54 protein-coding genes (1 of these 54 running past the window's edge) are annotated in these 52,588 nt (G+C 61.3%); 24 read left to right on the plus strand and 30 right to left on the minus strand.

All coding sequences use genetic code 11. From position 1 onward, the window contains the following. Nucleotides 1–415, plus strand: the 3' end of a protein-coding gene (locus ACJO3T_RS18215; RefSeq protein ID WP_406979416.1) for a hypothetical protein. Its footprint begins 1,175 nt before the window's first position; the window shows 415 of its 1,590 coding nt (coding positions 1,176–1,590); the start codon falls outside the window, past its left edge; it ends in the stop codon at nt 413–415. Between the two features lie 33 nt (nt 416–448). Here the strand turns inward: ACJO3T_RS18215 and ACJO3T_RS18220 are convergent, their stop codons facing one another. Next, complete coding sequence (locus ACJO3T_RS18220; protein WP_406979417.1) at nt 449–2,158, minus strand: methyl-accepting chemotaxis protein; 1,710 nt, start codon at nt 2,156–2,158, stop codon at nt 449–451. 191 nt (nt 2,159–2,349) lie between these two features. Here ACJO3T_RS18220 and ACJO3T_RS18225 point away from each other — a divergent pair, with 191 nt between their 5' ends. Then, a complete protein-coding gene (locus tag ACJO3T_RS18225; protein WP_406965144.1) occupies nt 2,350–2,763 on the plus strand; it encodes a GFA family protein in 414 nt (137 codons plus the stop codon). 98 nt (nt 2,764–2,861) lie between these two features. On the opposite strand, the gene ACJO3T_RS18230 is transcribed toward ACJO3T_RS18225, so the two are convergent. The 4 genes from ACJO3T_RS18230 to ACJO3T_RS18245 all read right to left on the minus strand — a co-directional run bounded on the left by ACJO3T_RS18230 (nt 2,862) and on the right by ACJO3T_RS18245 (nt 6,686). Then, nucleotides 2,862–3,281: a PaaI family thioesterase gene (locus ACJO3T_RS18230; protein ID WP_406979418.1), complete on the minus strand. Its 420-nt coding sequence runs from the start codon at nt 3,279–3,281 to the stop codon at nt 2,862–2,864. Nucleotides 3,282–3,322: 41 nt separating this feature from the next. Then, the gene (locus ACJO3T_RS18235; protein WP_406979420.1) at nt 3,323–4,024 is read right to left on the minus strand and encodes a hypothetical protein; all 702 of its coding nucleotides are present in this window, start codon (nt 4,022–4,024) and stop codon (nt 3,323–3,325) included. Between the two features lie 296 nt (nt 4,025–4,320). Beyond that, nucleotides 4,321–5,634, minus strand: coding sequence for an amidohydrolase (locus tag ACJO3T_RS18240; protein WP_406979421.1), 1,314 nt, complete (start codon nt 5,632–5,634; stop codon nt 4,321–4,323). Nucleotides 5,635–5,666: 32 nt separating this feature from the next. Next, nucleotides 5,667–6,686 (minus strand): AraC family transcriptional regulator, encoded by a 1,020-nt coding sequence (locus tag ACJO3T_RS18245; RefSeq protein WP_406965152.1) that lies wholly within the window; start codon nt 6,684–6,686, stop codon nt 5,667–5,669. 229 nt (nt 6,687–6,915) lie between these two features. Here ACJO3T_RS18245 and ACJO3T_RS18250 point away from each other — a divergent pair, with 229 nt between their 5' ends. Next, nucleotides 6,916–7,197 (plus strand): YebG family protein, encoded by a 282-nt coding sequence (locus ACJO3T_RS18250; RefSeq protein ID WP_406965155.1) that lies wholly within the window; start codon nt 6,916–6,918, stop codon nt 7,195–7,197. Nucleotides 7,198–7,240: 43 nt separating this feature from the next. Here the strand turns inward: ACJO3T_RS18250 and ACJO3T_RS18255 are convergent, their stop codons facing one another. Continuing rightward, nucleotides 7,241–7,945, minus strand: coding sequence for a PspA/IM30 family protein (locus ACJO3T_RS18255; protein WP_406979422.1), 705 nt, complete (start codon nt 7,943–7,945; stop codon nt 7,241–7,243). A gap of 234 nt (nt 7,946–8,179) precedes the next feature. Between ACJO3T_RS18255 and ACJO3T_RS18260 the strand changes: the two genes are divergently transcribed. Then, nucleotides 8,180–8,941 (plus strand): helix-turn-helix domain-containing protein, encoded by a 762-nt coding sequence (locus tag ACJO3T_RS18260; protein ID WP_406965159.1) that lies wholly within the window; start codon nt 8,180–8,182, stop codon nt 8,939–8,941. Between the two features lie 18 nt (nt 8,942–8,959). Here the strand turns inward: ACJO3T_RS18260 and ACJO3T_RS18265 are convergent, their stop codons facing one another. Continuing rightward, entirely contained in the window at nt 8,960–9,601 is a 642-nt protein-coding gene (locus ACJO3T_RS18265; RefSeq protein WP_406979423.1) for an HD domain-containing protein, read from the minus strand. A 233-nt stretch (nt 9,602–9,834) separates the two neighbouring features. Here ACJO3T_RS18265 and ACJO3T_RS18270 point away from each other — a divergent pair, with 233 nt between their 5' ends. The 4 genes from ACJO3T_RS18270 to ACJO3T_RS18285 all read left to right on the plus strand — a co-directional run bounded on the left by ACJO3T_RS18270 (nt 9,835) and on the right by ACJO3T_RS18285 (nt 11,880). Continuing rightward, a complete protein-coding gene (locus ACJO3T_RS18270; RefSeq protein WP_406965163.1) occupies nt 9,835–10,164 on the plus strand; it encodes a hypothetical protein in 330 nt (109 codons plus the stop codon). A gap of 133 nt (nt 10,165–10,297) precedes the next feature. After that, nucleotides 10,298–10,735: a nucleoside deaminase gene (locus tag ACJO3T_RS18275; protein ID WP_406979424.1), complete on the plus strand. Its 438-nt coding sequence runs from the start codon at nt 10,298–10,300 to the stop codon at nt 10,733–10,735. 97 nt (nt 10,736–10,832) lie between these two features. Next, nucleotides 10,833–11,300, plus strand: a complete 468-nt coding sequence (locus ACJO3T_RS18280) for an ArsI/CadI family heavy metal resistance metalloenzyme (RefSeq protein ID WP_406979425.1) — start codon at nt 10,833–10,835, stop codon at nt 11,298–11,300. Continuing rightward, entirely contained in the window at nt 11,293–11,880 is a 588-nt protein-coding gene (locus tag ACJO3T_RS18285; RefSeq protein ID WP_406979426.1) for a sigma-70 family RNA polymerase sigma factor, read from the plus strand. The genes ACJO3T_RS18280 and ACJO3T_RS18285 overlap by 8 nt, the downstream gene beginning before the upstream one ends. A 7-nt stretch (nt 11,881–11,887) precedes the next feature. Here ACJO3T_RS18285 and ACJO3T_RS18290 read toward each other — a convergent pair whose 3' ends face one another. The 3 genes from ACJO3T_RS18290 to ACJO3T_RS18300 all read right to left on the minus strand — a co-directional run bounded on the left by ACJO3T_RS18290 (nt 11,888) and on the right by ACJO3T_RS18300 (nt 13,964). Next, entirely contained in the window at nt 11,888–13,111 is a 1,224-nt protein-coding gene (locus ACJO3T_RS18290; RefSeq protein ID WP_406965172.1) for an esterase/lipase family protein, read from the minus strand. A gap of 138 nt (nt 13,112–13,249) precedes the next feature. Then, the gene (locus tag ACJO3T_RS18295) at nt 13,250–13,582 is read right to left on the minus strand and encodes an SMR family transporter (RefSeq protein WP_406965174.1); all 333 of its coding nucleotides are present in this window, start codon (nt 13,580–13,582) and stop codon (nt 13,250–13,252) included. Nucleotides 13,583–13,598: 16 nt separating this feature from the next. Further along, nucleotides 13,599–13,964: an MmcQ/YjbR family DNA-binding protein gene (locus ACJO3T_RS18300; protein ID WP_406965175.1), complete on the minus strand. Its 366-nt coding sequence runs from the start codon at nt 13,962–13,964 to the stop codon at nt 13,599–13,601. A gap of 98 nt (nt 13,965–14,062) precedes the next feature. Here ACJO3T_RS18300 and ACJO3T_RS18305 point away from each other — a divergent pair, with 98 nt between their 5' ends. The 3 genes from ACJO3T_RS18305 to ACJO3T_RS18315 all read left to right on the plus strand — a co-directional run bounded on the left by ACJO3T_RS18305 (nt 14,063) and on the right by ACJO3T_RS18315 (nt 16,235). Beyond that, on the plus strand, nt 14,063–14,506 hold the full coding sequence (locus ACJO3T_RS18305) for a DUF4124 domain-containing protein (protein ID WP_406965177.1): 444 nt from the start codon (nt 14,063–14,065) through the stop codon (nt 14,504–14,506). Nucleotides 14,507–14,778: 272 nt separating this feature from the next. Continuing rightward, a complete protein-coding gene (locus ACJO3T_RS18310; protein ID WP_406979428.1) occupies nt 14,779–15,948 on the plus strand; it encodes a HipA domain-containing protein in 1,170 nt (389 codons plus the stop codon). Between the two features lie 5 nt (nt 15,949–15,953). Next, on the plus strand, nt 15,954–16,235 hold the full coding sequence (locus ACJO3T_RS18315) for a helix-turn-helix domain-containing protein (protein WP_406965181.1): 282 nt from the start codon (nt 15,954–15,956) through the stop codon (nt 16,233–16,235). A gap of 72 nt (nt 16,236–16,307) precedes the next feature. Here the strand turns inward: ACJO3T_RS18315 and ACJO3T_RS18320 are convergent, their stop codons facing one another. Further along, entirely contained in the window at nt 16,308–16,535 is a 228-nt protein-coding gene (locus ACJO3T_RS18320) for an EamA family transporter (protein ID WP_406979429.1), read from the minus strand. A 101-nt stretch (nt 16,536–16,636) separates the two neighbouring features. Between ACJO3T_RS18320 and ACJO3T_RS18325 the strand changes: the two genes are divergently transcribed. Further along, entirely contained in the window at nt 16,637–16,840 is a 204-nt protein-coding gene (locus ACJO3T_RS18325) for a type 2 periplasmic-binding domain-containing protein (protein WP_406979430.1), read from the plus strand. Between the two features lie 42 nt (nt 16,841–16,882). On the opposite strand, the gene ACJO3T_RS18330 is transcribed toward ACJO3T_RS18325, so the two are convergent. Next, complete coding sequence (locus ACJO3T_RS18330) at nt 16,883–17,284, minus strand: VOC family protein (RefSeq protein ID WP_406979431.1); 402 nt, start codon at nt 17,282–17,284, stop codon at nt 16,883–16,885. A gap of 443 nt (nt 17,285–17,727) precedes the next feature. Between ACJO3T_RS18330 and ACJO3T_RS18335 the strand changes: the two genes are divergently transcribed. Continuing rightward, entirely contained in the window at nt 17,728–18,234 is a 507-nt protein-coding gene (locus ACJO3T_RS18335; RefSeq protein WP_406979432.1) for a PRC-barrel domain-containing protein, read from the plus strand. Between the two features lie 173 nt (nt 18,235–18,407). On the opposite strand, the gene ACJO3T_RS18340 is transcribed toward ACJO3T_RS18335, so the two are convergent. Next, entirely contained in the window at nt 18,408–19,682 is a 1,275-nt protein-coding gene (locus tag ACJO3T_RS18340; protein ID WP_406965187.1) for a DUF2254 domain-containing protein, read from the minus strand. A 561-nt stretch (nt 19,683–20,243) separates the two neighbouring features. Here ACJO3T_RS18340 and ACJO3T_RS18345 point away from each other — a divergent pair. Together ACJO3T_RS18345 and ACJO3T_RS18350 are read left to right on the plus strand one after the other, a co-directional pair. Next, nucleotides 20,244–21,464: an NAD(P)/FAD-dependent oxidoreductase gene (locus ACJO3T_RS18345; protein ID WP_406965189.1), complete on the plus strand. Its 1,221-nt coding sequence runs from the start codon at nt 20,244–20,246 to the stop codon at nt 21,462–21,464. A 263-nt stretch (nt 21,465–21,727) separates the two neighbouring features. Continuing rightward, complete coding sequence (locus tag ACJO3T_RS18350) at nt 21,728–22,438, plus strand: matrixin family metalloprotease (protein ID WP_406965191.1); 711 nt, start codon at nt 21,728–21,730, stop codon at nt 22,436–22,438. Nucleotides 22,439–22,444: 6 nt separating this feature from the next. On the opposite strand, the gene ACJO3T_RS18355 is transcribed toward ACJO3T_RS18350, so the two are convergent. Further along, nucleotides 22,445–22,993 carry a hypothetical protein gene (locus tag ACJO3T_RS18355; protein WP_406979433.1) on the minus strand — a complete coding sequence of 183 codons (549 nt, stop codon included), beginning with the start codon at nt 22,991–22,993 and terminating at the stop codon, nt 22,445–22,447. Between the two features lie 311 nt (nt 22,994–23,304). On the opposite strand from ACJO3T_RS18355, the gene ACJO3T_RS18360 reads away from it, so the two are divergent. Further along, nucleotides 23,305–23,481, plus strand: a complete 177-nt coding sequence (locus ACJO3T_RS18360) for a hypothetical protein (RefSeq protein WP_406965193.1) — start codon at nt 23,305–23,307, stop codon at nt 23,479–23,481. A gap of 868 nt (nt 23,482–24,349) precedes the next feature. On the opposite strand, the gene ACJO3T_RS18365 is transcribed toward ACJO3T_RS18360, so the two are convergent. From ACJO3T_RS18365 to ACJO3T_RS18395, 7 genes are all read right to left on the minus strand, one after another. Further along, the gene (locus ACJO3T_RS18365; RefSeq protein ID WP_406965194.1) at nt 24,350–24,820 is read right to left on the minus strand and encodes a GNAT family N-acetyltransferase; all 471 of its coding nucleotides are present in this window, start codon (nt 24,818–24,820) and stop codon (nt 24,350–24,352) included. 26 nt (nt 24,821–24,846) lie between these two features. After that, on the minus strand, nt 24,847–25,260 hold the full coding sequence (locus tag ACJO3T_RS18370) for a GNAT family N-acetyltransferase (protein WP_406965195.1): 414 nt from the start codon (nt 25,258–25,260) through the stop codon (nt 24,847–24,849). Between the two features lie 320 nt (nt 25,261–25,580). Next, nucleotides 25,581–26,354 (minus strand): SDR family oxidoreductase, encoded by a 774-nt coding sequence (locus ACJO3T_RS18375; protein ID WP_406965196.1) that lies wholly within the window; start codon nt 26,352–26,354, stop codon nt 25,581–25,583. A gap of 58 nt (nt 26,355–26,412) precedes the next feature. Continuing rightward, nucleotides 26,413–27,561 (minus strand): acyl-CoA dehydrogenase family protein, encoded by a 1,149-nt coding sequence (locus ACJO3T_RS18380; RefSeq protein WP_406965198.1) that lies wholly within the window; start codon nt 27,559–27,561, stop codon nt 26,413–26,415. Nucleotides 27,562–27,571: 10 nt separating this feature from the next. Next, nucleotides 27,572–28,759: an acyl-CoA dehydrogenase family protein gene (locus ACJO3T_RS18385; protein ID WP_406965199.1), complete on the minus strand. Its 1,188-nt coding sequence runs from the start codon at nt 28,757–28,759 to the stop codon at nt 27,572–27,574. A 100-nt stretch (nt 28,760–28,859) separates the two neighbouring features. Continuing rightward, complete coding sequence (locus ACJO3T_RS18390) at nt 28,860–30,041, minus strand: acetyl-CoA C-acyltransferase (protein ID WP_406979434.1); 1,182 nt, start codon at nt 30,039–30,041, stop codon at nt 28,860–28,862. Between the two features lie 71 nt (nt 30,042–30,112). Then, a complete protein-coding gene (locus ACJO3T_RS18395) occupies nt 30,113–32,206 on the minus strand; it encodes a 3-hydroxyacyl-CoA dehydrogenase NAD-binding domain-containing protein (RefSeq protein ID WP_406965203.1) in 2,094 nt (697 codons plus the stop codon). Between the two features lie 240 nt (nt 32,207–32,446). Here ACJO3T_RS18395 and ACJO3T_RS18400 point away from each other — a divergent pair, with 240 nt between their 5' ends. Beyond that, nucleotides 32,447–33,067: a TetR/AcrR family transcriptional regulator gene (locus tag ACJO3T_RS18400; protein WP_406979435.1), complete on the plus strand. Its 621-nt coding sequence runs from the start codon at nt 32,447–32,449 to the stop codon at nt 33,065–33,067. Between the two features lie 35 nt (nt 33,068–33,102). On the opposite strand, the gene ACJO3T_RS18405 is transcribed toward ACJO3T_RS18400, so the two are convergent. The 4 genes from ACJO3T_RS18405 to ACJO3T_RS18420 all read right to left on the minus strand — a co-directional run bounded on the left by ACJO3T_RS18405 (nt 33,103) and on the right by ACJO3T_RS18420 (nt 38,153). Further along, the gene (locus tag ACJO3T_RS18405) at nt 33,103–33,969 is read right to left on the minus strand and encodes an alpha/beta fold hydrolase (RefSeq protein WP_406965205.1); all 867 of its coding nucleotides are present in this window, start codon (nt 33,967–33,969) and stop codon (nt 33,103–33,105) included. A gap of 178 nt (nt 33,970–34,147) precedes the next feature. Next, nucleotides 34,148–36,043, minus strand: coding sequence for a biofilm-associated metzincin protease Mep72 (gene mep72 / locus ACJO3T_RS18410; protein WP_406979436.1), 1,896 nt, complete (start codon nt 36,041–36,043; stop codon nt 34,148–34,150). A gap of 185 nt (nt 36,044–36,228) precedes the next feature. Continuing rightward, nucleotides 36,229–36,957, minus strand: a complete 729-nt coding sequence (gene bamI / locus ACJO3T_RS18415) for a biofilm-associated metzincin protease inhibitor BamI (RefSeq protein ID WP_406979438.1) — start codon at nt 36,955–36,957, stop codon at nt 36,229–36,231. 254 nt (nt 36,958–37,211) lie between these two features. Continuing rightward, entirely contained in the window at nt 37,212–38,153 is a 942-nt protein-coding gene (locus ACJO3T_RS18420; RefSeq protein WP_406965209.1) for a DMT family transporter, read from the minus strand. Between the two features lie 103 nt (nt 38,154–38,256). On the opposite strand from ACJO3T_RS18420, the gene ACJO3T_RS18425 reads away from it, so the two are divergent. The 3 genes from ACJO3T_RS18425 (at nt 38,257) to ACJO3T_RS18435 (ending at nt 40,545) form a co-directional block, all read left to right on the plus strand. Further along, the gene (locus tag ACJO3T_RS18425; RefSeq protein WP_406965211.1) at nt 38,257–39,183 is read left to right on the plus strand and encodes a LysR substrate-binding domain-containing protein; all 927 of its coding nucleotides are present in this window, start codon (nt 38,257–38,259) and stop codon (nt 39,181–39,183) included. Beyond that, nucleotides 39,180–39,791 carry an exopolysaccharide biosynthesis protein gene (locus tag ACJO3T_RS18430; RefSeq protein ID WP_406979439.1) on the plus strand — a complete coding sequence of 204 codons (612 nt, stop codon included), beginning with the start codon at nt 39,180–39,182 and terminating at the stop codon, nt 39,789–39,791. The genes ACJO3T_RS18425 and ACJO3T_RS18430 overlap by 4 nt, the downstream gene beginning before the upstream one ends. A 79-nt stretch (nt 39,792–39,870) precedes the next feature. Next, on the plus strand, nt 39,871–40,545 hold the full coding sequence (locus tag ACJO3T_RS18435) for a histidine phosphatase family protein (protein ID WP_406965214.1): 675 nt from the start codon (nt 39,871–39,873) through the stop codon (nt 40,543–40,545). A 59-nt stretch (nt 40,546–40,604) separates the two neighbouring features. Here ACJO3T_RS18435 and ACJO3T_RS18440 read toward each other — a convergent pair whose 3' ends face one another. After that, nucleotides 40,605–43,127: an acyl-CoA dehydrogenase gene (locus ACJO3T_RS18440; protein WP_406979440.1), complete on the minus strand. Its 2,523-nt coding sequence runs from the start codon at nt 43,125–43,127 to the stop codon at nt 40,605–40,607. 209 nt (nt 43,128–43,336) lie between these two features. Beyond that, a complete protein-coding gene (locus tag ACJO3T_RS18445; protein WP_406965216.1) occupies nt 43,337–44,224 on the minus strand; it encodes an AEC family transporter in 888 nt (295 codons plus the stop codon). A gap of 157 nt (nt 44,225–44,381) precedes the next feature. On the opposite strand from ACJO3T_RS18445, the gene ACJO3T_RS18450 reads away from it, so the two are divergent. The 3 genes from ACJO3T_RS18450 (at nt 44,382) to ACJO3T_RS18460 (ending at nt 47,574) form a co-directional block, all read left to right on the plus strand. Then, nucleotides 44,382–45,560 carry a MalY/PatB family protein gene (locus ACJO3T_RS18450; RefSeq protein ID WP_406965218.1) on the plus strand — a complete coding sequence of 393 codons (1,179 nt, stop codon included), beginning with the start codon at nt 44,382–44,384 and terminating at the stop codon, nt 45,558–45,560. Between the two features lie 238 nt (nt 45,561–45,798). Further along, nucleotides 45,799–46,350, plus strand: a complete 552-nt coding sequence (locus ACJO3T_RS18455; RefSeq protein ID WP_406979441.1) for a macro domain-containing protein — start codon at nt 45,799–45,801, stop codon at nt 46,348–46,350. A gap of 129 nt (nt 46,351–46,479) precedes the next feature. Continuing rightward, nucleotides 46,480–47,574: a malate dehydrogenase gene (locus ACJO3T_RS18460; RefSeq protein ID WP_406965220.1), complete on the plus strand. Its 1,095-nt coding sequence runs from the start codon at nt 46,480–46,482 to the stop codon at nt 47,572–47,574. A 27-nt stretch (nt 47,575–47,601) separates the two neighbouring features. Here the strand turns inward: ACJO3T_RS18460 and ACJO3T_RS18465 are convergent, their stop codons facing one another. The 3 genes from ACJO3T_RS18465 to ACJO3T_RS18475 form a co-directional block, all read right to left on the minus strand. Further along, nucleotides 47,602–48,543 (minus strand): DMT family transporter, encoded by a 942-nt coding sequence (locus ACJO3T_RS18465; protein ID WP_406979442.1) that lies wholly within the window; start codon nt 48,541–48,543, stop codon nt 47,602–47,604. A 92-nt stretch (nt 48,544–48,635) separates the two neighbouring features. Then, the gene (locus ACJO3T_RS18470; protein ID WP_406979444.1) at nt 48,636–50,129 is read right to left on the minus strand and encodes a succinylglutamate desuccinylase/aspartoacylase family protein; all 1,494 of its coding nucleotides are present in this window, start codon (nt 50,127–50,129) and stop codon (nt 48,636–48,638) included. A gap of 142 nt (nt 50,130–50,271) precedes the next feature. Continuing rightward, a complete protein-coding gene (locus ACJO3T_RS18475; protein WP_406979445.1) occupies nt 50,272–51,918 on the minus strand; it encodes an MBL fold metallo-hydrolase in 1,647 nt (548 codons plus the stop codon). Nucleotides 51,919–52,080: 162 nt separating this feature from the next. Here ACJO3T_RS18475 and ACJO3T_RS18480 point away from each other — a divergent pair, with 162 nt between their 5' ends. After that, nucleotides 52,081–52,506, plus strand: a complete 426-nt coding sequence (locus ACJO3T_RS18480; protein ID WP_406979446.1) for an acyl-CoA thioesterase — start codon at nt 52,081–52,083, stop codon at nt 52,504–52,506. Nucleotides 52,507–52,588: the final 82 nt, after the last annotated feature.

Below are 52,588 nucleotides of genomic sequence, written 5' to 3' on the forward strand. Positions count from 1 at the left end.
CGCCCGATTCCGGTGTGGTAACCATGATATCCCGGTATTGCTGCAGGGGCAGGTCAGGGGGAACTACGCCTGCGAGCCTTTACAGCGCATCAATGTGCCTGAATCCGAGGTGCCCTCCATGATGCCCGGGCGGAACCAGTTGTTTGTGGATGACGTCATGGAGTTGTTTGATGATGCCGGTGGCGTGCTGGTGCCGAAGGAGCTTATCGACTTCCCGGAACCCTGGTACAAGGGGGCCTGGGCAAGTAGCTGGCAGACCACGTACGAGCTTCGGCGTTCAGCTCATGTGGATCGGTTGGTGAGTGCCTACTCCAAGGCTGCTGACAAGACCGGGGCTGGCCGCGAGATACTGAATTATCTGGTCCTGGCCGTTAGTATTGTTGTTACCCTGGTCTGGATGACGGCCCAGTTCTGAATCGATAACTGCTGGGGGCCACTGCCCCCACCCTCACTCAATCCCAAGCACAGAAGCCGGCAACCCAATAAACAGCCCACCCCAGTAGCGTCCGTCCGGCTCAATGGGAACCGACAGGTTGAACATGACTTCACCAGTATCGCGGATGTAGCTCTGCAGCTTGAAACGCCCCATATGGGGAATATCCCGGCTCTGGAAGAAGCGCATGTGGCGGCTCTTCTGCAGGTCCACGTCCGGGTCGCCGGTGGGCTCGTGGGACAGTTCGCTGCGATGGATGGCCACGTAGCCCTTGCTGTCCAGCGGCAGGCAATAGAGGGCGCCATCGTTTTCCTTCGCCCACTCGTCGATTAGATACTGACACGCCTTCTGGAAGGCCCGTGCATAGCCGACATCGAACTTCTGCGGGTTGGTGTTGGCAATGGGCTGGTGGTTGCGGTCGAACATGTTGACGCCATCGGCCACCAGCTTCGCGATTTCCGCCTGGATCCGATCGCGGCGGGCTTCCACTTTTTCCAGGGTCTCCTCCAGCCGCCCTCGGCCGATACGGAACTGGCATAGCCTGTGGAGGGTTTCATCCGCGGCGTCCACCAGCTCGCTGGTGCGGTTGTCGGAGTGCTGCATGCTCTCGCGAATGCGCTGGCCCAGCTCGCGGATCTCGGTGCTGCGACCGTGCACGTCCCGGTTGACCACCGACAGTTCCTCCACCGCCGAGCTGATCTGCAGCAGGTCGTTGTGGGAACTCTCGAAGTCGCCAATCATGTTCTGGAAGTGGCCGGAAGAAGACTCGACCGAATGCTGGACCCGGTCGGCCTGCTCCATCATGGCTTCGGTTTCGGTGGAGGTTCGTTCCACCACCTTGCCCATCTTGTCGACCAGGTCGTTGATCTGGTCCGCCGCGCCGCCGACCTTGACCGCCAGGGAACGGACTTCGTCGGCAACCACGGCGAATCCCCGGCCCTGTTCGCCGGCCCGGGCGGCTTCGATGGCGGCGTTGAGGGCGAGCATGTTGGTCTGTTCGGAGAACTCCTGAACCGTGCGCAGGATGGTCTGGATGCTCGTCGAGGTGCCCTGCAGCTCACCCACCGTGCCCTGGAACTCGCCCATCATCTCGCTCACCTGGGTGATTAACCGGGCGGCTTCGCCCAGCTCGGTTGACGATTCGCGTCCGATCTCCAGGTTACGGGAGTTCATCTCGGCGATGGTGGTGGTGCGTCGCGCCAGTTCGTCAATGGCGGAGGAGGACTCCTCACTGGAGCTGAAGATGGTCTCGGAATAGGACTCCTGCCGGGTGGCGTCCTTGGCGGTTTCTTCCGCCAGCTTGCGGCTGTGGGCGGCGGACAGGGTGACCTTGATGGTCTGGGTGCGAAGATCCTCCAGGGTCTGGCGCAGGCGCTCGACAAACTGGTTGAACTGGTCGGCGGTTTCATCCGTGCCCTGGCCAACTGGCACTTCGCGGGACAGGTCGCCCTGATCCTCGTTGATGCCTTTAAGCACGGTGACCAATGCCTGGCGCCCACCACCGGCACTGCGGCGGAAGTGGACGAGCAGCATGGCAATACCGGCCACGCCCAGGGCGACGGCGAGCCAGCGGAGCCAGCCCTCTGCCTGGGTAAACAGAACGATGGCGGTGATCACCTGCAGGCCAGCCCAGGTCAGGTGGTCCCAGCTCAGATTCGGGCCTGTTCCGCTGGAGGGTGTCGAAGAAACGGATGTCGTATGGGTGATGGTGGACTCGGACGACATGGCACATTACCTTGTATGAGGAAAACGTTCGCTGGTATGGCGACAGCTGTTGTTATGGACACGGAACAGAGAGTCTAGCCCTGCCTGATACCATTATCCGTTTCCATATGTAACCTGAAGCGACGCGCGGAGCTGGCTATGGCCAGCTCACGTACCGGGGCTAACGTAACAACACCAAGGGAATTGACACTATGGAGCACTACACCGGCAGCTGCCTCTGCGGCGGCATCCAGTACGAAATCCGCGGAGAACTGGCTCCCGTCCAGATCTGCCACTGTCAGCAATGCCGAAAGGCCCAGGGCGCAGCGCTGGTGACCAACATCCCCGTGCCTACCGACCAGTTTTCGATGACTCAGGGAGAAGATCTGCTCAAGGTCTTTGAATCGTCTCCCGGTAAGCAGCGGGTATTCTGCAACCGTTGCGGCTCGCCCATTCTCAGTCGTCTGGAAAGCCTGCCGGGTGTCGTTCGAATTCGTGCCGGCACGCTGGACGGGGAACCTCCACTCAGGCTGATGGATCATGCCTATGTCGGATCCAAGGCCAGTTGGTGGCCGATTATCGATGATTTGCCGCGTCTGGAGGGCGGGCGCCCACCGAAAAGGTGAGTGTTCTTTATTTTGCCTGGGCTTTTGCAGTTAGCGGTATCAGATATCCGTCTGATACCTTTCTGCCACCTCATTATCAACTTGGTTGGCTATTCATATCATAGCTTCCGAATAGCGGCAGTAGCGGTGGCTTTGGCAACCAGGCGGTCACCCTGGTATAGCTCGCCGGAAAGAAAGCCGATACCGCCGCCATGCCGTTCGACCCTGCCTATGCCCCTGAGCGCCCCGGGCTTGGCTGGCGCCAGGAACTGAACATTCAGGTTCAGCGTGGGGGCGAATTCCCCGGCGGCAAGCTGGGCCGCCAGGGCCGGGCCCATGGTGTCGTCAAGCATGGCGGACAGGAAACCGCCCTGGACATTGCCGGCGGGATTGCTGAAGGCGTCGCTGGCTTCGAATTCCGCCTCCAGCTCACCAGCGTCGGCATCGACACGCAGGATGGTCATACCCAGGGTCTGGGCGGCCTTGGGTGGTGGCAATTTGCCGTCCTGTACCTGCCAGAAGAATGCATCACGATCCATGGGAATTTCCTTGTGTGTTGGGCGTATTCAGACAGCCGGGTTCAGAGCCTCTCCCCCGACCACGGGCAGTAATCCCAGGAAATATGTGCATCCCTGCCGTTCGGGCACTTGCGGGGGATGAACAGGGAGTTGAGGGGCAGCTCGATGGTGCCCTCCATTGCATCGCCGTTGCGCTTGGTCAGGTCGACGTCCAACATGCCGGTGCTGTAGGGATCCAGCAGCCGGTCGGAGCCCGCTTGCTTGTCGTCATAGACGAAGAACTGGAGGTTGCTGCCCAGGTTGCCGATGGCGCCGGCCAGGATCGGGCGGAAGGCGCCCAGCATCATTTCCAGGTCGGGGTCCAGTTCCTTCATCGGCTTCAGGACGATGGGATCACTGCCTTCCGGCGTGAAGGTGACCCGCATGGTGTCTTCGATTTCCTGCATGGGGTAAAACTTGAAGGCCCCCATCTGGGTAATGTCCGCCTGCACCACCCCCAGAATGGAGACACCGCTGACGGCATCGATGGTGGCCTGCTTGTCCGCCTCGCTGGAGAAGGTGTCCCGGGACAGGATGGCCTGCCAGAATTCCTTGGGAATCCACCACACCACCGCGGCGTGATCGTCGCCGGCCCCCTTGGGCATGACTTGCGTATCTTCGGTCAGTTCGTCGGTGGGGACATCCGCCAGCGGCTTACGTTCAACCGCCAGGGCCTGGGTGCTCATCAGCAGGATGAGGGCGAGGGAGGGCAACAGCTTTTTCATCGGGTTTCCTTTCGTTTCGATCTCTGGGTCCGTCATAGGACAGAGCCCTGCTTCATTGTGCAGGACGCACGGTAAACAACGACGGGAAAGGGATGGCGGCGGAGCTTTCGGGCCGGAGTCCTTTATGGCGTGACCGTTGGTTGCTTCCTGCAAGTCCGGTAAACATTACCATCCGCTCATGGCCAGGCCAAGGCTGAAAGTGACGGTTCGGGATGGAATCGCTGGAATGGCGAGGGGGACGACCCGATATCAGGGGCCCGGCCCCTTACCTGGAGGGACCGGGCATGTTCTCGGATTTACTGGCCGGCCAGGTAGTCGGTGGTCAGTGCGGAGAGTGCCTGGATGCCGGTGACCAGCGCCTTGTCATCCACCAGGAATTCCGGCGAATGATTGGGCGCGGCGCCCTTCATCTTCTCCATGGGGGTGACCCCCAGGAAGAAGAACAGTCCCGGCACTTCCTTCGCGTAGTAGGAGAAGTCCTCGGAACCGGTAACCAGCGGTGCCTCGAAGACCCGGTTGGGGGCGACCTTCTTCAGGGTGGGCAGCATCTGTGCCGTCAGGGCCGGGTCGTTCACGGTGGTGGCGTAGTTGTCGACGATATTGACCTCGGCTTCGGCGCCGGTGGAGCGGGCAATGTGCTCTGCCGTGTGGGTGATGTGTTCATTCACCTGCTTTTGCACATCATCGTCAAAGGTGCGAATGGTGCCACTCATTTCCACGGAACCGGGGATGATGTTATGGCGTGATCCGCCCTCGATGGTGCCGATGGTGACCACCGCCGGGGCCGGCATGATGTTGGTCCGGCGGCTGACCACGGTCTGCAGGCCGTTGATGATCTGGGCGCTGGCGACAATGGGATCCACCCCGTCCCAGGGTTGGGCACCGTGGGTCTGCTCGCCATTGACGGTGATGTACAGGTCGGAACTGCTGGCCATGGTGGGCCCGCTGCGGTAGCTGATGATACCGGTGGGCGCCTTGGAGGTGACGTGAAGCCCGAAGATGGCATCCACGTCCGGGCTCTTGAGTACCCCCTCGTCCACCATCAGACGGCCACCAAAATGACGTTCCCCCTGATAGACATAGTCGCTGGGGCCTTCCTCGGCGGGCTGGAAGATGAACTTCACGGTGCCCGGCAACTGGTCCTGCACGCTGGCCAGGTTCTCCGCCACGGCCATCAGGATGGCGACATGGGCATCGTGGCCACAGGCGTGCATCACCGGTGTTTCCTTGCCCTGGTATTCCTGGATCACGTCGGAGGCATAAGGCAGCCCGGTAGCCTCCTTCACCGGAAGGGCGTCCATGTCCGCCCGCAGGCCGACCACCGGTCCCGGTTTGCCGCCCTTGAGGACGCCCACCACGCCGGTGGTGCCGATGTCGGTTTCAACCTCCATGCCCAGGCTGCGAAGGTGCTCGGCAATCAGTTCGGCGGTGCGGTGCTCCTGGTTGCCCAGCTCAGGATGCTGGTGGATATCATGCCGCCATTCGATGGCCTTTTCGTGCACGCCGGCGGCACCCTCAATAACCTGATCGGTCAGTGACTGGTCGGCCAGGATGGTGGGGGAGGCGAAGGCGGTACAGGCCAGGGTGGTACCCAGCAAGAGGTGTCGCATGGTGTTCTCCTTGTTGTGGTTTTACTTGGGGATTATTGGCTGAGGCTCGACCGGGGGATCTCTCGATACTCCGAGGGTGAGCAGCGATACCATTCCCGGAAGCTGCGATAGAACTGGGCTGGCTGGCGGTAGCCCAGCAGTGCGGCGGTCCTGTCGTTGGAATACCCCCGCAAGAGGTAATTGGCGGCAAGCTTGCGTCGGTTCTCATCCAGCAGCTCCCGGAAGCTGTAGCCCTCCGCCCGGATGCGGCGTTGCAGGGACCGGCGGCTGACCGCCAGCAAACGGGCGCACTCATCGATATTGGCTTCGCCGAGCCGATACAGCAGGGGCAGGAGGATGGCGACGGATTCCCGCCATTGGGGCTGTTCCTGCAACTGGTTCAGTCGCCGTTCTCGCCGGGCCAGCTTCTCGGCGGGAATGGTATGCCAGTCGAGCGGGCGTGAAAGATACTCCGCCGGAAATTCAATGGCCCTTTCCTGACACCCGAACACCAGATCGGCCGGAAAGAGCTGCCGGTAGTGGTCCTGCACCACCCCTGATGGCATGTGGTCCAGCCTGATGGCGTCAATGCGGGGTATGCCCAGCGACGGAAGTATCCTTGCGAAGCCATAGGTGATGGCATCAAGCGGTTCCCGGGCATCGGAGAAGCCGGTGGCGGGGAGGACCCGCAGGCTGGCGGTCTGCTGTCCGGTCGTCAGCTCGATGGTGCACAGGTCGGACCCCACCTTGGTGTAACGGCTGACCAGTGAGAGAGCATCGCCCGGGCTTGTGGCCCCCGCCATGAATGTCCGCGCCAGGAACCGGGGTTCATAGTTGAGGGTTTGATAGGCCCGTACCAGTAACAGCGGATCGGCGCAGCGATCACTGATGCCTTCGTGGAGTTCCAGCAGGTGGTGCAGGGGAATCCGGGTATTGGCGGAGGGGCCGGACAGCCTCGGCAGACGTTCCAGGGCCTGCTCCAGCAGCGGAGCTTCAACCACCCGGCCCAGCCCCTTGAGGGTGGTCAGGTAGTGTTCGATGGACATCGACGCAACGGGGTTGGTTTGCAGCATAGTGTTGTTATGGTCTTGTCATCGGGGCATCGGACCTTGGTCACAGGAGAGCCCTTTACCTGTGATCCTGTCTAGCGAAATTACAGGCTGGAGCCTCTCCCGCACAAGTGCAATCGGCGCCAAATCGGCACAGGGCGGCCCTGCATTCCCGGAACCTCCGCCTTGAGGTGTCATTCAATATACTGTACGTTTGACCAGTATTTCATAACCAACACTGCGAGGCACTACCATGGCGGTACAAGCAGTCTACTTCTCCGATAAGGATGGGCTGGACATGGCACTGAAGCATCCGGAAACCCTGCTGTTCTCCAACAAGTCCGAGGCGGATGCCCGGGACAGGGTGCTGGAGTTATCCGAGGAGATCCGCGAGTTCCTGACCCGCAAGGTGGAAGGACTGGATGAGGGGACGGCTGACCGTTGTGCCCTGGCCATCGCCGAGAACAAGGACCTGTTCCAGAAGGCCCTGAAGAAACCCCACCTGCTCAACGAGCCGGAAACCACGGAGGGGTAGGGTTTATAGGGCGCGGAGAGTGAGTGCTCCGCGCCTTCATTGATTAACTGGCCAGTTCCGGTTGCCCACGGGACCGGATGCGTTCCAGTACCCGCGAAGCCCGCTGGTCGCCCGTGTCGATGCCAGCAGCGCGAAGCCTGTCGTCCAGGGATTGGTTACCAATGTTGTGGTCCGGTTCCGTCAGGGCATCGTCCATGGCGTGGAGGTGTTCCTGCCGGGCGCGGATGCGGGCGATGGACTGGTCCATTGACGCCAGTTGGTCGCTCATCCCGTCCTGGTAGCCCCGGAGTTCCACGGTGACCCGCCCTTCGGACCGGTTGGCGCGGGCAATCCGCAGTTCCGACTGGTAGTGGCGCCGGGCCCGGGCGATATCCCGGAGCTGACGGCGCAGCCGGGTCTCCTGTTGCTGAAGGCGGTCAAGATGCTGCTGTTGCCGGGTCAGCAGATTCTCGTCTTCGGCGATGGTGGCGGCCAGTTCAATGGCCAGGTCCTGATGGCGCTTCGCCAGGGCGTCGGCCACCTGGTCTTCCCGCTGTCGAATGCCCAGCTGGAGCGAGTCGTTGTCCCGTTGCAGGAACTTCTTCTCCGCCATCAGGCAGGCCAGTTGCCGCCTGGAGCGGCCCATGGCCTGCTCGGCGTCCTGCAGTTCCCGTTCGAAGATGCGAACGGCATCGGCGTCCACCCGTTTGGCGGAGGGCTCCTCGGCGGATGCCCGGAGCAGGGTGTTGAATTTGGTCCAGATGCTCATGGTGTTACTCCGCCCCGAATGACACCGTGATGAAAAATACTCGAGAGGCGGAATGGCTCTTCCGTTCGTTGTCCATCGTCCTTTCCTCACGTTTTGTTGTTGATGCCGACGATGGATTCACTGTGCCGGGGCTTTTCAGGACAGACGAGAAAAATCGAAAAAGTCGCGTCCTGTTGGTCCGGTGGTATTGGATAATGGTACTTTTGGGATAAACAAAGGCAGGAGGATTGCCCGGTGGCACAAACCGTCGCCATTGTGGAAGTGCTGAAACGACGCCTGAAGGAACACGGCCTGACCTACGCCCAGGTGGCGGAGGCCCTGGACCTGTCCGAGGCCAGCGTGAAGCGGCTGTTCGCCGAACGGCAGTTCTCGCTCCGGCGCCTGGATCAGGTCTGCGGCCTGATGGGCCTGGAGATCAGCGAGCTGGTACGGGAGTTAAAGCCGGAACCGAGGATCCAGCAGCTGACCCTGGAACAGGAGCAGGAACTGGTATCGGACGACCGCCTGGTGCTGGTGGCCATGTGCAGCCTGAACCGTTGGCAGGTGTCCGAGATCCACGCCAACTACGATCTGACCGAGACCGAGGTTATTGGTTACGTGGCACGGCTCGATCGTATGGGCTTGCTGGAATTGTTGCCGGGTAACCGCACCAAGCCGCTGGTGGGGCACGACTTTTCCTGGATAAAGAATGGCCCGCTCCAGCGCTTCATCGAAGCCAAGGTGCAGCCGGATTTCTTCAATTGCGATTTCAACGGACCGGGGGAATTCCGGCTGTTCCTGAACGGCATGCTCTCCACTCATTCCACGGACTCGGTCCACCAGAAAATGCGGCGGCTGGCTCAGGAGTTCCTTCACTGCCACCAGGAAGATCAGGCGCTGCCCCTGGGGGAACGATTCGGGGTCAGCCTGGTGGTGGCCATACGGCCCTGGGAGATGGAGGTTTTCGCCAAATATCGACGCCCCGAGGCTCGCAAGCCCTATCCACGTAAGAAGTAACGCATTCAGGCAAACGCGCTACCTTTTGGTCAGTTGTTCGCGGGCACGGATCAGGTTGTCCCTGGCTTGCGCCTCCCGCTGCGTCTGGAAGGGTGGGGAATGATAGATGCTCGGCGCGGCCAGGAAGGCCGCCAGCACCTTCTTCCGTCCCCGCCGGTAGAGGGGGCCGGGCACCCAGCGGTATTCCTGTCGCACCTGGTCCTCGTAGCGCTGGTACATGTTCGCTGGTGCCCCCAGGATGGCCAGGTCGATATCCAGCAGCAGGGCCTCGTCGTCATCCCGGGGAATGGAGGGGTGTTCGGTGACCTCAATCAGCCGTTTCACCCGTTCGATGGTGGTAATGGGTTCTCCCAGGCGGGTCAGTTCATCGACGGCGAAGTCGGCGCTGCGTGCCTCGTTATCGCTGGCGCGGGGGTTGTAGATCACGTCGTGATACCACAGCGCCAGTTCCACGGCACGGGCGTCCTGTAGCTGATCCCGGTGCTGGTCCAGGTGGTTCAGACAGGCTTTGACATGTTCGAAGGTGTGGTAGGCCCGGTGGGGTTCGTCGTACCGGAGGCGCAGTCGTTGGTAGCTGTCCTGTAGCGCTGCGGGTGGCTGGTCGGGAAACAGCGATTGCCAGCGTTCCTGCGGGTCCCAGGTGGCCTCCTGTCCTGCCATGGCATGTCCTCCTCGATATGACATTGGTCAGGTCATCCTATCCCGGGAGAGCACAGGGAGGAACACTCATATAGGGTATCGCGACTGCCTTACGATTTACGGCAGGAAGCGCTTGAAAAACAACCAGTCCCGTGGTCGAATAGCATCAGTTGGCCCAGGAAGGGGCCATGCCAGCAAAACCACACCGAGCCAGGCAGTTAAAGGCATTGATGCAAAGATGAAAGGAGTCAGGGATGATCAGCAAGGATCCGGTTCTGGTCCACGATATTCTTAACCAGGTTTACGAACTCACCTGCCTGCCCAGATATGGCGCCCAGTCCGGCGCGGAAGCGTTTCCCCATGATCGCGCCTACGCCCTGGAAACCCTGCGGCGCATCGCCCGCAATACCCGCCGCGACCCGTTCAACTACGCTCTCTATGACGCGTGGCAACTGGTCCACGGCAAGCCCTGGACCCGTCCGCCGAACCTGAATGCGCTGGTGGACGACCTGGCTGATGCCATCCACCAGGGCCGTCTGTATGCCTACAGTGAAAGTGCAGGCCTCAGTCGCGTAGCCCGTTGACCAGGAGTACGCGCGGCAGCCCATGACGGGTGCGGCCACATCCGCACCCCGGTTCTCCGTCAGTGGCAGTATGGCCCGAAAGTCAGCGTCCTGTGCTATGTTCGATATAAACCCCGTCCGTTATGGAGGCATCATGGACCGGTTTATGGAACTGGCAATGGCCGAGGCAGAGAAGGGCCTGGCGGAAGGAGGTATTCCCATTGGCTCCGTGCTGGTGTGCGACGGTAAGGTGCTGGGTTCCGGTCGCAACCAGCGGGTTCAGTACGGGAGTGCCATCCGCCATGGCGAAATGGACGCCCTGGAAAACGCCGGGCGCCACCCCGCCGACGTCTACGCCCGTTCGACCCTCTATACCACGCTGTCGCCCTGCGCCATGTGCTCCGGCGCTATCCTGCTGTACGGTATTCCCCACGTTGTTATCGGCGAGAACAAAACCTTCCAGGGTGAGGAAGATCTGCTCAGAAATCGGGGCGTGGAACTGGAAGTCCTCAACGACGAGGCCTGCATCGAGATGATGGAACGCTTTATCCGGGACAGGCCGGAGTTGTGGAATGAGGATATCGGGGTGTGAGGCAGGGATGCCCCGAAAAAGTCTGCGACCATTCGGGTAAAGCTGCGTCTTAGGTATAGCGATACCACAAACGCACAACCAGAGACGGAGATACCTGATGAAACGCTTTCACGTTCACCTGTCGGTTCAGGACCTGAAACCGAATATCCGATTCTACTCCACCCTGTTCGGGCAGGCGCCCAGTCGACAGGAGGGCGACTACGCCAAATGGATGCTGGAGGATCCCCGCATCAACTTTGCCATTTCAACCCGTGGTGCCTCGTCAGGACTGGATCATTTCGGGTTCCAGATGGATGATGACAACGAGCTGGAGCAGTTGCGGGAGCGTGCCCGGGAAGCGGACGCGGCCATCCTTGATGAAGGCGCGACCCAGTGCTGCTACGCAAGCAGCAACAAGCACTGGCTGATGGATCCGCAGGGCCTGCCCTGGGAGCATTTCGTCACCATGGGAGAGATACGCCATTTCGGGGTCGCACCCGCTCTTGCGGACAGCCGTGAGTCAGGCACATTGAATGCAAAGGAAAGGACATCAGACGGTGCAAAGGGAAATACCTGTTGTGGGTAGTCAATCCGCGATGGTACAGGACAGCGTTGACAGCGGGGCAGCCCACCGGCCTGCGGCGGAGGTGGACGACGCCTATCGCGCCCTGCGCAAGGGATTGCTGGGCTTTCTTCGCGCCAATGTCCACGAGCCATCATTGGCGGAAGACCTGCTGCACGAAGTGTTCGTGAAAGCCACCAGGGCCCTGGATCAGGGTGAGCGGCCCACCAATCTCTCCGCCTGGCTCTATCGGGTCGCCCGCAACACCCTGATTGACCATTATCGCCGTGAACGCCCCACGGCGGAGGTCCCCGAAAACCTGGAGGCAGGGGCGCCCTTTTCCCTGCCCCCGGAGCAGACCCTCGCGCTGTGCCTGAAGCCGTTTATCAATGAACTGCCCGAGAAGTACCGGGAGGCGTTGCTGGCCACGGCCATCGAGGGTCGGAGTGTGGCGGATTGGGCCCGCGACACCGGGCTGTCCTCATCCGCCGCCAAAAGTCGCGTCAGCCGTGGCAGGGCGATGCTTCGGGAAAAAGTACTGGACTGCTGTCACGTGGAAGTGGACCGGACGGGAGAAGTGCTGGATTACCATCGGCGCGAGTAGCCTGCTTCTACTGTTGGCGACCAAACCACTGCAAAAGGCGCTCGTAGACCTGCCGGTTGTTCAGCAGGTCAAAGTGATTCAGGCCATGGAAGACGGCCTGCCGTTCTGGCGGGACTGGCAGGCAGCGAGCGCTGTCCCGGTGCTGACCCAGGGCACTTTTCAGGGGGACCAGACCATCACCTCGTTCGATCCAGGGGAAAGCCGAGGGGGATGGCTGGTTCGTTGCGGCCACTGCGTAGCATTGGGTGCCGGGTGGGAAGCGTTCGGGGATACCGTTTCTGTCATGGGCTGCATCACCGATATTGCCTTCACGAAGATCCTGGATGCCTGCGCTGCGAACCTTGCCAATTCGGCTGATCGGAGCGCTGTAGGGGCTGATGCCCAGCAGGAAATCCAGGCCGCTGCCCAGGCGCTCCAGTGTCGACCCATGGTGGGGCGTGCCGAGGAAAACGATCTTCTTCAGACGTGTCGGCCAGTGGTGCCCGGCTTCCTGCCCCCACCGGCAGGCACTGCGGGATACCAGTCCGCCCATGCTGTGCCCCAGGATCACCAGCTCCTCGACCGTGACGGGCCACTGGCTGACCAGGTCCTCCAGCAGGTCGGCGAAGTCACGACCGTTATCGGTCACCCGGCGACCGCTGTTGTAATGCAGGTACAGGGGCGTATAGCCAAGATCGCGCGCGAGTGCCGAACCATGATCGTGATCCTTTTTCTGCCAGTGGCGATCGTTCATGCAGAGGCCATGGACCAGGATCAGCAGTCGGTTCGATGGTTCCGGAAAACGCGACTCTAGCGCTCCGCGCTCCAGATCGAGAGGCCGGCCACCGGACCGAAAGCGGGTGGGAATAGCCAGTGGGTTGCCCGACCGCACCAGATAATCGCCCAGTACGCCATTGACCACAGAGCGGGCCGCCTCCCGCTGTGGGGAAGGGTCCTGAACGGGCAGCAGTGGTGACAACCGGCCCAGGCCTGTATCCAGACCCCAGCCAACCAGCGTGGAGACCCGGCGGATGTTGCGATAGACCAGGCCGGTAATACCCCGGGTGGGCCCGGCGCGGGACGGCCCCACAAGCGGTGCCAGCCCGGCAACATTACGGTGCATGCCTTCGACAACATCGGTCACGCCATCAAACCCGGCGACAATCAAGCGGCTAGTGCCGATCAGGTCCGCGGATATGGGCGGGGTGTCGCGGGATTCAATGGGGCTTCCACGTCCATGGTCTGAGGTCATGGCGATGCGTCCTGGGCGCGGGTGGCTGGCCGGCGGGATGTGCCGGGCAGAAAACGCGATTTCACTATAGCATGGCATGCATCGGGGGTATCCAGCGGCCTGACCAGGTTGATTCCGGGGGCATGCCTCGGACTTTTCCTAATGTAGGCTCCCCTTCGAAAATACATTGATCACCACCACACCCGCAACAATCAGCCCCATGCCGATCACCCCGGCGGGATCCAGTTTCTGGCCGAACAACAGCCAGCCGATCAGGGTGATCAGTACGATGCCCAGACCCGCCCAGATGGCATAGGCAATGCCCACGGGAATGGCCTTGAGGGTCAGCGCCAGGAAATAGAAGGCTACGGCGTAGCCGATCACGACAATCACACTGGGCCAGAAGCGTGTAAAGCCGACGCTGGCCTTGAGGCTGGATGTGGCAACCACTTCGGCCATAATCGCGGTGCCCAGGAACAGCCAGTTTTTCACGGGATACCTTCTCCTGTTACTGCGTATTAAGTCCCAGTTCCCGCTGCTTCTTCCTGGTCAGCCCCAGTGAAACCAGGCGGTGGGATTCCCGGAGGTAGTATCGCAGGTCATCGTCGCCGGTGTCAGTGACCCCATATTGCTGAATCCATTTCATGCCCCGCGAGGCCAGGTAAGGCGCGGGCCGGAAGCCAGGCTGCTCCTTCAGGATCTCGAAGTCCAGGTCGCAGGTCTTGAAGGTGAAAGCTGGCTGTTCGTCCTTCTGCCAGCCGCCGATGGCAAACACCTTGCCGCCGACTTTCCAGACGTCGGAATTGCCCCATTGCACGACGTGGGTGGTGGCGGGAAGGGCGCGGCAATAGTCGTTGAATTCGTCGTAGGTCATGGGGTGCTGTGAACGCCTCGACTGTAGCTCTACCAGACAGAAACTGGCCGAGGTAAAATCTCCGCTAAAGGATCGATAACGTCAAGGATAGATGACCCATGAGAAACTTCCTGCTACTGCTTTGCCTTCTTGTCGCTCCCCTTGCCCTGGCTGGCACCTACCGCTGGGTTGACGAAAACGGCCAGACACACTTTGGTGACCGTCCACCGGCGGACGCGATGTCCGATGAAGTTGACCTGGACCCTACTCCCGCTGAGCCGGATGCAGCAGCCCGCGAGCGCCATCAGCGGATGCAGGAATTCCTGGAGCAGAGCGAGCAGGAACGCACCGAGCGCAACGAGAGAGAGGCCCGGGCGGAGGCCATGTCAGCCGATCGTGAAGCCCGGTGCGACGCCTTGCGGGGACGCCTGAAATACCTGAAGAGCGTGTCCCGTATCTACCGGGTCAACAACGAGGGCGAGCGCGTTTACGTGGACGATGACGAAAACGAGCGGTTGCGCCGCGAATTCCGGGCCCGGGTCCAGAATGAGTGTGGTGGCTGACTCGCATTAAATAACAAGTATACTTGTAGAGTTATTGCCAGCGTGTACTATAGTTACAAGCAAACTTGTAATTTTTGGTCGCTATGAATCTCATACTACAAGTACACTGGGAAAATAAATGGCGCGACGCTGGTGTTGTCACGTTTCATGACGAATCGTCCGGCCTTCTGGGAAAGCCGAGTTTCAGCTACGAGACGCACTACATCGTGGAAGCGCTTGAGCATTTGGGCGACTTTACGGCTGAAAACCTGATCGACCGGACAGCGGTTGGGGTGAACCTTCCCTGCCACTTTGGTGGTGACTACGTTGATGGCGAAATCGCGCCAGTGCTGCGGGATATTATTCCCCAGGGTGCCGGCCGGCGACACTGGATCAGAATGCTTGGCCTTGAGCGGGACCCGGCCCAGGCCATCGATGCCAGGCTGCTGGCGGAAGGGTGCATCGCGCCCATTGGCAATCTGCGCATCAGGGAGGCCGCCGAAGCTTTCGAGGAGAGCCTTGAAACCCAGAGCGTTCAGTGGTTCTCACGCGACGATATCAGCACCCGCGCCGAAGGGGTGATCGATTATGCCCAGGGGCTTGGGCTCGCCATTGGGGGCGGTACAGGTGCCGGCGGGGATGCTCCCAAGCTCCTGCTGGTGGAAAACCGAAAAGGACAGTTTGCGTTTGAGGGCACGGTTCCTGAGACGGAAATACATAGGCATTGGCTGGTGAAGTTTCCGCGTGGACGGAAAACCGCCGATGACATCGCCGTCCTGCAAGGCGAGGCAGCCATATACGCCGCCCTGGAGGCGCTGGATTTCAACACGATCCGAGACTCCAGCCTGTGGGAAACGGAGTCCAGACATGCCCTCTGGTTACCCCGGTTTGACCGGGAGGTCACACACCACGGGATCCTTCGCCATGGCGTTGAATCCATCTACTCCCTAGTGGGACGGATTGGCGACGGTGCGGCCCTGGATCATGAGCAGGTTTTCGACAGAATGAAAACCTGTGTGACCCAGCCCGCGGATCCAGACCAGTTGCTGGCGGACTACCTGATCCGGGATGTACTGAACACAGCTATCGCCAACCGTGACAATCATGGGCGAAACACGGCGCTGATCAAGCTGGAAAAGGATATCGCCCTGGCACCCGCCTTTGACCTTGCCCCAATGGCGCTCGACCCGGAAGGCATTGCCCGGACCACGGTCTGGCCCCGGGAGCTTCGGGCCAGTAATGGCATGGACCCGAACTACCCCAAGGTAATCAACACGCTGGCGGACATGCCCGAACGGGCTGCCGGGTTATTCCGGGATGAACTCCGGAAACTGGCACCGCTCCGGGAGGAACTGGTCAGGCAAGGGGCCCCCGCGCCAATGATGGCGCTGCCGGCATTGCAGGTGGATGTGATTGGCCAGGTGATTGCTGAAATGGACAGGATGCTGGGCACCGGGGAGTAAGCTGTATGCCGCGACTGAAAAAACCATTGAGTGCCAGTGAGAGGGTGGCGTCTCGTGAGGAAATCCTCGGGCTTCTGGATAGCGGGGAAATCTCCATCGGGCAGGCGATCCGGCGCATGCGCCTGGAGTGGACCGGCCTCAGCCAGGGGCACTTCGGGAAAATAGTCGGCCTGTCCGCCAACACCATTTCCGCGATCGAACGTAACGAGGAGAACGCCACCCTCCAGACCCTGAACCAGATTCTCCGGCGCTTTGGGATGGAGCTTACGATTCGGCCGCGTCGGTGACCTGATCATTGACCGCTGACCGTGACCGGCTCGGGGCCACGGTTTTGTTTGTGTACGAGTCTCCAGCGTTCTCTATTTTTTCTGGCGCGTCACCAGGACAATGCCGATCATCAGCAGAACACCGCCGACAACGAAATTGGTGGTCAGTGGTTCATCCAGCAATAGCGCACCGAACAGCACACCGAACACCGGAGACAGGAACGAGAAGACCCCGAGTTGCGAGGCCCGGTAGCGGCGCAGCAAAGTGAACCACAGCAACAGGGCGGCGAAGGCAATCACCAGGGTCTGGCAGGAAGGCATGGTTCCGTGCCTCAGGCGTTACAACCACCGTTTCGTTCAGGCAGCGCCAGTATTCCCTCTACAGTCTCGCCCCGGACCAGGCCATCGCCGGGCAGGGCGTGATGCTGGCCACCTATCCGGTGGTGGCTGACCGTCTGGCGAGAGGGATACTGGTGCGGCCATTCGGTGATGAATACACCCTGGCCACACCGTTCACCGACGACCTGCTCCTGCCGGCTTCAGGCACAGCGCCCCCGGCGGTGCAACGGTTTGTGGACTGGCTGGTGGCGGGGGCGCGGGGGTTCCGGCAGCCGATGAACCCGTGACAGATAGAGCGCGCAACAACCCGACGGTCCCTTTTCCTGGCCTCACTCGGCCGGGAGGTTCAGTTGCCAGGACACGTCAAACCGGTCATTGACCCAGCCGAACTGCCGGCTGAAGCCGTAGTCATCCAACGGCATCAGGACCTCGCCACCCTCTGACAGGATGCCAAACACCCGCTCCAGCTCCGCCAGTGAATCAACGTCCACGAAGATGGATATGGATGGCGTAAAGTCAAAATCATGGGGCATCGGGCTGTCTGAACACAGGTACTCACGACCGCAAAGGGTGAAAACGGCCACCTTGATCGTGCCAGCGGGGCCGGGCTCACCTTGCCCCCAATGTTCCACATGCACCATGCGGGAATCAGGGAAGGTATCGAAATACAGGTCCAGCGCGGCCTGGGCACGGCCTTGCTGGAACATGAGGAAGGGGCGGGCGGTAGTCATTGGGCGTCTCCATTTGGCCTGACGAAGGGCGGCGGACGATGGGTTGTCATTCTGCCGTTCCTGATGCTGACAGACAGTATCCTACTAGAGCCATGGCAGATCGTGTGACACCCGGACTATTCGCCCGGCCGGATGTGCTTCAGAACCCGCATGGGACCGTCTGCCCCATTGCAAAACACTCGTATTCGGTGTCGACAACTCTCCAGCTCATGTTGGCTATCGCTGAGCGTGCTGCTTTCGTAGCCCTCAAACACCCACCTTGGTGTGTCAGCGAACGGACTGGCCAACTCGATCGGCGTAGGTTAGAGCTTCATCCCGAGTTCCACGCCACTTGGCGACTCGGTCTCCTTCCTGAAAATGATTCCGGGGAAGAAAGGTTGTGATGAGGCGGTTAAACAGGACCTTTTGTCCGACGGTACAAACCCGATTCGAAGGAGAATCACATGAACAAATTACATTCGCTGGCCTTTTACGCATTGGTGACACCAACCATTGCAATGGGGTCTGGGGTGCTGCTTGCCGAACAGTCTGCCGACAAGGATGGCGTTGAGAAGCAGCAGAGCACCGAGCATGGAGAAGACACCATGGAGTCCACAAGCAACACCATGCCAAGTGACCAGAAAGCGGATCACCAGGCCGGCATGCAGAACGAGTCCTACATGCACTCCGCTCCGGCTGATGGCATGCGGGCGACCGACCTGATCGGCGCTGAGGTTATAACCGCTGGCGACGAGGAAGTCGGATCAGTGAGTGAGCTGATTATCGATAAAAATGGTCAGGTCGTCGCCATTGTCGTTGGCGTCGGTGGATTCCTGAGTATGGGTGAGAAAGACGTAGCCATCGGGTGGGAAAACGTAACCAGGTCGAGCAGTTCTGACAAGTACGAGCTCCGGATCGACGTGACCCGTGAGGAGCTGCAGTCTGCGGCGGAGTTCAAAAAACAGCAGTAAATTGCAGTACCCCGCACGTTTGTTGAAATGAATAGACGGCAGGGCTCAAATCCCTGCCGTTTCTGCTTCACAAGGCGGCCAAAAGAGAGAACGATGAACAAGGACACCATCGAAGGTAACTGGCGCGAACTCAAGGGCAGGGGCGGAAGTGTGTTGTCCTAGGCTAACGACGACTAATAGAACTCCGAATCTAATGCATTGCGCACAGCATCTATATCGCCCTGGAATGACATCGCCTGTTCTGAACGGGCCAAGGCCATTTGTGCATGTTTCCTGGCAGCGGCGCCCATCATTCTGTTATCTGACTCGGCCAGTGCACGAAAAGCTTTCTGCAGCCTGATGGCCACTTCGACGATTGCCGAGCCGTCCCGTGCGATCGCCGTAAACGCATCGTCGAACAAATCATCAACTATCAGCGTCGGCACCGATACTCGGTCATAGGTGATCGCCTGTAATCTGTCCTTTTCAAGCGGGGATTGCCAAAGGGTTAAAAGTCGCACCATAGCGCCTATGACATTGATTGCGGTTCCCGGGTCATTGATGCCTGGCGAAAGCGCCTTGCCCGCTATCTCGGACAACGCCAGAAGGCCGAAGCGGGGATCATCATCGAAGGCGCGGTTCGAGCGGATTGTGAAGGCAGCGGAGAAGTCGTCTGGCTTGAACGCCTCGCACCCCTCTACATATAGCAGCGGACGGGTTGTGCTCACAAATGTCCCGGGCAGGGCTGACACCACCACATGGCAATTCAGCTCGTCAGCGTGGGATTGTAACTTCTCCAGATCAATATGCTGGATATAGCCAACTTTCGGGGAACATACGGAAACACCCTTGTCTGGGGCCTGATGCGGCAAAACTGCCAAAGCACCCAGCGTGGGAGCGTGGCGGCGACGATCCAGAGCGTCGGCGGCAGCTTTTTCAACCTGTTTAATCGTGTTCACCACCCGGCCAAGCCGGGCAATTCTGTCGACCCAGCGAACGAAAGTGACGATGACAGTGGCAAGCACGATAACGGTGAGCACGAAGACCGCACACAGGCCGGCGGAGTCGTAGAGGTCATTTTTGACGGCAATCAGGGAAACAATGCTGAAGATGAAGGCCCCTATGAATACAGATAGGGCATTCTGGGAAACGTCGTCATCAATAACCAGTGGTATGGATCGGGGTGTCGCACCGGTACTGGCAGATGCATAGGCGGCGACCATGGAGCCTACCGCGAAAGTCGCAATAACCAGCATGCTCGAAGCCATGATGGACAGCAGGGTTTCGACAGAGTCCAGATTGACCTCGGGTAACACTCTGGCAAGGCCCAGATCGTCAGCGAGCTTGGCCAGGAATGTTGCTCCAATCGAAAGCACGCAAAGGAATAGCGGCTTGACCCACAGGCGTTCTTTAATCTGACTGTAAAAAAAGCGCAGCCTGTCAGCGCTCCATAGTGGCGATCGGCCCATCCCCATATCCTCCATCATTATGCGTAATATTGGCAGAAAGCTGCGTGAGAAAAGCGTAGCCGCGTCCAAGAGTCCGGGGTAATGGCTGGTTCAGCTCACGAATACGCAGAGGTCTGTTGACCCGGCCGAGACTGGAAACGCCTCGCTGTGGCGGGACACTAGGCAGCACAGGACTTCGGTGCATCGAAAAATTCCTGGAAAGTCCTGGTCACATCCTGTGGAAGGCGCGTGCGGAGCCTTGCTGTGAGTTAACCGCATAGGCGGGTACCGGGGGCAACCGAGATACCACTCGAACCGTTTGTCTTGACGGATTCTCACACCGATGGTGAAAACCGTCTGTTCGATAACCAACGCACGCGACAAACCGGATCAGTCCCGGTCACCCCATGTCGACTGGCGCTCGGTGTGGCAACGCACCGACGCCGCAACCGCTCTCGAGTAATGCTGGCTACCATCTATGCAACTGAAGCAGCTCGGCATCCAGGAGATGCTCTCTTGCGACCGCCAGCGGCTCGAGCACGACGCCGGAACTGTCGTTGAATGATGTATGAGGGGTCACCGATGGACCTGAAAAGTGGCTATCCATTCTGGGCAGTGAAGAATGGGCTTATGTATGCCTTCCCGCAGCTGGACAAGGATCGGAGTTGTGATGTGGTAGTGGTGGGCGCGGGTATCACCGGCTCGCTGATTGCTGATGAACTGGCCGGTCATGGCCACGATGTGATCGTGCTTGATCAACGGGACGTTTGCTGGGGCAGCACTTCCGCCAGCACCGCCTTGCTCCAGTATGAAATCGACACCCATGCGACGGATCTGGCCAAACGCTACGACCAGGCTTCGGCACTCCTGGCCTATCAGTCCAGCTTGCACGCGATAGCTGAGATCGGGGAGTTGGCGCAACAGGTCGGAGATGTCGATTTCGCCCACTGCGACAGCCTTTACTATGCCAGCAATCGCGCTGACCACCCACGCCTGGCCGAGGAGTTCGCCTGGCGCGAGGAACACGGTTTTCCGGTTCGCTGGCTGAGCCGCGCCGGGCTCAAGGACGAGTACGGGCTGACAGCACCTGCAGCCATCCTGAGCTCGGTGGCGGCAAGGGTTGACCCATACAGGCTCGCCTCAAGACTGCTGAAGCGCATACAGCGAAAGGGTACAAGCGTATTCGATCGCACCCAGGTGACCTCCATCAAGACGACCGCGCGATCGGTAAAGCTCACCACTGACAGCGGCATGGTGATCAGGGCAAAGCACGCCGTGATTGCAAGCGGCTATGAATCACAAAGCTGGCTGCGCCAGCGTGTTGCAAAGAATCTCAGCAGCTACGCCTATATTAGCGATCCCGTCGACCCGGCGGAGTTGCAGTGGCTGGCAACCACCATGCTGTGGGAGTCCTCGCGACCGTACATCTACTTGCGCACTACCGGAGAAGGAAGGCTCCTGGTGGGTGGCGAAGATGACGCCCGGGACCTGCCGGCCCGCCGGGATCGGTCAGTCGAGCGCAAGACGGCGACTCTGCAGCGTAAGGTGACGCGGCTATTCCCTCATCTCCAGGCCCGGCCGGCCTTTGCCTGGGCAGGCACTTTTGCTGAAACCAGCGATGGCCTGCCTTTATTCGGCCATCACCCTGAGTACGGCCCGCGCGTCCTGTTCGCGCTCGCCTACGGTGGTAACGGCATCACCTACAGTATGATCGGCGCCGGCTTGTTGCGCGCCCAGATTGAACGCCGCTCGCACCCATTGACCGCGTTGTTTGCTTTTGCCCGGCTAGGAAGACTGTTCTAAACGATACCTGATGTAACGACACTTGAATCGACAACCCCTCCCGTTGTCGGTATGGTCCCTGAAAGACTCGAGTCCTGTAATCGCAGGAATGCCCAGTGCAATCCGGGCATAAGCGAAAAGTCTGTCTGTGCAGTATTGCACCTGCTCGTTGTCCTGATCCGGCGTTTCACAGCACTCCCGCTGTCTGGACTCCGGTGTTGTCGGTCATCTCTGTTTGGGGACCCCAGGTGCGAACAGATACAGGTGTACGCCTTTCAATAGGAATGCCGATTCTGGCCGCGTTGCTGCCTTTATCGTTCCCCTTGTCTGCCGATGACGGCGAAGCCGGCTACCGGTTGCTGGAGCTGGACGGTTACAAGGTCAAGTGGGGTGAGCAGAGCTTCGGGGCGGGGGCACGCGTCAGCTATGCCTTTGCTGACCAGGAGCTGCGGTTCGATGATGCACGTAACTGCGGTGAGTTGGCGCCCATGAAAGCGCTTTCAGGACAGGAGTTTTCCTACGAGACACTGGTGCATGAGACCGCAGCGGCCTTCCGGGTCTGGGAGCGCGCTGCCAACCTTTCATTTTATCAGGTCAGCAATATCCAGGAGGCGGACATCATTCTCGGGGCCCAGGGCCAGCCGTATATGGGGGCGTTGGCCAATGTGACCTACGCGTCCGGGGAAAAGGAAGATGTACGTGCCATCAAACAGGCGCTGGTGTGCCTGAATCCCGACCACAAATGGAAGGTCGGGTTTGATGGCAACAAGGATGCCTATGACATCCGCTATACGCTGATTCATGAAATTGGCCATGCCATCGGCCTGGACCATCCCGGCCCCTCCGGGCAGGTGATGGGGTTCCGCTATACCGAGGATTTCCCCGAACTGCAGCCCGGTGATCTTCGGGGAATCCGGCGACTTTACGGGCAAGCCGTCAATGATGACCGGCTCGCCAATGGCCCGGAGCCAGCTCTGGCCAACCCATCGCTCTGAGCTGGTTCAGAAGTTGTAACCCAGTCCCACCGTGTAGGCCCAGGCGCCATCGTCCTGGAAGGCATCGTCAACGTCATTGGAACTGTCAAAAAAGAACTGGTACTCGACCCGGGCAAGGAAGAATGTCTTGGTCTGCACATAGTACTTCAGGCCCGATTCCAGACCCGCGAAGGCACTGTCGTTGACGCCATCACCGTAGATGCCACCGAGACTTCCGCCAACGAACGGCCGGGCGCGCTCATCCAGGAACTGATAGTTGAGATAACCACGGGTTGAGCCGTTCCAGAAATCATCCTCGATGTCCTCGCCTTCGATACTGGCGTAATTGATGCTTTGCCGGACACCGGCCACCGTGTTGTCACGCAGGTACCAACCCAGATCGCCGCTCACGCCGAAGCTGCCGCTATCGAAACTCTGATCACTACTGCCAGTCCCGGAGATGGAGAATTCCCGGTCGCCCTCATCCGGGCCGATGTCGGCGGATTGTGCGGAGACTGTCAGGGGCAGTGTACCCAGAAGACAGACCGTGATTGCCGCAGTGTTGAATCTGTTCATTTTAAGCTCCTTAGCCTGAATTTCTCAGACTGCATTGCCAGAATGCGCCGTTACGTCCTTGGCGCGGGCCGTATCGCAGCAGATACCGACGCCTTCATCCGTTGCGAACGAAGACTCTCAGGATCCGCGCCGGACCGCTCGACTGTCTGTACGTAAGCGCACAGAAGGTATTGCCCAGGAAATAACGCCCCAAGCGTTCGGCAACGCACCGACCCGCCCGGGCACGACCTTTAGGATGGAATTGGTCCTGATCCCCTACGAGATATCCGGAGAAACAGGGCCCAAACGAACCATCCTAAGGAGATCAGCTCATGAGAAAGTTTCCGGTCGAAGGTAGTCCCAGCGCCGAAAAAGAAAAAGCCGGGAAGGTTGCCGGTAAGGAGACCGATGAAATCAAGGAGAATGAGAAGAAACCGGAGCGTCATGCCGGCAAGGACGACAGCGTGCTGTCGGATATCAATGACGACCCCAAAAAAGAAACCAGGTAAACGGTTTGGGAACATGATCCAAGCGCAGTAATGACGTTGCAGATGGCATGCAGGATGAAAGTCTCAGCTAACCACCAGAAGAAAAGTGAAATGGCGAGTAAGAGAATTCTGGCCCTTGTGTTGCTGGTTGTAGGTTCGATCCTGCTTTTTTGGCACCTGCGTGTGCCAGCGTACATACCTGGCAAAGTCGATTACCTATGCTGGACGTGGATGAGGTAAAGGAGTTGCCTGGACAGGACGTTACATCGCGCACCCCACGGAAGGCGGTGCCACCATCCATTCGGAGTTGTGAAAAGGAGGAGTGACAGATGAACAATATCGTCTACATAGTCGGTGCGGTCGTTATCGTCGTGGCGATTCTTTCCTTTCTTGGTTTTGGTTAGGATTTCACCCTGCCAGGTTTTGAATCAGCGGACGTTGGCAGGGTCAGTCTGGACTGGCCTTGATATGTGGGTCGCTTATTCTATCTGCTTCCTGCCTCTACGTGCGGCACTTCTTCAATTACCGTTCATAGTACGGCCTCTGATATGTCGCCGCGTGGTATACGGCAATATGAACAGATAGAGACCGGTGAGCATGAGTAGGGCCAGGGGGAGCAGAGCAATGACACCTGCCCAGAGGGTTATCTGTTCCGGTATTGAAACAAAATTGAGAACGATGTTGACGATGACAAGCACCGTGAACGTGATGGACAACCACCGATGAACTTGTCGAATCGATTTACTCCAATTCATAGGACCCTCCTCAGAACTATACCCCGTGAAAGAGGGCATCACCGTTTGCCCTGTAGACGCCGCATGACGCTGCCAGCATGCGCGGCCACGGAATGGGAGGCTAAACCGCAATGCAGTAACTGTGGCTGTGATTGTTAGAGCGTCTTTTCATATATGGATACAGCTTCGCCATTGTATTGCACCAGTTCCATGAACCGCCAACCTTCACGGGCGAGCAAAGAATTTGCCGTGCTGGTGCCTGTGTAGATTGTCTTGAAACCGAGGTTGCGGGCTACCTGCTCAAGGGCGGAGGCCATACGCGCACCAATACCGTTACGCCTGTATTGCGGCGCGACCATACCACCACCCACCCACGGCGAAAGATGTCCGTGTGTTGTGATGGACTCTGACTTAAGCGCTATAACCCCGCAGGGTTCCAAGCCGACAAATGCCACGAGGCCGACAGGCAATTGATTCCGGTTTGAATATGCCACAAGATCTCGGCGAGCATTACCGGGGCCACCCGCGCCATAATATTCGGACCATTCTGTCTGGAACAGGCGCTCAAGGACTGGCAGAGCTTCAGGATGATCTGCGAGGTAGCCGATGATAGGAGAAGTGGACATGGGGACTTGCGCTCTAACGATTGCTATTATAAATCAGTGACTTTGGTGCTCATGAGAGCACTGTTTCCAGAGAATCCAAACTTCTCGTACAATCTTTGAGCATCACGGGTTTGCAGCACCATTTGAGTACCCTTGATGGCTGGATGCGCAACCAGACATTCCATGATCCACTGCCCCAGACCTGCCCCCCGAAACTCTGGCTCAACCACGATATCAGCTACCCAAGTAAACGTAGCACCATCGGTGACTGCGCGCCCAAAACCAATTTGCTTTGCTCCAAGGTAAAGACCGAAACATATGGAGCCAGCAATCATGTGCTCTATGATTTCGCGAGGACGGCGATCTCCCCAATACGTTGCGGCGAGCAAGCGGTGGACCGTATCCAGTTGCACCCTGGATTTGTCGTCAGTGATTAGATAATCATCCTTGCGCCACTCCACTGATCGCTACTCCCTGATTTATAACAGCGTATTAGAAGGCTTTCATATTATTGCAAAAAACGAGAACGTCAGATAACTCCAAGAAAAAGTTGGGGCCTATCGAAAATAAACTAAATTCCAATCAATGAGTTGCACTAATCGGAAACAATAGTCTCGTAAATCGCGTGTCTTCCATATTTCGTGTTTTCAACATACCATTCACCATACCGGATTCGGTGCCGATTCCGGGACCGCTACACAACACAAAAAAGCCCGAACCGCCAAAGGCGGCCGGGCCAAGGACTGGCACTGGGGTCCAGTGCAACCGAGAAGGGTTTTCTTTACGAGCTGGTGGTGCCGCCGTCGATGGCGATGTTCTGGCCTGTGATGTGGCGGCCGGCTTCGCTGGCCAGCAGTACGGTCAGGCCTTTCATGTCTTCCTCGCCGCCGAAGCGGTTGAGGGGGATGCGCTCCAGCATCTTCTCGCCCATGGCGTCCAGCAGGCCCTGGGACATCTTCGACGGGAAGAAGCCGGGGCAGATGCTGTTCACGTTGATGTTGTAGTGGCCCCACTCCGCTGCCAGGGCGCGGGTGAAGTTGACGTTGGCACCCTTGGAGGTGTTGTAGGCGATGGTCTTCATGTCGCCGGGGTTACCGGACAGGCCGGCGATGGAGGCGATGTTGATCACCTTGCCGGATTTGCGGGGAATCATGCAGCGCTTGGCCACTTCCCGGGTGAGGAAGAACATGGCGTCCACGTTCAGGTTCATCACCTTGTCCCAGGCTTCATCCGGGTAGTCTTCCGCCGGGGCACCCCAGGTGGCGCCGGCGTTGTTGATCAGCACATCGATATCGCCGAAGGCGCCCACGGCCTCGTCCACGAAAGAGGAGATGGCGTCACGGTTGGACATGTCGGCGGTGATGGTTTTTACCTCGATGCCCATGTCCTTCAGGTGCTTTTCCGCTTCCTCCAGCTCATGCTGCTTGCGGGCGCTGATAATCACCCGGGCGCCCATTTCGCCCAGGGCTTCGGCCATCTGCAGGCCCAGGCCGCGGGAGCCGCCGGTCACCAGGGCGACCTTGCCGCTCATGTCGAAGAGTTGTTTGATGCTCATTGGGGGACTCCTGTTGTTGTCCGGTGCCCGACCCGGGGCCGGGCACCGCTATTGGATGTTAGGCGGTCTTGTCCAGGAGGTTGTCGCTGACCTGGCCCAGGTGGTAGTCCGCATCCCCGAACAGCAGGTTGACCAGGGTCAGCCGCTTGAACAGGTGGGCGGAGAACATCTCGTCGGTCACGCCCATGCCGCCGTGCAGCTGGACACCAGCCTGGCCCACTTCCCGGGCACCCTGGCCGATCAGCAGCTTGGCCTGGGAGATGGCCTCGCGGCGTGCGTCCCGGTCATCGGAGTCGGCGTAGTCTGCCGCCAGGATGGCCATGGAGCGGCCCTGCTGGGCGTGGATGAACATGTCCGCCATGCGGTGCTGCAGCACCTGGAACTTGGCGATGGGTACCCCAAACTGCTTGCGGGTCTGGGTGTACTCCAGAGTGGCCTCGGTCATGGCGTCCATGGTGCCCACGGCTTCCGCACAGACGGCGGCAGTGCCCTGGTCGATGGCCTTTTCCAGGGCCGGGAAGCCCTTGTCGGCCTCGCCCACGATGGCGTCGGCGGAGACTTTTACGTCCTTCAGGCTCACTTCGGCGGTGCGGAAACCGTCGTGGGTGGCGAAGTCGGTGACGGTCACGCCGCTGGCATCGGCGTCCACCAGGAACAGGGTGATACCGTTTTCATCGCGGACATCGCCGCTGGTGCGGGCAGAGATGATCAACTGGTTCGCCTGGCCGCCATGGATAACGGCGGTCTTGGCGCCGTTGAGCACGTAGTCGCTGCCGTCGCCCTTGGCCACGGTCTTCACGTGGGCCAGGTTGTAGCGGGCGCCATGCTCGTAGGCGGCCAGGGCCATCAGCCGCTGGCCACTGGCGATGGCCGGCAGGATGGCCTGTTTCTGGGCGTCGGAGCCGGCGTCTCGTACCAGTCCGCCGGCCAGTACCACAGTGGCCAGGTAGGGCTCGGTGACCAGGGCGCGGCCGAAGGATTCCATCACCAGCATGGTGTCGATGCCGTTGCCGCCCAGGCCGTCGTAGTCCTCGGGGAAGGTAAAGGCCAGCAGGCCCATTTCCGCCAGGGCGTTCCAGATGGTCCCGTCAGTGCCCTTGCCGGACTTGACGATCTCACGGCGTTTCTCAACGGTATACTCGTTGGCCAGGAAGCGGCGCAGCGAGTCCTGCAGCATCTGCTGCTCTTCAGTCAGTTCAAAATTCATGATCCGCTCCTTACAGGCCCAGAACCAGCTTGGAAATGATGTTGCGCTGGATCTCGTTGGATCCGCCGAAGATCGACAGCTTGCGCATGTTGAAGTAGTCGCCGGCACCGGGCACGGCATTCATGCTGCCCACCAGCGGGCCGTCGTAGTCCGGTTCCAGGGCATCCGGGATATGGGCGATGGCGTCCTGGCCGGTGGCTTCCATGGCCAGTTCGAACATGCGCTGGCCGATCTCGGTGCCACGGATCTTGAGGATGGAGGCCTCGGGACCGGGGCCGTTGGAGGCGGTCAGCACCCGCAGTACAGTGATTTCCAGGGCGCGCAGCTCGGCATCCAGTTGCGCCAGGCGGTCGCGGAAGCGGGCGTTCTCGATGATCGGCTTGCCGTCGTCCTGCTCCTCGCGGGCGATTTCTTTCAGGCGGCGCATCATGGCTTTCCACTGGCCGACATTGGCCAGTCCGGTGCGCTCGTGGCCCAGCAGGAATTTGGCGTAGGTCCAGCCCTTGTCTTCCTCGCCGATGCGGTTTTCCACCGGCACTTTGACGTTGTCGAAAAACACGTCGTTCACCTCATGCTCGTCGTCCAGCATGATGATAGGTTTGACGTCGATGCCCGGGCTCTTCATGTCGATCAGCAGGAAGGAGATGCCTTCCTGGGCTTTCACGTCCTTATTGGTACGCACCAGGCAGAAGATCCAGTCGCCGTGCTGGCCCAGGGTGGTCCAGGTTTTCTGACCGTTGACGATGTAATGGTCACCGTCGCGCTCGGCGGTGGTGCGCAGGGAGGCCAGGTCGGAGCCGGAACCGGGCTCGGAGTAGCCCTGTGACCACCAGACGTCGCCGCTGATGATGCCCGGCAGGTGGCGGTCCTTCTGTTCCTGGTTGCCGAACTTCATGATCACCGGCGCCACCATGCGCAGGCCGAAGTCCAGCTGGCGCGGGGCGCCGGCCAGGGCACATTCTTCCTCGAAGATCAGTTGTTCAACCTCGGTCCAGCCCGGGCCGCCGAATTCCTCGGGCCAGGTGGAGGCTCCCCAGCCCTGCTGGTACAGGATCTTCTGCCAGCGTTGGACCATGTCCTTGTTGGGGCGCAGGCGCTTCTGGACCCGCTCCTGGATGTCGGCGGGCAGCTTGTCTTTCAGGAACTGTCGCACTTCCTGGCGGAAGGCTTCCTGTTCCGGGGTGTAATTCAGGTCCATGGCTTGTTCTCGCTTTCGCTTCTGTTACGACAAGGGCCCCTGCGCATTCTCAGGGGCCCGGGGGCGGATTCGCAATCGTCCCATCGGACGAACGTTCGGGTCAGGCCACTTCGAACAGGCCTGCCGCACCCATGCCGGTGCCGACACACATGGTGACCACGACGTATTTTACGCCACGGCGCTTGCCTTCGATCAGGGCATGACCGACCAGACGTGAGCCGGTGGTGCCGTACGGGTGACCCACGGCGATGGCGCCGCCGTTAACGTTCAGGCGGTCCATGGGGATGCCCAGTTCACGCTGGCAGTACAGCACCTGCACGGCGAAGGCTTCGTTCAGTTCCCACAGGCCGATGTCGTCCACGGTCAGGCCGGCGCGCTTGAGCAGCTTGGGCACGGCATAGACCGGGCCGATGCCCATTTCGTCCGGCTCGCAGCCGGCAACGGCAAAGCCGCGGAAGATGCCCAGGGGCTGCACACCGCGCTGTTCGGCCAGCTTGCCGTCCATCAGCACGCAGGCGGAGGCGCCGTCGGAGAACTGGCTGGCGTTGCCGGCGGTGACCACGCCGCCGTCCATCGCGGAGCGGATCTTGCTGACGCCTTCCAGGTTGGTGTCCGGGCGGATGCCTTCGTCCTGGGAGACAGTCACTTCCTGGCTGGAAAGCTGACCGGTCTTCTTGTCGGCGACACCGGCGGTGGTGGTGATGGGCACGATCTCGTCGTCGAACTTGCCTTCCTCACGGGCCTTGGCCGCCAGGGTCTGGCTGCGCACGCCGTACTCGTCCATGTCCTCTTTCCTGATCTTGTAGCGATCCGCCACGGTCTCGGCGGTCTGCAGCATGGACCAGTACAGCTCCGGCTTGTTCTGCATCAGCCAGGGCTCGGCCATGTAGTTCTGGTTGACGGTGGCCTGGACGGTGGAGATGGACTCGACACCACCGGCGACCATCACCGGCACCTTGTCCACGGCGATGTGCTGGGCGGCCATGGCAATGGCCTGCAGGCCGGAGGAGCAGAACCGATTGATGGTGGCGCCGGCCACGGATACCGGCAGGCCGGCACGGATGGCACCCATGCGGGCGACGTCGTTACCGGTGGAGCCTTCCGGCAGGGCACAGCCCATCAGCACGTCTTCGATTTCGTTCGGGTCCACCTTGGAGCGCTCGACTGCATGCTGGATGGCATGGCCGGCAAGGGTGGCACCGTGGGTCATGTTCAGACCGCCGCGCCAGGACTTGGCCAGGGGCGTGCGGGCGGTGGATACGATGACAACATCATTGGACATAATCTTTCTCCTGTGTGCCGAAGCCCGTGAGGGCCCCGGCGGTCAATTCGTTGATTCCGGGGACGCTCGCCTTACTGGTCAAACCCTTTGCCTTGTGCGGCACACTTCGCCAGCAGGTCGGCCGGTTTCCAGAAATCCTTCTGGGTGTTGGGGTTGGCGTCGAAGGCTTCCATGTCGCGGACCACGTTGGCCAGGCCCACCTGCTCGGCGTAGTGCATGGGGCCACCACGGAAGACCGGGAAGCCGTAGCCGGTCAGGTACACCATGTCGATATCGGAGGCGCGCTGGGCGATGCCTTCCTCGAGGATACGGGCACCTTCATTCACCAGGGCGTAGACGCAACGCTGGACGATTTCCTGGTTGCTGATCTTGCGCGGGGTGATGCCCATCTCGGCGCGGCACTCGTCGACCACCTTGTCCACTTCCGGATCGTGCTGGGGCTTGCGGTTGCCCGGCTCATACTTGTAGAAGCCGGAGCCGGTCTTCTGGCCGAAGCGGCCCATCTCGCACAGGCGGTCGGCGATCAGGTTCTTCTTCATGCCCGGGTTTTCCGCGTACAGGCGCTTGCGGATGGCCCAGCCGATGTCGCCGCCGGCCAGGTCAGCCATGCGCAGCGGGCCCATGGCGAAGCCGAACTTCTCGATGGCCTTGTCGATCTGCTGCACACTGGCGCCTTCCTCCAGCATGGTCAGGGCCTCGCGGGAGTACTGGTTGATCATGCGGTTGCCGATAAAGCCGTCGCAGACACCGGAGACCACGGCCGTCTTTTTGATGGTCTTGGCCAGTTTCATGGCGGTGGCCAGCACATCCTTGGCGGTCTTCTCGCCACGGATCACTTCCAGCAGCTTCATGATGTTGGCCGGGCTGAAGAAGTGCAGGCCGATCACGTCTTCCGGGCGCTTGGTAAAGCTGGCGATCCTGTCCACGTCCAGGGTGGAGGTATTGGAGGCCAGGATGGCGCCGGGTTTGCAGATTTCGTCCAGCTTGGTGAACACCTGCTCCTTGACGCCCATCTCCTCGAACACGGCCTCGATCACCAGGTCCACGTCCTTCAGATCGTCATAGCTCAGGGACGGGGTCAGCAGGTCCATCTTGGCCTTGGCCTTTTCTTCGGTCATGCGGCCTTTCTTGACCTGACCTTCGTAGACCTTGCGGATGGCTTCCACGCCCCGGTCCAGACCTTCCTGCTTCATCTCGACGATGGTCACCGGGATGCCGGCGTTGAGGAAGTTGATGGAGATGCCGGTACCCATGGTGCCGGCACCGATCACGCCCACCTGATTGATGTCGCGGGTAGGGGTGTCGGAGGGCACATCGGAGATCTTGCTGGTCTTGCGCTCGGCGAAGAAGGCGTGACGCAGGGCCGCGGATTCCGGTGTCTGCATCAGTTGCTTGATGCCTTCACGCTCAACCTTCATGCCTTCGTCAAACGGCTTGGTGGCAGCGGCTTCCACCGCTTCCAGGCACTTCAGCGGAGCCGGGTAGTTCTTGGCCATGGCGCCGATGGTGTTGCGGGCGAACATGAAGAAGCCCTGCGGGTTCGGGTGCTTCACCTTCAGGTCGCGCACCTTCTTCAGCGGCATCTTGTCGGCCACTACCTTGCGGGCAAAAGCCAGGGCGGCTTCCATCAGGTCGCCTTCAACCACCTCGTCCAGCAGCGGGGTACCCTGGAACTGTTTGGCGGGAACCACGGAGCCAGACACGATCATGTTCAGGGCGTGCTCGACACCAATCACCCGGGGCAGGCGCTGGGTGCCGCCGGCACCGGGCAGGATACCCAGCTTCACTTCCGGCAGGGCCAGGGTGGCGTCCGGGGTGGACACGCGGTAGTTACAGCCCAGGGCCAGTTCCAGGCCGCCGCCCATGCAGTTGCCGCTGATGGCCGCGATCACCGGCTTCTTCGCGGTTTCGACGTAATGGATGGCGGTGGTCAGGATCGGCTCCTGCATGACGGCGGGGGTGCCGAACTCGGTAATGTCGGCGCCGCCGGAGAAGGCCCGATCGGAACCGGTGATGATGATGGCCTCGATGGCGCTGTCCTGCTCGGCCTTTTTGATGCCTTCGACAATACCCTGACGAAGGCCCAGGCTGAGGCCGTTTACCGGCGGGTTGTCCAGGCGGATAACGGCAACATTACCGTTGGTGTCGTAGTGTGCTGTGCTCATGCTGGCTCCTTTATGGGTCGCTCTGTGGCGGCCCGTGGGTAAGACGTTGGGGCCGCCGATGCACGTGATGGAACGCGCGAATTTCTTCCATACACTGGTGTCTGGGGATTCCGTACAGTAATGTATGGGCGGCATGAAGGTCAACGACGCTGTGGTTACAGCCTTTCATTCGACCTTTAACATGTTGAATCAGTTTGTTTTATTCTTTTGAGAACGGCTCCAGAGGTCCGAACCCGATTTATGGCGAAAGCATCCGGAAAGGCTCCGAGTTCCCCCAAAGCGGCTAAAAGCAAAGCCCAACTGACCCGCGACGACTGGTTGGATGCCGCCGCCGGTGAGGTTGCCGCCGGTGGCTTCAGCAACCTGCGGGTGCTGACCCTGGCCAAGCGTCTGGGGGTCACTCGGGGCAGCTTCTATTGGCACTTCCGGGATCATGAGGACCTGGTGGTCAGCTTCCTGGATCGCTGGCGGGATCGCCGGTTTGTGGAACTGGACTATATGCGGCCAAAAGGGGAGAACCCTGAGGAGGAACTGCATCAGCTCCTCCAGATCCTGCTGACGGACGCCGCCCGCAACATCCGACGACTTCAGGTGGAGCTGGCCGTTCGTGACTTTGCCCGCCGCAATGAACACGCCGCCCGGATTGTTGATGAGGTGGACAGGGCCCGTGTCGATCAGAACAAGTTGCTGTTCCGCCACCTGGGGGTAGCGGAGGATCAGGTGGAAGACCTGGCCCGGCTCATGTACATGGCAACGGTAGGCTCCCAGGTGGTGCAGGCGGGCCGCAAGGGCAACGAAGCTGCGGTGGAACGGATTGAACAGCTGGTGGCCCGCCTGGCCCTGGGGCAGCGTTCCGATTAGTGCCCGTCTGGTTCAGGCACTAACTGAACGGCACACTAGGCTTCAAGGAAGCCGTTCATATGACCGGCCACTTCCTCCGGTTTCTCTTCCTGGAGGAAATGCCCCGCATCCACCTGTTCCACCCGGATGGACTCGAAACAGTCCTCAATGTGGTTCAGGTACTCGGGGATAATCACCCTGTCCTTGTTGCCGTAGATATACAGCCCGGGCATGGACCATTTATGTCCGGCCAGGGCCGCCCAACGCTTGGTGTCGTCAGCGAAGGTGCGATAGTAGCTGGCACCCGCGGCCGGAGTGCCGGGGATGGAATACATCCGTACATACTCGGCAACAGCATCCTCGGGAATCGGCTCGACCACGCCACGGACAAAGTGCCCGATCCAGACATCCTCTTTACCGGGAATCATGGCCTCCGCCAGACCCTTTTCCTGCTGGAAGTGCTGGTACCAGTAGGACTTGTTACTACCTGAACGTACTTTCTCGATGACCTCCATGTTGCCCTTGAGGTTGTTGACCAGGGCGATATTCATGATGATCATCCGGCTGACCCGGTCCGGAATCGCCAGCGCCACTTCCTGGGCGACGATGCCGCCCCAGTCGTGGCCGATCAACTGGAAGTCGTCGATGTCCAGTTCGTCCAGCATGCTGACCACGTCGTGCGCCAGGGCATGTTTGACGTAGTGTTCCCGGCCCTCTGTGCGCTCGCTGTCGCCCAGGCCCCGCAGGTCCGGGGCAATCACCCGCAGGCCCTTTTTCAGGTGCCGACCGACGTGCTCCCAGCAGTAGGAGCTTTCCGGCCAGCCGTGGATCATCACGACCGGGGCGCCGTTTGTGTCACCGCCTTCGCGCCAGGTGAAGGTACCGCGTGGGGTGGACAGGGTTTTGGGTTCGCTGAGAAACATGGCGGGCTCCTGGGTGTTGTTGGTGGTTATTGAATCAGGTTGCGTAACGAAACTTCATCCTAGACAGCCGGATAGCGGATTGTCCAGTGGATTGGCCTGCAGGGGCGCCCGGGAAAAGAAAAAAGAGCACCCGACCGGGGAGTTGGGTGCTCAAGGGGTCACTGAGTATGACCTGGGCTTACTGCTGACCGAGTTTAACGTTGTCGATAACGATGTGGCTGGAGGTGTCCGCACCCATGATGTGCAACCTTATCTGGCTGATACTGCCGGAAGGCTGGATGCTGAACTGGCCTTGCAGGGAAGACCAGCTGTTGGTGGCCATGTCGGCCTCACCAAACCGCTGCCAGTGCGCGCCCTGGTCGTCCACGTACCAGGCCCAGAGCTGGGCTTTGTCGGTGGCCATGCTGCGGTTGCTCAGCATGATGTCCATGGAGGCTGAATAGGTCTTACCCGCTTCAATCAGCCCGGTGGCTTCCATGGCCGGACCGGAGTAAGTGGACATCCGGAACAGGGACGCCAGGCCGAAATTGCCTTCACTGGCGGTCCGGGTACGGAAGACCCAACTGCCCATGAAGCCGGACCAGCCGGTGCCGCCGTCCTCAAAGCCCTCTTCCAGGACGATGGTGGGGCCGCCATTGCCGGAGTCGCCGTCGTCAGGGGCGTCGGACACTTTTACCAGACGGACTTCATCGGCCACGAAGTCGGTGCCTTCGTCGGGGCCGGACAGGATCAGACGGGCCTGACTGATATCGCCGTCGCCGGCGACGGTGAAGGTCTCATCATACTGGCTCAGCTGGTTGGCGGTAACGGAGAGTTCCGGCAGGTTCTGGTAACGGGTGCCCTCGCCGTCGGTCAGCTCGATGCTGGCGCGAACGGCATCACGACCGTCGGTACCCGCCAGGGCCAGTTTGGCGGTAATGCGGTACTCGGCGCCAGCTTCCAGGCCGCCCGCGATGGCCTGTACCGGACCGCCGTAGTACTCGGTGCGGTCGGTTGCCAGCAGCAGGTTGTCGCGGCCACAGCTGGCTTCGATGCTTGCGGTGGTCAGTGTGGCGGCGTTATTGAAGCTGTTCCAGGGCGACAGGTTGTTGAAGTCCGGGCCACTGATCAGGTTATTCTCGGCCAGCTCGGGCTTGTCGCACAGGGGCAGGTCCGGGTCGATACCGCCGTCGTCACCGCCACCATCGTCTCCACCGTTATCACCACCGTCGCCGGAATCACCTCCATCGTCCGGGTTGTCACCATCATCGGGGCCACCGCCGTTGTCCGGGTCTTCCTCGTCAGGGTCGCCATCGTCGATGACGGCGGTGGGCATGAAATCCGCCACCTGGGCCGCCAGGCTGTTAACGGCGGCCACCGCGTCGGCCCCGTCGTTACGATTGCTGTCAACGCCACAGGGCTGGCCCTCGCAGCGGTTCTGGTCCGGGCTGGCGAACTGCGCCAGGTGATTGCGGGTACCGTAGGACTGCGGGTAGGCCATGATAGTGCTGAACAGGCCGGATACCCCATGCCCCCGGCCCCAGGGGAAGACGGAGCCAAAGGAGTTCTGGGCGTGGGAGTGGCCCAGGGACATGTTGTGGCCCAGCTCATGGACAAAGGTGTTATAGCCGCAGTTTACCCCGGTCATGCTGTAGCCGTAGGCGGAGGCGTTGGAATAGAAACGCCCGCTGCCTTCGCTGCCGCCGGGCTGGTAGCCGACACCGCAGACGTAGCCACCGGCGGTGCTTTGGGGGGTGCTGATCAGTGCGACCAGGTCGGCGCCGTATTCCCGGCGCTGGGTGGCAACGGTGCTGTCTGACCGGAAGCGCCCGAGAACATTGCCATCAACGCTGCCGTAGCTGCCCTGGATACGTTCGGTACCTACAAGGCGAAGCTGGAGATCGATATCGCTGTTGCGGTAGGCCTGGTTGGCGTGCTCCACGTAGGAGACGATGCGGGCGTTAATGTCTTCGCCCGAGCTGGTGCTGGCGGCTTCGTCGGTATAGTAGACCAGGACATCGACCTGGTTTGCGTGGCTGACGGTGCTGCCCATGGCAAGGGACAGCCCGGCGAGCCAGTGGATGGATGGTTTCATAGCGTCAGTCCCTGATTTAGGGTGAATTTTTGTACGGCGGGTACTCCTGTTCGCCGGTTCTTCTATTTAGCGTCCCGTCTGGGTACTGCCGGCAGTGCGGGTAAAAGGCTGCCTTACTGCATGAAAGTCGCGGACGGATCCACGACAGCTCCGATGGGAGCGGAAGCGGTCCGGGCCTGGGGCACCTAGCCGGACGGTGAGCCCGGTGGGGTCTGGTCGACGCCTGGTACCGGAATGGCGTCTTCATGCCCCGCCAGGTTGTCCTGTATGTCGGTTTCGCTGGTCAGTACGGCATCACCGCTATGGTTGTCGATGACAGCGGAATAGACGCCATCCCGTGTGCTGAGGACCACGTAGGTGGAGGTTTCACCTCGGGTCACGACGACATTGTCCTTGTCATGGCCGTCGGTCACCGGCCCACGGAAAACCTCGATGCTGTTCAACTGGTTATGGGTGGTAGTGAGGCGGGCGGTGACGGTGCGGTTCAGTTCCGGCACCGGCAGAGTCACCTGCTGGCCCACATGCAGGCTGGCCAGGGCCTCGGGGTTGGCCTGCAGGCGGGTGGCGGGAAAACCGTCCACCTCAGTCTTGTCGGAATTGTTGCCTGCCTGCCACAGGGAGACCACCGGGCGGGCATTGCGGGCAGGGTTGTTGGGACGCGCCGGCAGGGCTGAAGTGGCTTCCGGGTCAGGCCAGTGAGACACGGGTTCCAGCAGGTTGCTGTCTTGTATCCCGGGGGCCCGCTGTTGGCCGGAGGCATTGGTGGCAGGCGCGGTATCGCTGCCGACGGTTCCGGATTGCGCCCCGGTAAATGGTGAGGTGTCGGTTTGCGGGGCGGTGTCGGGCGTGAACAGGAGCCACAGCACAACGTTGATGACTGCGATACCTGTTACAAAGGCCAGGGCCTTGGACATGGGACGCCTCCTGCGAATGGGTCTGTTCCGCTGCTTGTTGTCGCCACATCTTGCCGGTAAAGGCCAGGCAATCCTAAGTGAAAAACCGTTTAATGTCCGAAAGTGGGAACCGGTTCAAAAACTTGATCTGTAGCAAAATCAGTCAGTTGCAATCGGGTGGTGGTTTTTTGGACTGCAAACATCCGGAGCCGGCTACCGGCCCGCTATCCATGGGCCGGACGACCGCTTCCGCCTGACCAGCGATACCCTGGTGGTCAGGGACTGGAAGGAGATGCAGGACGCTTACCACTAACCTGGTGAACGGCCTGATCCTCCGGCGCCGCGGCCATCGGGGCCCGGTGCATCAGGCGGTACTTGCGGCGCTGGTTCAGGCCGATCAGCGCCAGCGGCAGGATGATCATCAGGCTGCCGGTGACGAACCACAGGTCCGGCACTTCACCAAACATCAGCCAGCCGATGGCAATGGCCCAGATCAGCCCGGTGTATTCGGCGCTGGTTACCTGGTTGGCGTCCACATGGTTATAGGCCCGCAGCACACTACCGTTGTAGCCCAGGATAAATACCGCCGACCCTACCGCACTGGCGACGATCTCCCAGCGCCAGGGGGCGCCTTCCCAGAGGGCCAGGGCCAGGCTCGCCGGCAATACCAGCAGCGAGTTCAGGAACAGCTTGTGGGCGGTGGACTGCCGGCGGGGCAGCTTGCGTACGGTCAATGCCGCCACCGCCAGGCAGAAGGCGGTACCCAGGGCGGAAAGGGAGGACAGCTCCAGCGACACTGGCCGCAGGATCACCAGCACTCCCGCAAAGCCGCTGACCACCGCCAGAATGCTCAGAGGCGAGAGCCGTTCCCCAAAGACCAGGACCGACAACACCATCACGATCACCGGGGCGACGTAGAACACGGCGTTGGCAGTGGCCAGGGGCAGGGTGGTCAGCGCCACCACCATGCACAGCAGGCCGACCAGCAGTATGTGGGAACGGATGGCATGCACGCCCGCCCCTTCAAACAACCGCTGGTATTCCGCCTTTTTCAGTAACGGCATCAGCAATGCTACGGTGATCAGGTTGCGGACAAAGGCAAACTGGAACACCGGGGCGTTGGTGTCCATCAGCTTGATAAAGACATCCGAGCCGATGGCCATGGCGTTGCCGATGACCAGCAGGAGGATAGCGCTGTTGACTGTCTTGCCTGACATGGTGCCCGCCCCTACGGTTGTGTGCCTGAAGACCCGGAAGTATAGGAACTCGCAAATATCCGATAAAATGATATTTATTGGCGCAACATGAGATATTTCGATAATGAAGCTGCCTCCCCTGAAATCCTTGCCGGTCTTCGAAGCGGTGGCTCGCCTCAACAGCTTCTCCCGGGCGGCGGACGAACTGAATGTCAGCCAGAGTGCCGTCAGCCACCAGATCAAGCAGTTGGAGACCTTCCTGGGAGAACCCCTGTTCCAGAGACAGGGGCGCAGCCTGGCCCTCACCCGGGAAGGGCAGGACTACCTGGAGGGCATATCGTCCGCCCTGTTCCAGATCGACAAGGCCACCGGGCAGTTGCTGGGCCGGCAGGACAGCAGCCTGCGGCTGGCGGTGTTCAGTTCCTTCGCGGTGCGCTGGCTGGTGCCTCGCCTGCCGGACCTGCACCGGCAACACCCGGAGGTCCAACTGGTGCTGGAAATGACCGGCGAGCACCCGGTACTGTCGGGGCGGGTGGCGGACAGTTTCATCACCATCAACACGGATTCCCCGGCGTTCAGCTACGACCTGCTTTACCGGGAGCGACTGTTCCCGGTCTGCAGTCGCCAGTACTGGCAGGACATGGGCACGGACCAGTTGACGCCGGAGACACTGGCCGGTCATCCCCTGCTGTCCACCTTCAGCATCTACAACCGCACCTGTGGCGACTGGGAAGCCTGGTTCGCCGAGGTGGACAGCGTGGTGCCGCCCTCAACACAGGTGCAACATTTCAGCCATATGCTGCTGGCCCTGGAGGCGGCCCGCTATCATCAGGGCATTGCCCTGACGAATGACTACATGCTCAGCAACCGTGACGACGCCGGGGACTTCGTGAGACTGCCCCTGCACAGTGTGGTCACCGGCGATAACTTCTACTTCGCCAGCAAGGTCAGCCGACGTCATGAACCCGGCCTGCGCGCCCTGAGGCGGTGGTTGCTGGCCCGGGCGGAGGACAGTGGATTGCTGTCGGCCAACAGCGGGGAGACCCCATGAACGATCATCCGGACTCTGACGAACCAGGGAAGAACGATGACCTGGTGGCCCTCCTGGCACGGATTCGGGCGGCGAACGGTGACGGCCAGGATGTCTCCGTCGATGAGATCCTGGCTGCCGCCGGTACGCGTACCTTTGGCCCGGTAGTTGTGGTGGCCGGCCTGGTGGTACTGGCGCCGCTGATTGGTGATATCCCGGGGGTGCCCACCCTGATGGGCCTGATGGTGCTGCTGACCGTGGGGCAGCGGCTGTTCCACCAGCGCCAGCTGTGGCTGCCCCGGTGGCTGGGCGACCGTAAGGTGCCCCGGGAGAAACTGCGTACCGGACTGTGCTGGATGCACAGGCCGGCCCGGTTCCTGGACCGCTTCACCGGCCCCCGCCTGACCATGCTGATGGATGGCGGCGGTGACCTGTTGCTGGCCATCAGTTGCCTGCTGGTGGCCCTGGCGTTGCCGTTGATGGAGTTCGTGCCCTTCAGCGCCAATGGCGGTGGGCTGGCACTGACGACGTTCGGTCTGGCGATGATCGCCCGGGATGGGGTGGTGGCCATCCTGGCCCTGTTGCTGACCGGCGGCACCTTCGCATTTATTGCCTCACAATTACTGTAGGTTGCTCAGGGCTGGTCAATCCGTCGCCGCTGGGGCAGGATGTGCGCTTTGCAGTTGATAACAAGTAACAGGATCCCCCATGGCAAAACTGTTTATTGTCCGACATGGCCAGGCGTCTTTTGGCCAGGCCAACTACGACCAACTTTCCGAACTGGGCTGGCAGCAGGCCCGCTGGCTGGGCGAGTATTTCGCCGAGCGGGAGCTGGATTTCCACCGGGTGGTGGCCGGCAACCTGCAACGTCAGCAGGACACTGCCAAGGGCGTGCTTGAGGGCATGGCCCGGGCGGGTGCGGAGGTGTCCACCCACCCCGGCCTGAACGAGTACGACGGCGAGATGATGTACCGGGCCTTCACCGGCCACGGCGACCAGCACCTGCACCAGAAGAGGGATTTCAAGGATTACTGGCGCACCTTCCGCGCTGCCTATGAAGCCTGGATTGACGACCGTCTGACCGATGTCACGGAAACCTGGGGTGACTTCGGCAACCGCATCGATGAGGCCATCGACCACGCCTGTGACGGCGCGGGGCGTGATGACGCGGTGCTGGTGGTGACCTCAGGAGGTGTCATCGGCAGCGCCCTCACCAAACTGATCGAGGGCCCGCAGCGGGGTGCCATCCACTTCAACTTCCAGTTCCGCAATACCGCGTTCTGCGAGGTCATCGTGGGGCGCAGTGCCCGCCGGGTGCTCAATTTCAATAATGCCCCGCACCTTGATCGGCCGGGGCGCCGGCATGCGCTGACGCACGTGTAGAGGCGCAGGCGAGAGGGGCGGAACAATTCTGCCCGGCTTTTGCCCCTCTCCCCATTCTGCTACGCTTGATCGTCCGGCTGCTCATCCCGGGGCGGGCGCTCCACCACCTTGCGCTTGCCCTTGGCGCAGCGGGACAGCGCCTTCAGCCCTTCGGGGTCAAAAGCGTCCACCCGGATAACATCGTACTGGGCAGTCAGTGCCTCCAGCAGTTTGTCGGACTCCTCTTCCTGGATAACGCCCTGTTCCAGGGCCCAGTCCACCAGTTCCTTGCGCTGGTGTCCCAGCAGCATGTCGATACCGCCCAGTTCGTCCGGATCCCGGTTGTGCAGGGCCTCGTGCAGGCGGGCGCGTAGCTCCCGGGTCTCGTTGGCCAGCCGGTAGGCGTTGATGACCCGCCCCAGGGGATCGTCCGGCTTGTCGTTCACATAGCAGCCACGGCTGATGCGCTGGCGTACCGGGGTGTCCTTGACGATGGTGGCGGCGACTTCCGCGCCCAGGCGGTCATCCGGTCCGTTGAGGCCAGTGGCCCCCAGCGGGAAGATCAGCAGGCGCAGGGGCCAGCGCAGGGCCGGCACCGGGAATTTGATCACCGCTTCGCGCATGGAGGATTGCAGGTCCCGCAGGGAGGTCTGCAGGGCCCATTCCACCAGGGGACGCTGGTCATCCGGGTAGCCTTCCTCGTGCCATTGCTTGATCACCGCGCTGGCGTAGTACAGGTGCACCAGGCAGTCCGCCATTCGACCGGACAGGCGCTGGCGGGCCTTGAGGCCACCGCCGATGGTCAGCAGGGTGACATCGGTCATCAGCGCGAAGGCCGATGAGAAACGGGCGAGCTGGCGGTAGTACTTGCCGATATTCCCTTCCCGTGGCACCGGTTCCGCCAGGCCCCAGGTCAGTCCCAGCACCAGCGCCCGCAGGGCATTGCGGGTGGTATGGGCAATATGACGGTAGAAGATATCGTCGAACTTCCGCACCGCCTGGCGCTCGTCCTCAATGCCCGCGGCCTCGATCTCGTCCACGATGAATGGATGGCAGCGGATGGCGCCCTGGCCGAACACCATCAGGCTGCGGGTGAGGATATTGGCCCCTTCCACCGTGATGCCGATGGGCACCGCCTGGTAGGCCCGGGCCAGGAAGTTTCGGGGGCCGGTGATGACACCGCGACCGGCGACCACATCCATGGCGTGGTTGATCACTTCCCGCATCAGGTCGGTATTGCGGTACTTGAGCACGGCGGACGGCACAGCAGGTCTTACGCCACGGTCCAGCATGCCGGCTGTCAGCAGGCGGGAGGCATCCATCATGTAGGTGTAGCCGGCGATGGGTTCCAGGGCTTCCTGGACCCCCTCGAACTGGCTGATGGAGCGACCGAACTGCTCCCGTACCAGGGAGTAGGAGCCGGTGGCGAGGGCGGCCAGCTTGCCGGCGCCGGTGCCCAGGGCCGGCAGGGAGATGGAGCGGCCGATGGACAGGCATTCCAGCAGCATGGTCCAACCCTTGCCCAGCATTTCCTGACCGCCGATCACCTGTTCCATGGGGATGAAGACATCGTTGCCCCAGGTGGGGCCGTTCATGAACACGGTGTTCATGGGCAGGTGGCGGGCGCCGGCGTGGACGCCCTCGGTTTCCCGGGGCACCATCACACAGGTGACGCCCTCATTGTCACCGTCACCGAGCAGTTTGTCCGGATCATAGACCTTGATGGCCAGGCCGATCAGGGTGGCCACCGGCGCCAGGGTGATGTAGCGCTTGTTCCAGGTGACTTTGAGGCCCAGCACTTCCTTGCCGTTCCACTGGCCCTTGCAGACGATGCCCTTGTCCGGGATGGCGCCGGCATCGGACCCGGCCACCGGAGAGGTCAGGGCAAAGCAGGGGATTTCCTCACCACCGGCGAGCCGTGGCAGATAGTACTGCTTTTGCTCGTCGGTGCCGTATTCCATCAGCAGCTCGCCCGGGCCCAGGGAGTTGGGCACCATGACGGTCACGGCGGCAGACACACTGCGGGTGGAGATCTTCATCACGATCTCGGAGTGGGCCGTGTGGGAAAAGCCCTTGCCGCCTTGCTCCTTCGGGATCATCAGGCCGAAGAACCCGTTCTCGCGGATGAACTTCCACACCTTGTTGGGCAGGTCGTAGTCCTCGTGGGTGATCTTCCAGTCGTCGAGCATGGCGCAGAGTTTTTCCACCGGGCCATCCAGGAACGCCTGTTCCTCCCTGGACAGGTGGGCGGGGCGGGCATCCAGCAGTTTCGACCATTGCGGCTGGCCGGAGAAGAGTTCGCCGTCCCAGTCCACCGAGCCGGACTTGAGGGCTTCCTGCTCGGTGTCGGACAGCGTGGGCAACTGGCCCCGTACCCAGCCCAGCAGCGGTTTGCTCAGCTTGTCCCGGCGCAGGTCCCGGGCATGGAGAATCACCAGGGCAAGGGCCAGTAGCCCGCCCCCGAACAGGATGCTGAGGATATGCCAGTGGTCCTGGGACATGCCGGCCAGGGTGGCGGCAACCAGTACCACGGTGGCAACCGTGCCACCCAGGCCCAGATAGATCAGCACCAGGGCACTGATGATCAGCAACAGAACACTCATGGACAGACCTCCGTATCAGGCAACTTGGATCAGGAAATGTCAGGGCCCAGGTGTGTATGGCGTCAGACCCGGTGAAGTGCAGTCCGGGTCCGTCCGGGGTCCCTGTGAACGGGAAACTACCTTTACCATCGGACATACACCGGCAGGTTGCAAGCGGGTTGGGTGGTTGTGGCGGGGCATTGGCCGACCGGTATGCCCCGTCGGTCCGGTTACAGGTAGCCGGCGCTGAACACCAGGCCCAGGACCACCGGCATCACCACCAGGCTGCCCAGGTTGCTGATCAGCACCAGTGAGGCCACTTTGTGGGGTTCCTGCCGGTACTGTTCAGCCACCATATAGTTGAGAACAGCCGGTGGCAGGGCGGCGAACACCCACAGGCTGGCGGCCTGCAAGCCGGGAAGGTCCAGCAGGACAATCATCGGCCAGGCCAGTATCAGGCCGCTGGCGGGGCAGGCGATGGCGCCGATCAGGCCCAGCCGCCAGTCGCTGAAGTCCACATCGAGCATGCGGATGCCCAGGGTAAACAGCATCAGCGGAATACAGATGCCGCCAAGCATGTCCAGCGCTTCCATCAGCCAGCCCGGCAGCGCCACACCGCCGATGTTCACCGCCAGGCCGGCAATGGTGGCCAGCACCACCGGCACCCGCAGGCGTTTCAGCAGTGAGGTGTGCGGGTCGAGCATGTAGAGGCCCACGGAGAAGTGCAGCAGCATTTCCACGATGAACAGTACTACGGCGGCGGGCAGCGCGGCGTCGCCGAAGGCCAGTACGATCAGCGGGATGCCCATGTTGCCGGAGTTGTTGAACATCATGGGCGGCAGGAAGGTCTTCAGGTTGAGATGGAGGGCCTTTGCCACCGGCCACAGTATCAGGCCGGAGCCGAGCACGATGACCACCGCCGCGGTTGCCAGCCAGGCGTAGTCCCCCAGGGGCGCCTGCTGATCCGCCAGTACTGCGAACACCAGCATGGGCACGAACAGCTCCATGTTCACGGTATTCATGCTCTGGATGTCGGTGGAGCGGTAGCGACCGTAGAGGGCGCCACAACCGGCGATCAGGAAGACCGGCAACAGGGTGGAGAGGATCTGGCCCAGCATGCGAGCTCCGGAACGGGTCAACGGGATAAAAGGTAGGTCCGCAAGTGTAGTGGATTCCGCCAATCCTCGTCACTTGGACTTTCATCGGTAGCCCGGACACCGTGTTAAGCTCGGACTCAAACATCATCCAGTCACCTGTCAGGAGACACCCTCGCCCATGAATTTCGACCAGTCGTTTTCCCGGGAACAGACCTGTTCGGTGAAGTTCGATGCCCGCAAGGCGGTGTTTGGCCGGGAAGACGTGATTCCCCTCTGGGTGGCAGACACAGACTTTGCTGCCCCGGAGCCGGTGACCGAGGCCCTGGTGAAGCGGGCCCGGCATCCGGCCTATGGTTACACGCTGTTCCCGGACAGCCTCTACCAGTCGATGATTGACTGGTTCCGGGAGCATCACCAGTGGACCATCCAGCGGGACTGGATCCGTATGGCACCGGGGGTGGTGCCGACCCTCCATGCGGCGGCCATGGCGTTTGCCGGTGAGGGCGAGGGGGTGATTATCCAGCCGCCGGTGTACCCGCCTTTCTTCAGCAGTGTCCGCAAGGCGGGCCGTTGTGTGGTGGAGAATCCGCTGGTGGTTCGCGATGGCCGTTATGAGATGGATCTGGAGCACCTGGCGGTCTGTGCAGCGGACCCGTCGGTGAAGGTGCTGTTCCTGTGCTCGCCCCACAATCCGGTGGGTCGGGTGTGGTCGAAGGCGGAGCTGGAGGCGGTGCTGGAGATTGCCCGGGCCCATGGGGTGGTAGTGATTTCCGATGAGATTCATGCCGACCTGGTCTATGCCGACCGACCGGGTCATCACATGCTGGCGCGGCTGGCGGAGCCGGATGATCCGTTGCTGACCACGGTGGCACCGAGCAAGACGTTCAATATTCCCGGCATGGGGCTGTCGGCGGTGGTGTCGGAGCGGCAGGATCTGCTGGGTCAGCTCAATGATGTGTTTGATTCGCTGCATATGGTGCAGTGCAATCCGTTCAGTATCGCGGCTTTTGAGGCCGGCTACCGCCATGGGGCGGAGTGGCTGGCGGCGATGATGGACTATGTTCGCGGCAATCGGGATTTTGTGCTTGGCTTTGCAAAGGAGCGGTTGCCGGAGATTGGTGTGACCGATCCGGAGGGGACCTATCTGTTGTGGCTGGATTGCCGGGCCCTGGGGCTGGATGACGGCGGGCTGAAGCGGTTCATGGTGGAGCAGGCCGGGGTGGGGATGAATCCCGGGATGACGTTTGGTGAGCAGGGTAGCGGGTTTATGCGGTTGAATCTGGGGTCGCCTTTGGGGGTGATTCGGCAGGCGATGGAGCAGATTGAGGTGGCGGTGGCTGGTCTACGTTCCAGGTGATTTTAGACCCGTGCCAGGCGGGGCATGCCGGGTATTTTTTCCGCTCCAATTCACGGTCCGTCCATGGACCGACCTTGGACCGCGCCGGTCCGGCCAGCCGCCTGAGGCGACTGTCGTTCGCCTGCGCATGAAGCTGCGCTTCATAAACGCTGGTCTCACCCATGGCGCTGCTCCAAAAATACCCGGCACACCCCGCCCCAGACTCCGGTGCAAATTCCTCTAGAACAGGGGGCTAGCAATGTCTGACCAATTTAAGACGAAGAACGGTATCCAGATCGAGTGTATCCAGGGCGATATCACCAAACAGCCGGATCTGGATGCAGTGGTGAATGCGGCCAATGCGCAACTGATGACCGGCGGTGGTGTGGCCGGGGCGATCCATCGGGCGGCGGGGCCGGAGCTGGCCCGGGCCTGTGAGCCTCTGGCGCCCATCCGGCCCGGGGAGGCGGTGATTACCGAGGGGTTCGGGTTGCCCAATGCCCATGTTATCCATTGCCTGGGGCCGGTGTACGGGGTGGATGAGCCTTCGGACACTCTGTTGGCCAACTGTTATCGCAACGGGGTGCTGCTGGCGGATAAGCATGGGCTGTCGTCCATCGGGTTTCCGGCCCTGTCCACCGGGGCATTCGGTTACCCCATGGAGCCCGCCGCGAGGGTGGCGTTCTCGACCCTGGTGTCGGTAGCGGATCAGTTGTCGTCGGTTCGGCGGATCCGGTTTGTGCTGTTCAGCGGGGAGGATGCCGAGCTGCATCGGCAGGTGCTTTCCGAGGTGATAGGGCAGGACACCTGACCGGTGGTTGGCTGGGCGCCTTGGCGGAGGATTCGGTTCACAAAGACGGGACGTTCTTTGTTTTCGGCTCAATATTTCGTTCGTAACCTGATAGGGTTGCCGGTTCCACCCTGAACAGGAGCCATGCGAATGAAGCGTCCCGTGCGTATCGCAGTGACCGGCGCGGCCGGCAGTATCAGCCATTCCCTGTTGTTCCGGATTGCCGCCGGTGAGATGGTTGGCCGTGACCAGCCGGTGATCCTTCAGCTTATCGAGATGCCCCAGGCCATGGAGCCCCTGCGGGGTATTGCCATGGAGCTGGAGGACTGTGCCTTTCCGCTACTCCATAGCATCAGCATGCATGACTCCGTCGAGGACGGCGTGGTGGGTGCCCACTATGTGCTGCTGATCGGGGCCAAACCCCGGGGGCCGGGCATGGAACGCAGTGAGTTGATTGCCGCCAATGCGCCGGTCTTTGCCAGCCAGGGGCGGGCCATCAATGAGTACGCCAACCGGGACGTGAAGGTGCTGGTGGTGGGCAACCCCGCCAATACCAACGCCCTGATCGCCAGCCGCAATGCGCCGGACCTGAGCCCGGCCCAGTTCACGGCCCTGACGCGGCTGGACCACAACCGGACCCGGGGCATCCTGGCCAACCATACCGGGGCCAATCCCCGGGGTATCCGGCGCATTACCGTGTGGGGTAACCATTCCTCCACCCAGTTCCCGGATCTGAACCATGCCACTATCTATGGCGAGCCGGCCCTGCCCCAGGTGGACGAGGACTGGTACCAGCAGCAGTTCATCGGCAAGATCCAGAAGCGGGGCGCGGCGATTATCGAGGCCCGGGGGCATTCCAGTGCGGCCTCGGCGGCCCAGGCGATCCTCAACCACATGCATGACTGGATCAACGGCACGCCGGAGAATGACTGGGTGAGTATGGGTATCGTCAGCGACGGCAGTTACGGTATCGAGAAGGGGATTTTTTACTCCTTCCCGGTGCGCTGTGACTATGGTCGTTACCAGATTGTGCAGGGGTTGGAGATCAGTGACTTCGCCCGCGGCCGGATGCAGGAAACCGAGCGGGAACTGCTGGAGGAAATGCAGACGGTGGCGAAACTGTTGCCACCGGAGACAGAGGCCTCCCACAAGAACCTGTCGGTGTGTCTGCGCTCGGGCATTACCCTGTATGACGATGGCATCTCCCTGCCGGAGCAGTACCTGCAGACCGACCGGGTGCGTTAGCCGGTCAGGCTGGGTGGTAACCGCTGGTTACTGCCCAGGGTCAGCCGCCGATGCCTTTGCGGGTGCCGGTGGGTTGCGGGTGGTCAGGAACAGTCCCGCCAGTATCAGTGCGCCCCCCGCCAGGTGGTACCAGCCCAGGCGTTCATCCAGGAACAGCCAGGCTAGCACCGACGCGAACACCGGCACCAGGTACATGAAGATGGCGGCCTTGGCCGGCCCCACGGCCCAGACGCCGTGGTTCCAGAAGGCGTAGGCGAGGATGCCGGGGAAGATGGCCACGTAGAGCAGTGGCGGAATGGTCGAGGCTGACAGGGTAAAGCCGCCGGATACCAGCAACAGGTCAATCAGGTAGACGGGTGTCAGCAGGACTGTGCCCAGGGCAATCTGGATGCTCAGGAAGGTGAGGCTGGACAACGGGATCGACAGGCGCCGCAGCAGCACGGAGAAGATCCCCCAGCTGGCGACGGCGGCCACCATGACCAGATCTCCCGGTGAGAAGGACAGGCTGATCAGACGGCCCAGCGTGCCCTGACCGATCACCATCAGCACACCAGTCAATGCCACGGCAATGCCGACGCCCTGTGCCGGTCGCGTACGTTCGCCCAGGAGCAGGAACGCCAGCAGGGCCACCATGATCGGGATGGTGGAGTTGATCAGTGCAATATTGATCGCCGTTGTGGTGGTGGCGGCCACGTACAGCAGGGTATTGAACGAGGCGACGCTGAACAGGGCCAGTACCAGGATGCGGGGCCAGTGGTCCCGGATGACCGGCCATTCCCGGCGGATTCCGGCCAGGCCAACAGGAAGCAGGATTGCCAGGGCAATCACCCAGCGCCAGAACGCCAGGGACACCGGGGGGATGGCGTCCACCACGCCCCGGGCCACCACGGCGTTGCCGGCCCAGAAAAGCGGTGTCAGCACCAGCCCGATGTAGGCCAGCGCCAGGGATCGGTCAGAGTATCGTGCCACGGTGCGGCTCCAGACAGGGTGATCGGTGCCCAACGGGGCAATTCATTAGTCTACTATGAATTGTCCCGACTGAGCACCCGTCTGTAGGCCTGTTACTCCGCAGACTCTTCGGTGTCTGCCCTCGAGCCGAGGTGGTAGGCGGCAAACCCGGCCATCACCACCTGGTCCACAGCCATGCCGATCACCCGGCCGTCGGCATCGGCGCGGATATGGGACTGCTCGTTGGTGATGGGGTCGGATACCGTGCCCAGGATGGTGCCCTCGGTGACATAGGCCCCCAGTTCCACATCACTGAACAGGATGCCGCCCTGGTTGGCGCGAATCCAGTGTGACTGATAGTACACCGGCTCCGGGTCGCCCCACTGGAACAGGCGGGCGGTCATGCCCTGTTTTTCCATCAGACTGATCAGGCTGTTGACGCCGGCGCTGATGTGGTCCTCCTGGATGCGCATGGATTCGCCCACCTCCATGGTCACGGTGGGAACGCCCGCCTCGGTGGCGGCGGTTCTCAGCATGCCGGCGCCGCCGCTACTGTGGACCACCACCATGCCATCGAACCCTTTGGTGAGTTCGGCGACCTTGGGGTTGTCCATGTCGGCCCGCAGTTGCGGCAGGTTGGTGCGTTTAAGGGACCCGGTATGGATATCCACCAGCATGTCGCAATTGAGGATCACCTGCTCGAACAGGGAGTGGGCGATGCGGTGGGCCAGGCTGCCATCCTCGCTGCCGGGGAAATAACGGTTCAGGTCGCGGCGGTCTGCCAGGTAGCGGCTGCCCTGCTGGAAGCCCTGCAGATTAACGATCGGAATGCCCACCACAGTACCGGATAGCTCCGCCGGGTCCAGGTCGTAGATCACCCGCCGGATGATCTCGATGCCGTTGAGCTCGTCACCGTGGACGGCGCCGGTCATGCACAGGGCCGGGCCGGGCTTGTTGCCGTTGACCACCAGTACCGGGGTGGGCTTGGACAGGCCGGCGATCTGGATGCCCGGTGACCATCCCAGACGGGCCGTGGTACCGGGGAGTACCTCGCCGCTCAGCAGCCGGAACGGCTGGGCCTGGGCGGGCTGGGTCTCGGGGATAACCTCAATGGACGCTGTCCCGCTGTCGTTGACCGGTGCTTCCTCCGCAGCGATGTCCGGAGAATCGTCCGTCGCGGATGGGCTGGTGGCCTCTTCGCTGCCGGATTTATCCCGCTGGAGATCCGTATCGGAGGCGGTAATGTCCTCCACGGACTCGTCCTCCGGCAACTCGATCACTGCGGGGGCTTCCGTTACCGTGGGCGGCTCGTCGGGGGTGATGGACGGGTTGTCCTCCCCGGCCTGCGCGGTTTCAGTCTCGGACGAGGTGTCGGGGGTTCCGGATGTCTCTTCCTGCGTTTTCTCCGGCGGATTGCCGGCGGGCCCGGCCGGGGAGTCGGCAATCACCTGCGGTCCGTCATCCGCCACGACGGGGTCCGGTGGAATGTCGGTCGTCTCGGAACGAGCCGGGGATTCGGTGCGGGCGGGGGTGGTATCCTCAGCCCAGGTCTTACCGGCAGAAACCGCAACAGCCAGCAGTGCCGGCAACAACAGGCTATGGCGCATCGCGTCTCCCTTGGACAGCTACTGGTACATCGTTATCCCCGGGCAAAGCATAGTCCAGATCCCGGCTTCCTGAGTCAGGGCACAAGGCTACCCGAAAGCGCAAACACCGGTATAGAGGCCTGACAAAGGTTTAACCGGGCTGTCATCCAGCCTCCGTGGATGCCCATGCCTCACCGTCCCGTACCGCGCGCTGGTCCTTTTCAAGCTTGATCAGGTGGGCCAGTAGCGAACGGGTGGCCAGACCATGGATGGCTGGTGGCACGTCGTCGTAGGCGTGTTTCACCAGATCCTTCAGGTTGCCGGGGCCATGGTCCGCCAGGGTCTGGGCAATTTTTTTCTCCCGGGTCAGGCGATGGGTCACCAGCCAGTCCACCACCGATTCCACCTTGCCGATAAGGAAGCCATGGGCCGGGGCGAACCAGCGGATGTCCTCTTCCAGCAGGCGGTTGAGGGAGTCCAGGTAATCCTTCATGTCCCCGTCCGGCGGGTTAATCACCACCGTGGACCCCTGCATGATGTGGTCGCCGGCAAACAGCATCTGTTCCCCTTCCAGCAGGAAACACAGGTGATTGGAGGCATGCCCGGGGGTGAACAGCACCTTCAGGGTGCCGGCGGCGGTCTCGATGCGGTCACCGTCCACGGGGACGGAGTCCGGGCGGAAGTCGTGGTCCTGGATCTGGTCGTGTTCCGGGGCTGGCATGCCCCGCAGCGGCGTGCCAGTGCGCTCCCGGAGCCAGCTTGCCCCCGGTGAGTGATCCGGGTGGGTATGGGTGGTCAGCACCTGTTCGATCCGGCCGCCTGTCACTTCCAGGATTCGTTCCAGGTGCCCCTGATCGACGGGGCCCGGGTCGATCACCGTCCAGTCCCTGCCGGGGTGTCCCAGCAGGTAGCTGTTGGTGCCGGGGCCAGTCATGGCACCGGGGTTGGGGCAGGTTAGGCGGATCACGCCGTCGGCCAGTGGCACGGCTTCTCCCGGTACGATTTCCGCCAGGGCGTGGCCCCGGCCTTCCGGGTCCAGCTTGCGGACTTCATCAAAGGGCCCGGTGCCGGGCTCGATGGAGACCGGTTTGTCCTGTCGCGTGGCTGGCCAGGGCTTGTTCGGTGCTGGCTCGGGCGGCTGGGAGCGGGCGTGTCGCAACAGGGCGTCGGTGGAATCGAACCCGGCGATGATGCGCAGGGTCCGCAAGGTCGGCGAGGCGAACAGCCGGGTGCCCTGGCGGTGCTCGTCCATGGCCTGTTGCGGCGTCAGCCAGACATGGTCGATGGTTTCCATCCGGTCATGGTCCGGGGTCTGTCCTTCGGGCATGGCAGCCGCGAAGAAACGGGTATCGAAACGCCGGGGTGGCCCGGGCGGGGTGATCCAGTGGGCCAGGTAGGCCATGCGGTCCAGGGGCAGGGCCAGTTGGTACTGGTGGCACAGGGCCGCCAGGGTCTGGTCCCCGGCGACCATGCCATCCCGTTCCCGGAATGCGGGGTGGTCCGGTGGCAGGGTCTGCCCCTGGTCATCCAGGGCCAGCAGAACCCCGGCTTCCTCGAAGCTTTCCCGGATGGCGGCTATCATATAGTGGCTGCCTCCGCTGTCGATGCCCATGTCATGGCTGGCGGAGGCATCATCGCCACCGGTCAGGTAGGGCACGCAGCGCTGGTCCGCCTCGTCCACGGCGCCACCGGGGAACACGTAGAATCCCGGCATGAAGGTGGCGTCCCAGGTGCGTTGCATGAGCAGTACCTGGAGGCCTTCGTCGGAATCACGGGTGATGGCGAGGGTGGCAGCGGGGCGGATGTCCATGGAGGTTACCTTGATCGGTTACGGCGTAGCTTTTCTTATGAGGTTTGATCGTAACATAACGGAAGTTGGCCCTCGGCTCCAGATGATTTGGCGTGTCGAACGGCGTATGATTCGCCTCCTTTTTTCGAAAGCTACCTGAGTCACCTGAACGGTTGTTGTGTCATGGCCCGCGTTAAACTGTCGTTTCCCGATGAAGTGTTTGTGTTCTCCACCACCATGCCGGTGCGTATCACCGACATCAATGGTGCCAACCATCTGGGCAACGATGCCCTGATTTCCATGCTGTCGGAAGCCCGGGCGCAGTTCATGGTGAAGATGGGGCTGGAGGAAAAGATCGGCCGGGGCGTGGGCATCGTTGTCACCGACCTGGCCACCATGTATCAGTCGGAGTCCTTCTTCCCGGAAATCCTCCGTTTCGAGGTGGGTGTGACCGACCTGAACAAGTACGGCGGTGACTATGTGTTCCGGGTCACCAAGGCCTCCAGTGGCCAGCCGGTCGCCCTGGCCAAGTATGGCTTCGTATTCTTCGACTTCCAGCACAAGAAGGTGGTGGAACTGCCGGACTATTTCCGCGAGCGCTTCGCCTGATCCGGCAATCGGCTGTGGTTGGATTGTGCTTGGTCGGACCCGGAGCCTGAGGTTTTGGGGGGAGGCCGAGGGGTGGGGGTGC

It is taken from the genome of Marinobacter shunpengi, from assembly GCF_045449715.1.
Taxonomy (GTDB): domain Bacteria; phylum Pseudomonadota; class Gammaproteobacteria; order Pseudomonadales; family Oleiphilaceae; genus Marinobacter.

What these genes read in the sequence shown, in the direction of transcription:
- ACJO3T_RS18220 (WP_406979417.1), bottom strand. Translation starts at nt 2,158, where the DNA reads ATGTCGTCCGAGTCCACCATCACCCATACGACATCCGTTTCTTCGACA.
- ACJO3T_RS18225 (WP_406965144.1), top strand. Translation starts at nt 2,350, where the DNA reads ATGGAGCACTACACCGGCAGCTGCCTCTGCGGCGGCATCCAGTACGAA.
- ACJO3T_RS18230 (WP_406979418.1), bottom strand. Translation starts at nt 3,281, where the DNA reads ATGGATCGTGATGCATTCTTCTGGCAGGTACAGGACGGCAAATTGCCA.
- ACJO3T_RS18235 (WP_406979420.1), bottom strand. Translation starts at nt 4,024, where the DNA reads ATGAAAAAGCTGTTGCCCTCCCTCGCCCTCATCCTGCTGATGAGCACC.
- ACJO3T_RS18240 (WP_406979421.1), bottom strand. Translation starts at nt 5,634, where the DNA reads ATGCGACACCTCTTGCTGGGTACCACCCTGGCCTGTACCGCCTTCGCC.
- ACJO3T_RS18245 (WP_406965152.1), bottom strand. Translation starts at nt 6,686, where the DNA reads ATGCTGCAAACCAACCCCGTTGCGTCGATGTCCATCGAACACTACCTG.
- ACJO3T_RS18250 (WP_406965155.1), top strand. Translation starts at nt 6,916, where the DNA reads ATGGCGGTACAAGCAGTCTACTTCTCCGATAAGGATGGGCTGGACATG.
- ACJO3T_RS18255 (WP_406979422.1), bottom strand. Translation starts at nt 7,945, where the DNA reads ATGAGCATCTGGACCAAATTCAACACCCTGCTCCGGGCATCCGCCGAG.
- ACJO3T_RS18265 (WP_406979423.1), bottom strand. Translation starts at nt 9,601, where the DNA reads ATGGCAGGACAGGAGGCCACCTGGGACCCGCAGGAACGCTGGCAATCG.
- ACJO3T_RS18270 (WP_406965163.1), top strand. Translation starts at nt 9,835, where the DNA reads ATGATCAGCAAGGATCCGGTTCTGGTCCACGATATTCTTAACCAGGTT.
- ACJO3T_RS18275 (WP_406979424.1), top strand. Translation starts at nt 10,298, where the DNA reads ATGGACCGGTTTATGGAACTGGCAATGGCCGAGGCAGAGAAGGGCCTG.
- ACJO3T_RS18280 (WP_406979425.1), top strand. Translation starts at nt 10,833, where the DNA reads ATGAAACGCTTTCACGTTCACCTGTCGGTTCAGGACCTGAAACCGAAT.
- ACJO3T_RS18290 (WP_406965172.1), bottom strand. Translation starts at nt 13,111, where the DNA reads ATGACCTCAGACCATGGACGTGGAAGCCCCATTGAATCCCGCGACACC.
- ACJO3T_RS18300 (WP_406965175.1), bottom strand. Translation starts at nt 13,964, where the DNA reads ATGACCTACGACGAATTCAACGACTATTGCCGCGCCCTTCCCGCCACC.
- ACJO3T_RS18305 (WP_406965177.1), top strand. Translation starts at nt 14,063, where the DNA reads ATGAGAAACTTCCTGCTACTGCTTTGCCTTCTTGTCGCTCCCCTTGCC.
- ACJO3T_RS18315 (WP_406965181.1), top strand. Translation starts at nt 15,954, where the DNA reads ATGCCGCGACTGAAAAAACCATTGAGTGCCAGTGAGAGGGTGGCGTCT.
- ACJO3T_RS18320 (WP_406979429.1), bottom strand. Translation starts at nt 16,535, where the DNA reads ATGCCTTCCTGCCAGACCCTGGTGATTGCCTTCGCCGCCCTGTTGCTG.
- ACJO3T_RS18325 (WP_406979430.1), top strand. Translation starts at nt 16,637, where the DNA reads ATGCTGGCCACCTATCCGGTGGTGGCTGACCGTCTGGCGAGAGGGATA.
- ACJO3T_RS18330 (WP_406979431.1), bottom strand. Translation starts at nt 17,284, where the DNA reads ATGACTACCGCCCGCCCCTTCCTCATGTTCCAGCAAGGCCGTGCCCAG.
- ACJO3T_RS18335 (WP_406979432.1), top strand. Translation starts at nt 17,728, where the DNA reads ATGAACAAATTACATTCGCTGGCCTTTTACGCATTGGTGACACCAACC.
- ACJO3T_RS18340 (WP_406965187.1), bottom strand. Translation starts at nt 19,682, where the DNA reads ATGGGCCGATCGCCACTATGGAGCGCTGACAGGCTGCGCTTTTTTTAC.
- ACJO3T_RS18345 (WP_406965189.1), top strand. Translation starts at nt 20,244, where the DNA reads ATGGACCTGAAAAGTGGCTATCCATTCTGGGCAGTGAAGAATGGGCTT.
- ACJO3T_RS18350 (WP_406965191.1), top strand. Translation starts at nt 21,728, where the DNA reads ATGCCGATTCTGGCCGCGTTGCTGCCTTTATCGTTCCCCTTGTCTGCC.
- ACJO3T_RS18355 (WP_406979433.1), bottom strand. Translation starts at nt 22,993, where the DNA reads ATGAACAGATTCAACACTGCGGCAATCACGGTCTGTCTTCTGGGTACA.
- ACJO3T_RS18360 (WP_406965193.1), top strand. Translation starts at nt 23,305, where the DNA reads ATGAGAAAGTTTCCGGTCGAAGGTAGTCCCAGCGCCGAAAAAGAAAAA.
- ACJO3T_RS18365 (WP_406965194.1), bottom strand. Translation starts at nt 24,820, where the DNA reads ATGTCCACTTCTCCTATCATCGGCTACCTCGCAGATCATCCTGAAGCT.
- ACJO3T_RS18375 (WP_406965196.1), bottom strand. Translation starts at nt 26,354, where the DNA reads ATGAGCATCAAACAACTCTTCGACATGAGCGGCAAGGTCGCCCTGGTG.
- ACJO3T_RS18380 (WP_406965198.1), bottom strand. Translation starts at nt 27,561, where the DNA reads ATGAATTTTGAACTGACTGAAGAGCAGCAGATGCTGCAGGACTCGCTG.
- ACJO3T_RS18385 (WP_406965199.1), bottom strand. Translation starts at nt 28,759, where the DNA reads ATGGACCTGAATTACACCCCGGAACAGGAAGCCTTCCGCCAGGAAGTG.
- ACJO3T_RS18390 (WP_406979434.1), bottom strand. Translation starts at nt 30,041, where the DNA reads ATGTCCAATGATGTTGTCATCGTATCCACCGCCCGCACGCCCCTGGCC.
- ACJO3T_RS18395 (WP_406965203.1), bottom strand. Translation starts at nt 32,206, where the DNA reads ATGAGCACAGCACACTACGACACCAACGGTAATGTTGCCGTTATCCGC.
- ACJO3T_RS18400 (WP_406979435.1), top strand. Translation starts at nt 32,447, where the DNA reads ATGGCGAAAGCATCCGGAAAGGCTCCGAGTTCCCCCAAAGCGGCTAAA.
- ACJO3T_RS18405 (WP_406965205.1), bottom strand. Translation starts at nt 33,969, where the DNA reads ATGTTTCTCAGCGAACCCAAAACCCTGTCCACCCCACGCGGTACCTTC.
- mep72 (WP_406979436.1), bottom strand. Translation starts at nt 36,043, where the DNA reads ATGAAACCATCCATCCACTGGCTCGCCGGGCTGTCCCTTGCCATGGGC.
- bamI (WP_406979438.1), bottom strand. Translation starts at nt 36,957, where the DNA reads ATGTCCAAGGCCCTGGCCTTTGTAACAGGTATCGCAGTCATCAACGTT.
- ACJO3T_RS18420 (WP_406965209.1), bottom strand. Translation starts at nt 38,153, where the DNA reads ATGTCAGGCAAGACAGTCAACAGCGCTATCCTCCTGCTGGTCATCGGC.
- ACJO3T_RS18425 (WP_406965211.1), top strand. Translation starts at nt 38,257, where the DNA reads ATGAAGCTGCCTCCCCTGAAATCCTTGCCGGTCTTCGAAGCGGTGGCT.
- ACJO3T_RS18430 (WP_406979439.1), top strand. Translation starts at nt 39,180, where the DNA reads ATGAACGATCATCCGGACTCTGACGAACCAGGGAAGAACGATGACCTG.
- ACJO3T_RS18435 (WP_406965214.1), top strand. Translation starts at nt 39,871, where the DNA reads ATGGCAAAACTGTTTATTGTCCGACATGGCCAGGCGTCTTTTGGCCAG.
- ACJO3T_RS18440 (WP_406979440.1), bottom strand. Translation starts at nt 43,127, where the DNA reads ATGAGTGTTCTGTTGCTGATCATCAGTGCCCTGGTGCTGATCTATCTG.
- ACJO3T_RS18445 (WP_406965216.1), bottom strand. Translation starts at nt 44,224, where the DNA reads ATGCTGGGCCAGATCCTCTCCACCCTGTTGCCGGTCTTCCTGATCGCC.
- ACJO3T_RS18450 (WP_406965218.1), top strand. Translation starts at nt 44,382, where the DNA reads ATGAATTTCGACCAGTCGTTTTCCCGGGAACAGACCTGTTCGGTGAAG.
- ACJO3T_RS18455 (WP_406979441.1), top strand. Translation starts at nt 45,799, where the DNA reads ATGTCTGACCAATTTAAGACGAAGAACGGTATCCAGATCGAGTGTATC.
- ACJO3T_RS18460 (WP_406965220.1), top strand. Translation starts at nt 46,480, where the DNA reads ATGAAGCGTCCCGTGCGTATCGCAGTGACCGGCGCGGCCGGCAGTATC.
- ACJO3T_RS18470 (WP_406979444.1), bottom strand. Translation starts at nt 50,129, where the DNA reads ATGCGCCATAGCCTGTTGTTGCCGGCACTGCTGGCTGTTGCGGTTTCT.
- ACJO3T_RS18475 (WP_406979445.1), bottom strand. Translation starts at nt 51,918, where the DNA reads ATGGACATCCGCCCCGCTGCCACCCTCGCCATCACCCGTGATTCCGAC.
- ACJO3T_RS18480 (WP_406979446.1), top strand. Translation starts at nt 52,081, where the DNA reads ATGGCCCGCGTTAAACTGTCGTTTCCCGATGAAGTGTTTGTGTTCTCC.